51 protein-coding genes (2 of these 51 only partly in view) are annotated in these 57,671 nt (G+C 49.1%); 17 read left to right on the forward strand and 34 right to left on the reverse strand.

The genetic code is table 11. The features are described from left to right. Both BUB37_RS04580 and BUB37_RS04585 read right to left on the reverse strand, forming a co-directional pair. Window positions 1-1,457: the 5' portion of a RagB/SusD family nutrient uptake outer membrane protein gene (locus BUB37_RS04580; protein WP_072989150.1), read on the reverse strand. It extends 139 nt beyond the left edge of the window; only the first 1,457 of its 1,596 coding nucleotides appear in the window; its start codon is at window positions 1,455-1,457; the stop codon falls past the left edge of the window. Window positions 1,458-1,466: 9 nt separating this feature from the next. Next, a complete protein-coding gene (locus BUB37_RS04585) occupies window positions 1,467-4,484 on the reverse strand; it encodes a SusC/RagA family TonB-linked outer membrane protein (RefSeq protein WP_072989153.1) in 3,018 nt (1,005 codons plus the stop codon). A 346-nt stretch (window positions 4,485-4,830) separates the two neighbouring features. Here BUB37_RS04585 and BUB37_RS04590 point away from each other — a divergent pair, with 346 nt between their 5' ends. The 7 genes from BUB37_RS04590 (at window position 4,831) to BUB37_RS04620 (ending at window position 13,349) form a co-directional block, all read left to right on the forward strand. Next, window positions 4,831-5,859, forward strand: coding sequence for a LacI family DNA-binding transcriptional regulator (locus tag BUB37_RS04590; protein WP_072989155.1), 1,029 nt, complete (start codon window positions 4,831-4,833; stop codon window positions 5,857-5,859). Between the two features lie 52 nt (window positions 5,860-5,911). Further along, entirely contained in the window at window positions 5,912-6,568 is a 657-nt protein-coding gene (gene pgmB, locus BUB37_RS04595; protein ID WP_072989158.1) for a beta-phosphoglucomutase, read from the forward strand. Between the two features lie 74 nt (window positions 6,569-6,642). After that, complete coding sequence (locus BUB37_RS04600; RefSeq protein WP_072989162.1) at window positions 6,643-8,958, forward strand: glycoside hydrolase family 65 protein; 2,316 nt, start codon at window positions 6,643-6,645, stop codon at window positions 8,956-8,958. Between the two features lie 31 nt (window positions 8,959-8,989). Further along, complete coding sequence (locus BUB37_RS04605; protein WP_072989165.1) at window positions 8,990-10,765, forward strand: alpha-amylase family glycosyl hydrolase; 1,776 nt, start codon at window positions 8,990-8,992, stop codon at window positions 10,763-10,765. A gap of 63 nt (window positions 10,766-10,828) precedes the next feature. Next, window positions 10,829-11,524, forward strand: a complete 696-nt coding sequence (locus tag BUB37_RS04610; protein ID WP_094766527.1) for a glycerophosphodiester phosphodiesterase — start codon at window positions 10,829-10,831, stop codon at window positions 11,522-11,524. Next, window positions 11,524-12,807: a BaiN/RdsA family NAD(P)/FAD-dependent oxidoreductase gene (locus BUB37_RS04615; RefSeq protein ID WP_072989174.1), complete on the forward strand. Its 1,284-nt coding sequence runs from the start codon at window positions 11,524-11,526 to the stop codon at window positions 12,805-12,807. The genes BUB37_RS04610 and BUB37_RS04615 overlap by 1 nt, the downstream gene beginning before the upstream one ends. A gap of 2 nt (window positions 12,808-12,809) precedes the next feature. After that, on the forward strand, window positions 12,810-13,349 hold the full coding sequence (locus BUB37_RS04620) for a DUF1697 domain-containing protein (RefSeq protein ID WP_072989177.1): 540 nt from the start codon (window positions 12,810-12,812) through the stop codon (window positions 13,347-13,349). 6 nt (window positions 13,350-13,355) lie between these two features. Here BUB37_RS04620 and BUB37_RS04625 read toward each other — a convergent pair whose 3' ends face one another. Continuing rightward, the gene (locus tag BUB37_RS04625) at window positions 13,356-13,784 is read right to left on the reverse strand and encodes a TspO/MBR family protein (protein ID WP_397459876.1); all 429 of its coding nucleotides are present in this window, start codon (window positions 13,782-13,784) and stop codon (window positions 13,356-13,358) included. Between the two features lie 135 nt (window positions 13,785-13,919). On the opposite strand from BUB37_RS04625, the gene BUB37_RS04630 reads away from it, so the two are divergent. The 4 genes from BUB37_RS04630 (at window position 13,920) to BUB37_RS04645 (ending at window position 18,060) form a co-directional block, all read left to right on the forward strand. Continuing rightward, entirely contained in the window at window positions 13,920-15,002 is a 1,083-nt protein-coding gene (locus BUB37_RS04630; protein ID WP_072989183.1) for a diphosphomevalonate decarboxylase, read from the forward strand. A gap of 234 nt (window positions 15,003-15,236) precedes the next feature. Next, window positions 15,237-16,175: a mevalonate kinase family protein gene (locus BUB37_RS04635; RefSeq protein ID WP_072989187.1), complete on the forward strand. Its 939-nt coding sequence runs from the start codon at window positions 15,237-15,239 to the stop codon at window positions 16,173-16,175. Window positions 16,176-16,225: 50 nt separating this feature from the next. Beyond that, window positions 16,226-17,131, forward strand: coding sequence for a geranylgeranylglycerol-phosphate geranylgeranyltransferase (locus BUB37_RS04640; protein WP_072989190.1), 906 nt, complete (start codon window positions 16,226-16,228; stop codon window positions 17,129-17,131). 86 nt (window positions 17,132-17,217) lie between these two features. Continuing rightward, window positions 17,218-18,060: a pseudouridine synthase gene (locus BUB37_RS04645; RefSeq protein WP_072989193.1), complete on the forward strand. Its 843-nt coding sequence runs from the start codon at window positions 17,218-17,220 to the stop codon at window positions 18,058-18,060. Between the two features lie 184 nt (window positions 18,061-18,244). Here the strand turns inward: BUB37_RS04645 and BUB37_RS04650 are convergent, their stop codons facing one another. From BUB37_RS04650 to BUB37_RS04755, 22 genes are all read right to left on the reverse strand, one after another. Continuing rightward, entirely contained in the window at window positions 18,245-19,684 is a 1,440-nt protein-coding gene (locus tag BUB37_RS04650; protein ID WP_072989197.1) for an aldehyde dehydrogenase family protein, read from the reverse strand. A gap of 156 nt (window positions 19,685-19,840) precedes the next feature. Then, the gene (locus BUB37_RS04655; RefSeq protein ID WP_072989200.1) at window positions 19,841-21,439 is read right to left on the reverse strand and encodes a M1 family metallopeptidase; all 1,599 of its coding nucleotides are present in this window, start codon (window positions 21,437-21,439) and stop codon (window positions 19,841-19,843) included. Between the two features lie 31 nt (window positions 21,440-21,470). Beyond that, complete coding sequence (gene argH, locus BUB37_RS04660) at window positions 21,471-22,751, reverse strand: argininosuccinate lyase (RefSeq protein WP_072989203.1); 1,281 nt, start codon at window positions 22,749-22,751, stop codon at window positions 21,471-21,473. A 62-nt stretch (window positions 22,752-22,813) separates the two neighbouring features. After that, a complete protein-coding gene (locus BUB37_RS04665; RefSeq protein ID WP_072989206.1) occupies window positions 22,814-23,878 on the reverse strand; it encodes a M20 family metallo-hydrolase in 1,065 nt (354 codons plus the stop codon). A gap of 2 nt (window positions 23,879-23,880) precedes the next feature. After that, window positions 23,881-24,660, reverse strand: a complete 780-nt coding sequence (gene argB, locus BUB37_RS04670; protein WP_072989210.1) for an acetylglutamate kinase — start codon at window positions 24,658-24,660, stop codon at window positions 23,881-23,883. 1 nt (window position 24,661) lies between these two features. Continuing rightward, complete coding sequence (locus BUB37_RS04675) at window positions 24,662-25,414, reverse strand: SDR family NAD(P)-dependent oxidoreductase (RefSeq protein ID WP_244526729.1); 753 nt, start codon at window positions 25,412-25,414, stop codon at window positions 24,662-24,664. Between the two features lie 5 nt (window positions 25,415-25,419). Further along, on the reverse strand, window positions 25,420-26,358 hold the full coding sequence (locus tag BUB37_RS04680; protein ID WP_072989213.1) for a Rossmann-fold NAD(P)-binding domain-containing protein: 939 nt from the start codon (window positions 26,356-26,358) through the stop codon (window positions 25,420-25,422). A gap of 58 nt (window positions 26,359-26,416) precedes the next feature. Further along, window positions 26,417-27,193: a glutamate 5-kinase gene (gene proB, locus BUB37_RS04685; RefSeq protein WP_072989217.1), complete on the reverse strand. Its 777-nt coding sequence runs from the start codon at window positions 27,191-27,193 to the stop codon at window positions 26,417-26,419. A gap of 45 nt (window positions 27,194-27,238) precedes the next feature. Further along, window positions 27,239-28,438: a glutamate-5-semialdehyde dehydrogenase gene (locus BUB37_RS04690; RefSeq protein WP_072989220.1), complete on the reverse strand. Its 1,200-nt coding sequence runs from the start codon at window positions 28,436-28,438 to the stop codon at window positions 27,239-27,241. Beyond that, on the reverse strand, window positions 28,435-29,562 hold the full coding sequence (locus BUB37_RS04695) for an aspartate aminotransferase family protein (RefSeq protein ID WP_072989224.1): 1,128 nt from the start codon (window positions 29,560-29,562) through the stop codon (window positions 28,435-28,437). Before BUB37_RS04695 ends, BUB37_RS04690 begins: the two co-directional genes overlap by 4 nt. Before the next feature lie 21 nt (window positions 29,563-29,583). Beyond that, the gene (proC, locus tag BUB37_RS04700; protein WP_072989228.1) at window positions 29,584-30,384 is read right to left on the reverse strand and encodes a pyrroline-5-carboxylate reductase; all 801 of its coding nucleotides are present in this window, start codon (window positions 30,382-30,384) and stop codon (window positions 29,584-29,586) included. A gap of 65 nt (window positions 30,385-30,449) precedes the next feature. After that, entirely contained in the window at window positions 30,450-31,424 is a 975-nt protein-coding gene (gene argC / locus BUB37_RS04705; RefSeq protein WP_072989231.1) for an N-acetyl-gamma-glutamyl-phosphate reductase, read from the reverse strand. Further along, the gene (gene argG / locus BUB37_RS04710) at window positions 31,417-32,607 is read right to left on the reverse strand and encodes an argininosuccinate synthase (RefSeq protein WP_072989235.1); all 1,191 of its coding nucleotides are present in this window, start codon (window positions 32,605-32,607) and stop codon (window positions 31,417-31,419) included. Before argG ends, argC begins: the two co-directional genes overlap by 8 nt. Then, window positions 32,604-33,224: a GNAT family N-acetyltransferase gene (locus tag BUB37_RS04715; RefSeq protein WP_072989238.1), complete on the reverse strand. Its 621-nt coding sequence runs from the start codon at window positions 33,222-33,224 to the stop codon at window positions 32,604-32,606. Before BUB37_RS04715 ends, argG begins: the two co-directional genes overlap by 4 nt. 219 nt (window positions 33,225-33,443) lie before the next feature. Next, window positions 33,444-34,805: an MptA/MptB family glycosyltransferase gene (locus BUB37_RS04720; protein ID WP_072989241.1), complete on the reverse strand. Its 1,362-nt coding sequence runs from the start codon at window positions 34,803-34,805 to the stop codon at window positions 33,444-33,446. 84 nt (window positions 34,806-34,889) lie between these two features. After that, entirely contained in the window at window positions 34,890-35,717 is an 828-nt protein-coding gene (locus BUB37_RS04725) for a polysaccharide deacetylase family protein (protein WP_072989244.1), read from the reverse strand. Between the two features lie 314 nt (window positions 35,718-36,031). Further along, window positions 36,032-37,516, reverse strand: a complete 1,485-nt coding sequence (locus BUB37_RS04730) for a cellulose synthase family protein (RefSeq protein WP_072989248.1) — start codon at window positions 37,514-37,516, stop codon at window positions 36,032-36,034. 1 nt (window position 37,517) lies between these two features. Further along, on the reverse strand, window positions 37,518-38,213 hold the full coding sequence (locus BUB37_RS04735) for a glycosyltransferase family 2 protein (protein ID WP_072989251.1): 696 nt from the start codon (window positions 38,211-38,213) through the stop codon (window positions 37,518-37,520). An 8-nt stretch (window positions 38,214-38,221) separates the two neighbouring features. Beyond that, on the reverse strand, window positions 38,222-40,621 hold the full coding sequence (locus tag BUB37_RS04740; RefSeq protein ID WP_072989254.1) for an alpha-L-rhamnosidase-related protein: 2,400 nt from the start codon (window positions 40,619-40,621) through the stop codon (window positions 38,222-38,224). After that, window positions 40,621-41,106: a toxin-antitoxin system YwqK family antitoxin gene (locus tag BUB37_RS04745; RefSeq protein WP_072989259.1), complete on the reverse strand. Its 486-nt coding sequence runs from the start codon at window positions 41,104-41,106 to the stop codon at window positions 40,621-40,623. Before BUB37_RS04745 ends, BUB37_RS04740 begins: the two co-directional genes overlap by 1 nt. Before the next feature lie 4 nt (window positions 41,107-41,110). Further along, window positions 41,111-42,703 carry a 4Fe-4S binding protein gene (locus BUB37_RS04750; protein WP_072989263.1) on the reverse strand — a complete coding sequence of 531 codons (1,593 nt, stop codon included), beginning with the start codon at window positions 42,701-42,703 and terminating at the stop codon, window positions 41,111-41,113. Window positions 42,704-42,744: 41 nt separating this feature from the next. Beyond that, window positions 42,745-44,097: an NAD(P)/FAD-dependent oxidoreductase gene (locus BUB37_RS04755; protein WP_072989267.1), complete on the reverse strand. Its 1,353-nt coding sequence runs from the start codon at window positions 44,095-44,097 to the stop codon at window positions 42,745-42,747. Between the two features lie 327 nt (window positions 44,098-44,424). Here BUB37_RS04755 and BUB37_RS04760 point away from each other — a divergent pair, with 327 nt between their 5' ends. Genes BUB37_RS04760 through BUB37_RS04780 form a run of 5 tightly spaced genes read left to right on the forward strand, consistent with a single transcriptional unit; the run spans window position 44,425 to window position 49,229 of the window. Then, window positions 44,425-45,144: a DUF547 domain-containing protein gene (locus BUB37_RS04760; protein WP_072989271.1), complete on the forward strand. Its 720-nt coding sequence runs from the start codon at window positions 44,425-44,427 to the stop codon at window positions 45,142-45,144. Between the two features lie 23 nt (window positions 45,145-45,167). Beyond that, window positions 45,168-46,112: a hypothetical protein gene (locus tag BUB37_RS04765; protein ID WP_072989274.1), complete on the forward strand. Its 945-nt coding sequence runs from the start codon at window positions 45,168-45,170 to the stop codon at window positions 46,110-46,112. A gap of 47 nt (window positions 46,113-46,159) precedes the next feature. Further along, complete coding sequence (locus tag BUB37_RS04770) at window positions 46,160-47,161, forward strand: glycoside hydrolase family 113 (protein ID WP_072989279.1); 1,002 nt, start codon at window positions 46,160-46,162, stop codon at window positions 47,159-47,161. Window position 47,162: 1 nt separating this feature from the next. Next, entirely contained in the window at window positions 47,163-47,894 is a 732-nt protein-coding gene (locus tag BUB37_RS04775) for a hypothetical protein (RefSeq protein ID WP_244526730.1), read from the forward strand. 57 nt (window positions 47,895-47,951) lie between these two features. Further along, window positions 47,952-49,229: a BamA/TamA family outer membrane protein gene (locus tag BUB37_RS04780; RefSeq protein ID WP_244526731.1), complete on the forward strand. Its 1,278-nt coding sequence runs from the start codon at window positions 47,952-47,954 to the stop codon at window positions 49,227-49,229. A 7-nt stretch (window positions 49,230-49,236) separates the two neighbouring features. Here BUB37_RS04780 and def read toward each other — a convergent pair whose 3' ends face one another. Beyond that, on the reverse strand, window positions 49,237-49,767 hold the full coding sequence (gene def, locus BUB37_RS04785) for a peptide deformylase (protein WP_072989286.1): 531 nt from the start codon (window positions 49,765-49,767) through the stop codon (window positions 49,237-49,239). 4 nt (window positions 49,768-49,771) lie between these two features. Continuing rightward, the gene (locus BUB37_RS04790) at window positions 49,772-50,575 is read right to left on the reverse strand and encodes a DUF6503 family protein (RefSeq protein WP_072989290.1); all 804 of its coding nucleotides are present in this window, start codon (window positions 50,573-50,575) and stop codon (window positions 49,772-49,774) included. A 291-nt stretch (window positions 50,576-50,866) separates the two neighbouring features. Between BUB37_RS04790 and BUB37_RS04795 the strand changes: the two genes are divergently transcribed. Further along, window positions 50,867-51,874 (forward strand): N-acetylmuramoyl-L-alanine amidase family protein, encoded by a 1,008-nt coding sequence (locus BUB37_RS04795; protein WP_072989852.1) that lies wholly within the window; start codon window positions 50,867-50,869, stop codon window positions 51,872-51,874. A 2-nt stretch (window positions 51,875-51,876) separates the two neighbouring features. On the opposite strand, the gene BUB37_RS04800 is transcribed toward BUB37_RS04795, so the two are convergent. From BUB37_RS04800 to BUB37_RS04830, 7 genes are all read right to left on the reverse strand, one after another. Next, complete coding sequence (locus BUB37_RS04800) at window positions 51,877-52,575, reverse strand: TIGR04283 family arsenosugar biosynthesis glycosyltransferase (protein WP_072989293.1); 699 nt, start codon at window positions 52,573-52,575, stop codon at window positions 51,877-51,879. Window positions 52,576-52,584: 9 nt separating this feature from the next. After that, complete coding sequence (gene arsM, locus BUB37_RS04805) at window positions 52,585-53,550, reverse strand: arsenosugar biosynthesis arsenite methyltransferase ArsM (protein WP_072989297.1); 966 nt, start codon at window positions 53,548-53,550, stop codon at window positions 52,585-52,587. Then, window positions 53,547-54,362 carry a purine-nucleoside phosphorylase gene (locus BUB37_RS04810; protein WP_072989301.1) on the reverse strand — a complete coding sequence of 272 codons (816 nt, stop codon included), beginning with the start codon at window positions 54,360-54,362 and terminating at the stop codon, window positions 53,547-53,549. Before BUB37_RS04810 ends, arsM begins: the two co-directional genes overlap by 4 nt. Next, window positions 54,359-55,039 carry a TIGR04282 family arsenosugar biosynthesis glycosyltransferase gene (locus BUB37_RS04815; protein WP_094766529.1) on the reverse strand — a complete coding sequence of 227 codons (681 nt, stop codon included), beginning with the start codon at window positions 55,037-55,039 and terminating at the stop codon, window positions 54,359-54,361. Before BUB37_RS04815 ends, BUB37_RS04810 begins: the two co-directional genes overlap by 4 nt. A 61-nt stretch (window positions 55,040-55,100) precedes the next feature. Beyond that, window positions 55,101-55,619 carry a rhodanese-like domain-containing protein gene (locus tag BUB37_RS04820; RefSeq protein ID WP_072989304.1) on the reverse strand — a complete coding sequence of 173 codons (519 nt, stop codon included), beginning with the start codon at window positions 55,617-55,619 and terminating at the stop codon, window positions 55,101-55,103. Window positions 55,620-55,766: 147 nt separating this feature from the next. Further along, entirely contained in the window at window positions 55,767-57,077 is a 1,311-nt protein-coding gene (locus tag BUB37_RS04825; RefSeq protein WP_072989308.1) for an ADP-ribosylglycohydrolase family protein, read from the reverse strand. Then, window positions 57,074-57,671, reverse strand: the 3' portion of a protein-coding gene (locus tag BUB37_RS04830) for a phosphotransferase (protein WP_072989857.1). The gene runs 377 nt beyond the window's last position; 598 of the gene's 975 nt are visible here — the last part of the coding sequence; the start codon falls outside the window, past its right edge; it ends in the stop codon at window positions 57,074-57,076. The genes BUB37_RS04825 and BUB37_RS04830 overlap by 4 nt, the downstream gene beginning before the upstream one ends.

The raw sequence follows: 57,671 nt of genomic DNA on the forward strand, positions 1-57,671 counted from the left end.
ATCCTACGGCTTGATTCCTGGAACATTTCCTTGCCCCTTTCGGCCAAGAAAGTGTCGGCGTCAAGCGAGGTCAATGGTCCCAGGCCTGCACGGTCCCTTAGGGCATTGACATCGGGTAGGGCCAAATTCCAATCGCCTTGGGCGCGGGCCAAGGCCTCGCCGCGCATAAGGTGTACGTCTCCCAACCGTACGATAGGATAATCGTTGTTCATATTCGATCTTTGAAAAAGGGCGAAACTGAACTTTTTCATCCGTACCCCTCCATCGCGTATGGCATTGGGTTCCAATTCATTGATTGCCGGTTTGTAATTGATGACAAGGTCGTCGTCGTCGGCCGCATAGTCGAGCAAGGGATTTCCGTTGAAATCGGTTTGGGGGCCTTCCAAGAAGTTGGCCTCACGGCGGAGATCGTCTTCCTCGAAACTGTTATAGAACTCCTCCAATACTACGAAGCCGTTCCATGGCTGTTCGTCCAAGCCCCAAGTAAGCTGGCTTGGTCCGTGCAGGGTCATCATGTTGAAGTTCATGCCTCCCGCCCCTGTTTCGTCGTATTCGATGGCCCAGATGATTTCGGGGTTGTTTTCGTTGTTGGGCGCAAAAACGGCTGCATAGCCTTCAAGGGTTTCGGGGTCGCTGTCCACACCCGGTCTTTTGGCCAGGTTGGGTACGGAACAGCCTTCGCCGCAAAGTTGATATGGACTGTTGTCGAGAATATATTCCGCGGCCCATTGGGCTTCTTCCCATCTAGGGGTTCCTGTGTACACTTCCGCATTTAGGTAGAGTTTGGCCAATATGCCCAATGCGGCATATTGGTTGATCCTATAGTTGGAAATGTCGGTGGTAAGGGCGCTTCCCGATAGGTCCATGCTTGCCGTTACCGCAGGAATGCCGAGGGCATCCAAGAGTTCACTTTCAACGAACTCGAATACTTCTTCCCTTTCCGATTGCGGTGCGTCGGCGCCAGGGGAGGTAATGATCTTCACGCGACCGAATCCATCGAGCAGGCGCCAGTAGAAATACGCTCGCAAAGCCCGAACCTGAGCGGTTTGGTTGGGGGTAAGTGAGCTTTGCAATGAGGTGTTGCATTCCCCGATACCTGCGTAGGAATCGTTCCAGAGCTCGTTGATGCGATCGTGGGTCGATCCGTAGGTATGTCGGTGTAGTTGGATCCATATACCCCCGTCGAACCAGTCACCGCCTTTTTGGGTTACGGCCATGTCGTCGGCCGTTACCGAATTGACGGCAAAGAAACCGGTATTTCCTGCAGATCCCGCCCTGAGCCGACTAAAGGGGGCCAAGAGGGCGCCTCCACCACTATCGCCACCACCAGCGGAAACACCATCGTTCGAAAATTGCTTGTCTTCGGTAAACGAATCTTCCAATTCATCTTCAAGGTCAGTACACGAAAATGCTATGAGCAGGGTACTGAGAAAAGTTATTTTAAATAATCGTTTCATAGTATTTTTTTAGAAATTAATGTTTAGCCCTAAAGTGAAGGTTGTCTGGGTAAAATAACTGTTCCTTCTATCGATGCCAGGGGCCAAGGGGTTGGCCGTACCCGTGTTTACGGCACCATCGGTAACGACTATCTCTCCGTTGGCACTATTGTTATCACCAAAGTCTTGGAGTACGGGCTCGGGGTCGGTTCCCGAGTAACCGGTAATGGTAAACAGGTTTTGTCCGCTCAAGGAAATGCGAATGTCTTTGATATGGTCGCTGTCAATATTCCAGTTATAGCCCACCGATAGGTTGTCGAGCCTGAGGAAATCGGCCTTTTCAACGTAATACGAGCTAAACTGGGCGGTCTTGATGTCGGAACGGGCGTATTTGGTGTTCATAAAGTTGTAAGACGACTGTGAACCGATGATGGGTTCGTAAAACGCGCGGAAGGTGTTTACCAAGCTATGGCCGAATGCCCCCCTAAAAAATGCGTTGACATCCCAATTGCCAAAGGTAACCTGGTTGGTCCATCCCAATTCGAAATCGGGAAGGCCTTTTCCGAGTACCTCGAAGTCAACATCGTCGTCGAGGGCCTTGCCTTGATCGGTTATGACCTCGCCATCGCCGTTAACGTCTTCCAGAATGGGGGTGCCATTGGCATCGACCTCCCCGGTAAATACAGGTCCCCAAATCTGTCCGACTTCCTCGCCTTCCCGGACTAGGATCACACTGGTGTTGTTTTGGCCGGGGGAACCTAGGTTGGCGATTACTTGGTCGCCTTGTGGGTTCTTCTCCAAAGTGGTTTTATAGGTCGAAAAAATCAACCCGGTGTTATAGGAGAAATTTTCTTTTTTCGCCACGTCGTAGTTGACGGTGAATTCGAGACCGTTGGTTTTGAGCTGACCGGCATTCTCGTAACGGGTATCGATCCCACCGAACAAGGCGGCATCTACATTTACAAGACTGATAAAGTCATCGATGTTTCGCGTGTATAGGTCCAAGGTGGCCGATAAGCGGTCGGTGGCAAATTCAACACCGAAGTTAAGTTCGGCTTTTTCTTCCCATTTCAAGTCGGGGTTGGGGGCCCTGTTTCCTTGGCCGGTACTGGATCCGTCGGATCCGCTGGTTCCCGGGTTGAGGGCATAGGTGGTGGCGAAGAGTCCTACTTCTGGAGGAATCGCACCGGTAACACCGTATCCGATCCTTGCCTTCAAGAGGTTGACATTGTCGAGTTCCAGGTATTTGTTCAAGTCGGCACCGACGGCAACGGCCGGGAAAAGCCCCCATTGGTTCTCTGAACCAAAGCGGCTGGAGCCTTCCCTCCTTAGTGAGGCATTCAGATAAATGGCGTCGTCGAAGGTAGCGTTGAGTCGCCCGAAGAAGGCCACGATACGGTCGCCATCGCGCCTGTCACTGTTCGCGGTAATTCTACCGGCTTCCGAAAGGTCTTGTGAGCTTTCGATACTGTTCCTAAAATCGAAGCTGACCCCTGGGGGAAAATCCCCCAATTGAAAGAATACATTGTTGTAGTCCGTTTCCTGAAAGGAATAACCGCCTGTGACCGTAAAGCTGATGTCCTCACCAATGGTGTTGTTGTAGGTCGCATAGCCCTCAAAAAGGTCGAAGCGGGTCTCTTCGGTCAAAAAGTTAGCCAGGCCCCTAGTGGTGGGGCTAACCGCATTACCCAAATACAAGGCCGTGGTCGGATAGTACTGCGACCGGTTTTTTTTGATATTCTGCGTCGCAAAATTTACGTTCGCGGCCAGGTTATCCGTTAACCTATAGTTAAAGTTCATACTATAGTTGATCGTATTGGTGGTAGCGTCGTTTTGGCTTTGACGCGCTATGGACGCGGGGTTAAAACTGTCAAAAAGTCCCAAGGTCTCGAAGAAACCGCCGTATTGGCTTGAGGCGAAGGGGAATGGGGCATCCTTGCCGTATACGGGGGCGGTAGGGTTATAGGTTATTGCATACCTTAAGGCTTCGTTGAACCCGTACTTGCTGTCCCTTCTTGTCAGCGCCGAATTGAAGTCTACCTTCAACTTGTCGTCAAAAAGCCGGGCCGTCAGGTTGGTACGGGCATTAAGTTGCTTGAAGCCCGAGTTGTAAAGTATCCCATCCAATTTTCTAAAGTTCCCGGAAACCCGGTAGGCAACATCGTCGGTACCTCCGACCGCCGCAATGTTGTGTACGTGCGAGTACCCGGTTTGGGTAACCTCGTCGACCCAATCGGTATCACTGCCCAGGTCGTTCCCGCCTGTGGCCAAAAACTCTTGGGCATTCATGATGTCGATTTGGTTGGCGATGCTCGAAGTGGCAAACTGCCCGTTATAGGTCAGTTGCAAGGGCTGGCCCACTTTACCCGATTTGGTGGTCACCAAAATTACACCGGCGGACCCCCTCGTACCGTAGATGGCGGCGGCCGAACCGTCTTTTAGTACCGTAATGTTCTCGATGTCGTTCGGGTCGACGTTGTTCAACGAACCGCCCAATACCCCATCGATCACGACCAAGGGCTCTTGGTTGCCCCCAATGGTCGAAATACCTCTGAGCCGAACGGTTCCGTTGGTATTGGGGTCGCCCCCTTTGTTGACTATGGTAAGGCCGGCCACCTTACCTTGAAGCAATTGCGTGGGGTCGTTTACCGTACCTTGGTTGAAGTCTTCGGAGCTCACGCTGGTTACTGCCGTGGTGATTTCCTTTTTCTGCTGGCTGCCATAACCGACGATCACCACCTCTTCCAAGGCTTGGGCATCTTCCTCGAGTACTACGTCGATGGTCGATTGCCCGGCGACGGTAATTTCCTGTCCCTTGTATCCGATATAGCTAAAGGCCAGAACCGCCCCGTCTTCGACTCCTGAAATCGTGTAGTTTCCGTCGAAGTCGGTCTGTGTGCCATTGGTAGTCCCTTTTACGACAACGCTGGCGCCCGGAAGCGGGCCACTGGCATCGGAAACGGTTCCCGATATTTCTTGTGCCTGGGCCAGTCCAAGACATAGGAATGCCCCGAGCATTAGCAGGTTCTTTAACAATGTAATTTTCATAAAGAAATAATTTTAGAGTTGAGTTAGAAATTTAATTCAAAAGTTAAAAATATATAAAATGAATGTTAAAAAAAGAATTTGGACTTTTTGAAGGTTACGAAAACGGTTTCGTGTTAATAACTTTTTTAAAACAGGGCAATTCTTAGTATATACGCTTTAAAATGCTTAATTACTATTTGAAATGGCTATTGGTTAATAATTGCATAACCGGTCCAAATATAAAGCATTTTGTATTCGTAGGAAAAGTAATGTTATATTATATACGTAGCCCGATTTTTGTTAAAAAAAGTCCTATTTTCAGGTATTCTATAGTTTTAACATTATTTTCACTTATACAAAATGGGCAATGAAACAAAAGATTACATTAAAACATATAGCACGTGAACTTGGCGTATCGATTTCGACGGTGTCGAAGGCCTTGAAAAACAGTGAGGAGATAAGTGTCGACACCAAGGAAAAAATCCAGGCCTTCGCCAAATTGTATAATTATAAGCCCAATAACATTGCGGTTAGTCTAAAGAATAAACGGACCAAAAATATCGGCGTGGTCATTCCCGATATTGTCCACCATTTCTTCACCACCGTGTTCCGTGGAATCGAAAAGTACGCCAACGGGCAGGGTTACAACGTAATTATCTGTGTTTCCGACGAGTCTTTTGACAAAGAGGTCATTAATATGGAAATGCTGAACAACGGCAGTATAGATGGCTTCATTATGTCACTCTCCGCAGAGACCCAGCAAAAGAACGATATCAACCACCTAAGGGAGGTGGTCGACCAAGGTATACCCTTGGTTCTCTTTGATAGGGTTACCGACGATATCGATTGCGACAAGGTGATTCTCAACGACAGGGAGATCGCTTACAAGGCTACGGTGAAGTTGCTCGAAGAAGGGCGGAAGCGAATTGCCCTGGCGACCACCGAGAGCTATTTCAACGTAAGTGAAAAGAGGGCCGAGGGCTACAAACAGGCTCTCACCGAGTACGGTATCGAGCTAGACGATAATCTGGTACTGGTTTTGCCCTATGACGATATAAAGGAAGAGGTGATCAACGATTTTTTTGAAAGGGAGGCCGTCGACGCCGTTTTGAGCGTTAATGAAATTTTTGCCATACAGTGTATGTCCGTTGCCAAAAAACGGGGGATGAAGATTCCGGAAGATATATCCTTTATCGGGTTTACCGACGGACTTTTGTCGCGGTACTCCAATCCAAGACTCACCGTAGTGGCCCAGCACGGGGTTACCATGGGTGAGGAAGCCGCAAAAATGTTGATCGATCGGGTGGAGCGCGAAATCGATGGAAACGACGAAGAGGCTTATCGCACCCATATTGTCGAGGCCACGATCATTGAACGGGAGTCGACGAAAAATTGATCTATCACCTTTGCCCTGAATTCTTGTCTCAATAACCTCTTAATACCATGCTATGAAAATTAGGGGCTTTATTTTTGATCTTGACGGAGTTATCGTCGATACGGCCAAGTACCATTACCTGGCCTGGAAAAAACTGGCCAACGAACTGGGCTTTGAATTTACACCCGAACAAAACGAACGGTTCAAGGGGGTCAGTCGACGGCGCTGCCTTGAGATATTGCTCGAGATCGGCAACATAACAGCCACCCAAGCGCAGTTCGACAGATGGATGGTCGGGAAGAACGAAGATTATTTGGCCTACGTCAAAAACATGGACGAGTCGGAAATACTTCCCGACGTTCTCAAGGTGCTCAATTTTCTAAAGGAAAGAAAAATACCTACCGCCCTGGGTTCGGCCAGTAAAAATGCCAAGGTTATTTTGGAAAAAGTAGGGCTTTTGCCTTATTTCGATGTACTGGTCGACGGCAACAGTGTTACCAAGGCCAAACCGGATCCCCAGGTGTTTTTGATAGGGGCCCGGCAAATGGGGGTCGATCCTGCGAATTGTGTGGTCTTCGAAGATGCCTTGGCCGGCATACAGGCAGCCAATAATGCCGGTATGGTCAGTATAGGAATAGGTGATAAGGAGCTTCTTGGCGAAGCCGATTATAATTTTAGGGACTTCACCGAAATTGATAGCGATTTTTTAACACGTTTAATTTCAGGATAAGCCCGAACTTTACGAAGTTGTACTGAAGTCCCGGGTGTCGAACTATTCTTCCAAAGAAATAAGAAAACGATAGTATGAATCAAGATTATATAAAGGCATCGCCCTGGTCGATTATAGAGGAAGGTTTCGACCGTGAAAGGGTCAAATCTTCGGAAAGTATCTTCAGTCTCGGTAACGGAGCCATGGGCCAACGGGCCAATTTTGAGGAGGTCTACTCCGGTAAGACGTTCCAAGGCAGCTATATTGCCGGGGTCTACTACCCCGATAAAACCCGGGTGGGCTGGTGGAAAAATGGCTATCCCGAATACTTCGCCAAAGTGTTGAACGCTCCCAATTGGATCGGTATCAATGTATGGGTAAATGGCGAGGTGCTCGATCTGAATACCTGTAAGGAAGTGAGCGGCTACCGACGGGAACTGAACATGAAGGAAGGGTGGTACAAGCGAAGTTTTTCGGCCCTGCTGCCCAATGATGCCCATATAGAGGTGGGCGTGCTGAGGTTTTTGAGTTTGGATATGGATGAACTGGGCGCCATTAGATACGAGATCAAGGCCTTGGACGCCGATTTGGATATCGGGTTTCAGCCCTATTTGGACAGTGGGGTGACCAATGAAGATTCCAATTGGGACGATAAATTCTGGAACACGACCGAGGTTGTTTCGACAGAAAGACAGGGCTTCATCCAGGCACATACCATGAAAACCCATTTTAAGACCTGCACCTTTATGCAGTCCCAATTGTTCCTGAACGGGAACTTGGTGGATGTGTTCCCTGAAGTGGAAAAGAAGGAACAGTGGGTCGGTCACAGGTACGCCCATAAGTTGGCAAAGGGAGAGATCTTGGCCCTCCATAAGTTCGGGGGATATACCGTAGATCGCAACCACCATGGCGACGAGCTGGTACAAGCGGCCAAAACGACGCTTAAAAAGGCCTTGGAACTGGGCTTCGATACCCTTCTGGAACGGCAAAGATCGGCCTGGGCCGAAATTTGGAAAATGAGCGACATAGCCATCGAGGGCGATGTGAAGGCCCAACAGGGCATCCGCTTCAATATTTTTCAACTGAACCAGACCTACCTTGGCCGCGATTCGCGCCTGAATATCGGACCTAAGGGGTTTACGGGCGAAAAATACGGCGGCAGCACCTATTGGGATACCGAGGCCTACTGCCTTCCCTTTTATATGGCGACCAAAAACCAAAAGGTGGCCCGCAATCTGCTAAAGTACCGCTATAACCATCTGGAAAAGGCCATAGAGAATGCCCAAAAACTGGGGTTTTCCAATGGGGCGGCCCTATACCCCATGGTGACCATGAACGGGGAGGAGTGCCACAACGAGTGGGAAATTACCTTTGAAGAAATCCATAGGAACGGGGCGATCGCCTTTGCCATTTACAACTATTGCAGGTTTACGGGCGATTACTCCTATATACCCGAAATGGGCTTGGAGGTACTCATCGGCATTGCCCGGTTCTGGCGACAACGGGCCAATTTTTCACAACTGAAGAACAAGTATGTCATCTTGGGCGTCACTGGGCCCAACGAATACGAGAACAATGTAAACAACAATTGGTACACCAACTATTTGGCCAAGTGGTGCATAGATTATACGATAGCCCAATTGCGCAAGGTCAAGGAAGGTTTTCCCGATGATTACCGTCGTGTCGTGGGCAAGACCAAACTGGGCGATAACGAAGTGTCGCAATGGAAAAAGGTGGCCGATAACATGTACTTTCCGTATGAAGAGGAAAGGGGATTGTTTTTGCAACAAGATGGCTTTCTCGACAAAGAATTGTTGACCGTTGCGGAGCTCCCCTCGTCCCAACGGCCGATCAACCAGAAATGGAGCTGGGACCGCATTTTGCGTTCGCCCTACATCAAACAGGCCGATGTCTTGCAGGGCTTTTATTTTTTCGGCGACCACTTTTCGGAGGAGGAATTGGAACGGCATTTCGATTTCTATGAACCCTTTACCGTTCACGAGTCTTCCCTGTCCCCTTGCGTCCATAGCATCCTGGCGGCCAAATTGGGCCGGACCGAACAGGCCTATACGTTCTACCTGCGGACCTCCCGCTTAGATCTTGACGATTACAACAAGGAGGTCGAAGAGGGACTCCATATTACCTCTATGGCCGGAACGTGGTTGAGCATTGTTGAAGGTTTTGGGGGGATGGGGGTGCTCGACGATACGCTGTCTTTTTCCCCCAGGATACCCGAACAGTGGAAGTCGTATTCGTTCAATGTCAATTTCAGGAACAGTATTATAAAGGTCTGTGTGCAAAAAGAGGTGACCGAGTTCGAGATCACCGGGGAAGAAATCGTCCCTATCTTAGTGAACAAAAAGGGCCTTGAATTGGTACCGGGCAAAAAAGTCGAGGTTAGGGTATCTTGAACAGGCCGATAATCCAAGAATTTAGGAGAAAGTGAAAAAAAATCATAAAGACGTAGTCTATCAGGTGTTTACAAGATTGTTCGGCAACACCAATACGACCAATAAGCCGTGGGGGACCATCGATGAGAACGGGGTGGGCAAATTCTCCGATTTTACCCCGAAGGCCTTAAGGGAAATCAAAGACCTTGGGGTCACCTATATCTGGTATACCGGTATTCCCCACCATGCGCTTGTCAACGATTATACGGCCTACGGTATCTCCAACGATTATCCCGAAGTGGTCAAAGGGAGGGCCGGATCGCCCTATGCGGTTAAGGACTACTACAACGTGAATCCCGATTTGGCCGATGACCCCGCAAAGCGGTTGGAAGAATTCAAGGCTTTGATAAAACGTACCCATAGGGCCGGGCTCAAGGTCATTATCGACATCGTACCCAATCACGTGGCCCGCAATTACGAGGGTAAGTCTACGCCGGAGGGGGTGGAGCCCTTTGGGGCCGGCGACGATACCTCGGTCGAATATGCCCGCAACAACAACTTCTACTACATTCCGGGCCAAGCGTTCAAAGTACCCGAATGGAGGGACGGGTATTTGCCCTTGGGCGGCGAAAAAAATCCCTTGGAAGGGAAGTTCGAGGAAATACCCGCTAAATGGACGGGCAACGGGTCGCGCTTGGCACAGCCCGACTTTAACGATTGGTACGAAACCGTTAAAATCAACTATGGGGTCCGGCCCGATGGTTCCCTCGATTTTGATGTGCTTCCCGAAGATTACGGCCATAAAGGGTATGCCGAGCACTATGCCTTCTGGAAAGGGAGGTCGGTGCCCGACTCCTGGGTCAAGTTCAAGGATATCGCCCTGTACTGGCTGGCCATGGGCGTCGACGGGTTTCGTTACGATATGGCCGAAATGGTGCCCGTTGAGTTCTGGAGCTATATGAACTCCCATATAAAAATGACCAAGGCCGATGCCTTCTTAATGGCAGAGGTGTACAACCCCAACGAGTACCGCAACTTTATACGCAGGGGAAAAATGGATTACCTCTACGACAAGGTGGAGATGTACGATTCGCTACTGCATATTATGAAGGGGTACGGGTGGACGGACCACATTCCCGTTGTAAAAAAAGGAAGCGACGATATCGAGCACCATTTGCTCCATTTTCTGGAGAACCACGACGAACTCCGTATGGCCAGTCCTAATTTGTTGGGAGACGCTCAAAAGGGCAAACCGGGCATGGTGGTTTCGGCGACCATGACCACGTCGCCGGTAATGATCTATTTCGGACAAGAGGTCGGGGAGCCTGCGGCCGAGAATCCCGGTTTTGGAAGCCCCGGACGGACCTCGATTTTCGACTACGTCGGGGTACCGCATTTTCAACGTTGGGTGAACGACAAGAAATTCGATGGCGGACAGTTGTCGGCCCAAGAGGCCAATTTAAGGGATTTTTACAAGCGATTGCTGACTTTTACCGTTTCGAGCAAGGCCTTGATGGGCGAATATCAAGACATCCATTTTTATAACCGTGAACATACCGAGTTCTATAACCATCACGTTCTTTCCTATGCCAGGTGGCACGACGATGAAAAATTGATCGTTGTTTGTAATTTCCATGCGGAAGACTGGTTCGGTTTTGACCTCGCACTTCCCGAGGACCTGGTACAAAAATGGAACCTGGCCGATGGGGATTATACGATTAAGGACGTACTGTACGGAAACCAAGGAATACTCAATGTGGAAAGCGGTATCGCCAGGGTCAGGGTCGATGTAAATCCGCTCGAATCCTTTATATTTAAACTGAATTAAATTATTATGATCTTACGACCAAGCATTTTTTTGACCACTTTAATTTTAATCCTGTCAAGCTGTATGAAAGAGAAGAAACCCATCGTCATTGGGCATAGGGGGGCCATGGGGCACGAGACCGAAAACACCCTCGCTTCCATTCAAAGTGCCATTGACCTTAATGTGGACATGATAGAGATCGATGTCTTTAAGATCAAGTCCGGCGAAATCGTGGTCTTTCACGACGACCAGGTAGACCGGCTTACCGATGGCAAGGGCGATATCGAATCCTTTTCCTTCCCCGAACTTCGAAAACTGAAATTGGAAGGCGGGCATACCATCCCTACGCTGCAGGAGGTGCTGGACCTGATGGATGCACGGGTCGACCTGAATATCGAACTCAAGGGCGCCGATACCGCTGAAGACGTAAATAGGATCATTGGGGAATATACCGACGATAAGGGATGGAAACTGTCCGATTTCATTATTTCCAGTTTTCGATGGGATGAACTGCGTGCCATGCGGGCGGCCAATGCGACGATACCCATTGCGGTGCTGACCGGCGAAGACCCCGTAGAGGCCATTCCCGTGGCCAGGGAACTTGGTGCAGAGGCTATTAATCCCAGCTATAAAAGACTCACGGCCGAGAACAGTAAGGCGATAAAGGAGGCAGGGTTGAAGATTTATCCATGGACGGTAAACGACCCCGAAGATATAGCAAAAATGAAGGATTTCGGGGTTGACGGTATCATTACGAACTATCCTGAACGGATCGACTGATGTTCGATGTAATTATTGTCGGAGGCGGGGCCGCGGGCTTTTATACCGCGATCCATCTTGCCGAAGCGCGGCCCGACCTAAAGATAGGTATTCTCGAAAGGGGCAAGGAGGTCTTGGGCAAGGTAAAGGTGTCGGGTGGCGGTAGGTGCAACGTAACCCATGCCGAGTTCGACCCATCCGAACTGGTCAAGAACTATCCCCGGGGCGGCAAGGAACTTTTGGGGCCTTTCCATTCCTATGCCTGTGGCGATACCATGGCTTTTTTCGAAGAGCGGGGAATTGACCTGAAAATTGAACCGGACGGCCGGATGTTTCCGGTAAGCGATAGCTCGCAAACCATTATCGACTGTTTTTTGTCCGAAGTCAACCGTCTGGGGGTTAAGGTCTTGCGGCACAGTGCGGTGACCGATATCCAACGTCAAGAAGAAGGGCCGGAAGAAGACAGGGGATGGCGGGTAACCACCATCAAGCATTCCTATACCTGTAAAAAAATCGTTTTGGCCACGGGAAGCAACCCCAAGATATGGAAGATGTTGGAACAATTGGGGCACCGCATCGAACCTGCGGTGCCGTCGTTGTTTACATTTAACTGCAGCGATAAGCGTATTGCCGGAATACCGGGCATAAGTACCTATGCCAATGTCGATGTGTTTGAAAACCGTCAGGTAGACCTCAAGGTAACCACACGATTGAAAAGCCAGGTCTCCAAAAAGCCCCTGCTCACTTCCGACGGCCCGGTCTTGATAACGCATTGGGGCCTGAGCGGTCCGGCCATTTTGAAGCTATCGGCTTGGGGGGCGAGGGTGTTGCACGAAATGGCCTACCGCTTCAAGATCAGGGTCAATTGGCTGCCCGATTACAGTTTCGATGGCTTGCTCGGACTCTTGAAGGAGATAAAGGAGGTAGAGGCCAAGAAAACCGTAGTGCGTACCAAGGCGGTCGACGTACCCCGAAGATTATGGATCAACCTGGTGTCGGCGTCGGGCATCCAAAAAACCGATAAATGGGCCGACCTGGGCAAAAAAAAGTTGGAGGCCCTGGCTGCCCAGATCACCGAATGCGAACTTAAGATCGAGGGCAAGAGTACGTTCAAGGAAGAATTCGTTACCGCAGGTGGCGTCGATTTAAAGGAGATTAATTTTAAGACCTTCGAAAGCAAAATCGTGCCCGGCATGTACTTTGCCGGCGAGGTAATCAATGTCGATGCCATAACGGGGGGCTTCAACTTCCAAAACGCCTGGACGGGGGGCTATATGGTCGCCCAGGCCCTGGCAAATTCTTGATCATGCCCAAGTACATCGCTTTCTTAAGGGGAATAAATATCGGCGGCCGAAAAAAAATGCCCATGGCCGATCTGCGCGAGGTCCTTCGGAATATCGGATTGGCCCATGTACATACCTACATTCAGAGCGGCAATGTGGTCTTTACTTCCCGTGCGACCGACAAAACGGGATTGGAGAAGCGCATGGAAACGGCCATTTTTGAAGTATTTGGTTTCGAGGTGCCCGTTTTGGTGAAGTTGCGCGAAGAGCTGATCGCGATCCTGGAAAACAACCCCTTTGCCATGGAGGGGGAAGGGGCACGAGGGCAGGTTTACTTTGTGTTGCTGAAAGACCGGCCCGACACGGAATCAAGGAAGGCCTTCGACTCCGAAACGTACGACAACGAGGCGTTTTACTGTACCCCGAATTGCGTTTACCTAAACTGTGGAAGGGGGTATGGCAAGGCAAGATTGAACAACAACCTTGTGGAGCGCAAATTGAAGGTGGGGGCCACTACCCGCAATTACAAGACCCTCTCGAGGTTGGTTGAAATGTCGGGCTAGCCCGGTCTAGTTCAATTCCCATATCCTATAGGTCAATACGGCGGCGAAACAGACCCATAGAAGGTAGGGGACCAAAAGCCAGGCGGCCAGTTTGCTTACCACTTTGAACCAGCGAATGGTGAATATGAGGAGGATGAGCAGGGAGATGATAACGATTACCGCCCAAAACAGTTCCTTCAATCCGAAGAAGACTATGCTCCAAGCGGCGTTCAACAGCAGTTGAAAGGCAAAGTGATAGAGGGCCGTCTTGACCCAGAGGTGGTAAAACCCCTTGGTCCACACAATGCCTGCAGCAACCCCCATACTGATGTACAGAAGGGTCCAAACCGGGGCAAATACCCAATTTGGGGGCGTAAAATCGGGCTTGTTCAGGGTAAGGTACCAGTCGTTTACCGAACCTTGGGTCACGAAGCTCGATAACAGGGCGATGGCCATACAGATACCTACCGAATAGGTAATATGTAAAATTTTGTTTTTCAATTGGGTGGTTAATTGTATTCTAAAGTAATGATTTATTCGCTTGCCTTTCATAGAACGCGCTAAAAACTATCTTTGCAAAAATGAATTGAAATGACCGAGGCAGATTTTGTTCCTTCAAGGTACCCAAATGATGTGGATTCAGGAAAAACAAGCTGGAAATCGCCCAGCAATATCGCCTTGGTGAAGTATTGGGGGAAAAGGGAGCACCAGATTCCGGCCAACCCTTCGATCAGCTTCACCCTTGATGTTTGTGCGACCACAACCTCCGTTTCTTATACGAAATTGGGCGAAGGGGCATCCGATTTTTCGTTCGATTTTAGGTTTGGGGGCAGGCCCAAAGACGAGTTCAAGCCCAAGATAAGGACTTTTTTTGCCCGTGTCGAAAAGTACCTGCCCTTCTTAAGGCAGTACCATTTGCTTATCGAGAGCTCCAATTCCTTTCCCCACAGTAGTGGAATAGCCTCGTCGGCCAGCAGTATGTCGGCCTTGGCCCTATGCCTGATGGATTTGGAAAAACAATTGGACCCGTCAATCGACGATGGTTTTTTTATAAAAAAAGCCTCTTTTCTCGCGCGCTTGGGATCGGGCAGTGCGTGCCGAAGCGTCCAAGGGCCGATAGTCGAATGGGGCGACCATGACGAAATGGCCCATAGTTCGAATTTGTATGGCGTTCCGTTTTCGGGGGAAGTCCATTCGGTCTTTAAAAACTATCAAGACACCGTTCTGTTGGTCGATAAGGGCGAAAAGCAGGTGAGCAGTACCGTCGGCCATGGCCTGATGAAAGACCACCCGTTCGCACTACGGCGCTTCGAGCAGGCGCACCATAACCTGGGCAGGTTGAAAAGCATTTTTGCCGAAGGGGACCTCGACGGCTTTATGGCCGTGGTCGAAAGCGAGGCCCTTACCTTGCACGCCATGATGATGACCAGCATGCCCTATTTTATATTGATGAGGCCCAATACCCTCGAAATTGTCAACAGGATCTGGGATTTTCGAAGGGCGACCGGGTTGAATGTTTGTTTTACCCTCGATGCCGGGGCCAATGTGCATGTGCTCTATCCCGAACACGAGAAAGCCCAAATCGAAAGGTTTATAAAGGACGAACTCGCCGTCTTTTGCCAAAACGGACAATACATACAGGATTCGGTGGGACTTGGTGCCCAAAGGTTATAAGGAGGCGACGGCTTTTGGCATCCAAAGGGCACAAAAAAGAACCGTATCTTGGCTTTTAACGTATTTAAGTAAGAAAAAATGGCATAAAGGATTTTTTATTAAGTGTAGGGCCTATCGTAATTTGGCCTTGTGTTCTTTGACCCTTTAAGGCGGTAAATGACCGGTTAAGGGCCAAAGACCTTAACAATCAGCCGTATATTTTGTACTTTTGCATCACGTGATATCAAACTAATAATGAAAGGACCATTATTTTATTCCAAGATCCTACTCTTTGGAGAGTATGGGATCATCAAGGATTCCAAAGGGCTTTCCATTCCCTATAATTTTTTCAAGGGCGCCTTAAAGCGGGGCGGGAATCCCTCGAAAATGGCCAAGGAATCGAACCAAAGCCTCAGGGAGTTCACGGGCTATCTGGAAATGATCCACAAGAACAGTCCGGATCTCGTATCCTTTGATTTTGACGCCCTAAAGGCCGATGTGGCCGACGGCATGTACTTCGACAGTTCCATTCCGCAGGGCTACGGGGTAGGGAGCAGCGGGGCATTGGTCGCGGCGATATACGATAAGTACGCCCAAGACAAGATTACCGTACTCGAGAACCTTACCCGCGAAAAACTATTGAAGCTCAAGAAGATTTTCGGCAAGATGGAATCGTTCTTTCACGGCAAGTCATCGGGGCTGGATCCCTTGAACAGTTACTTGAGCCTGCCCATCTTGATCAACTCCCAAGACAATATAGAGTCGACCAGTATTCCGGCACAGAATACCGAGGGCAAGGGGGCCGTGTTTTTGTTGGATAGCGGGTCGACGGGCGAAACCGCGCCCATGGTGCAGATCTTTATGGAAAAGATGAAGCACGAAGGGTTTCGCAACATGCTCAAGAATCAGTTTATAAAGCATACCGATGCCTGTGTGGAGGACTTTGTAAAGGGAGATGTAAAATCGCTTTTCGGAAACCTGAAACAGCTCTCGCACGTGGTATTCGACAATTTTAAGCCTATGATACCGTCAAAGTTCCACGAACTGTGGAAGCGCGGTATCGAAACCAATGAATACTACCTCAAACTTTGCGGTTCCGGGGGCGGGGGCTATATTCTTGGGTTTACCCAAGATTTCGACAAGGCCAAGAAGGCCTTAAAGGACTATAACTTGGAAGTGGTTTACAACTTCTGATTTTTCACACCCTTAACTATCGATAGGTTGGATAGCTAAAACCACAATACATGTTTAGCAGAAAAAACAGACTCTTACTATTAAAGTTGCTGAGTTTGTTTTCCGTGGTCCGGGGCTATAACGTGTTGATGATCGCCTTGGCCCAATACCTGGCCTCGGTGTATATCTTGGCGCCCGAACTGCCCTTGCGCAAGGTAGTTTTTGACCTCAATCTCTTTCTTATCGTTCTTTCTTCGGCCCTTGTCATTGCCGGGGGCTATATCATCAATAATTTTTATGATGCCGAAAAAGACCTGATCAACAAGCCCGGAAAAAGCATGCTTGACCGTTTGGTAAGCCAACGGTTTAAGCTCACTACCTATTTTGTCCTCAATTTTTTGGCGACTTTTGCGGCGAGCTATGTATCGTTCAAGGCGGTACTTTTCTTTTCGGCCTATATCTTCGGTATCTGGTTCTATTCGCACAAACTCAAAAAGATTCCCTTTGTTGGCAATTTTGTTTCCGCTACTTTGGCCATTACTCCCTTTTTTGCCGTTTTTGTCTACTACAAGAACTTCGATACCGTAATTTTTGTCCATGCCATCTTCCTCTTTTTGCTGATCTTGGTCAGGGAAATGATCAAGGATCTGGAAAATATTGCAGGCGACATGGCACAGAACTATAAGACCGTTCCCATTCTGTACGGTCCGAAATTTTCGAAGATGTGTATCAGTCTTCTCCTGCTGTTTACCCTGATACCGGCATTTCTGTTGACCCAATATTTTGACGTGGGTCACATGGATCTCTATTTTTTGGGATGCATTGTATTTCTTGTACTATTGGTCGTCATGCTCTGGAAGGCACAGACCAAGCTGCATTATGTGGGGCTGCACAATATCATAAAATTCATAATCATTGCAGGTGTTTTTAGCATACTGTTGATCGATATCCACCTTGTGCTCAATAGGATTTTTTGATCCATCGCACTAATTTTCAGGCATCCTTCCAAAGGTAGATGCGGGCATTCAAAGATTAAGGTTACCTTTGCAAAAAAAATAGAGGCATGAGCAGATCGGAATCAAATGATGGAAAAAGGGCATCGGGTCGACAAGGTGGAACATTTCGGAAAAAAAGTTATGCCAGGGGGAACGCTCCCATTAAAAAACCGGGGGCGGTCGAAAAGCCGGGCGACCCCAACTTGATCCGTTTGAACAAATATTTGGCCAATTCGGGCGTGTGTTCCCGAAGGGAGGCCGATATCTACATTGCGGCCGGTAATGTTACCGTCAACGGTAAACCGGTTACCGAAATGGGCTACAAGGTAAAGCTTGAAGACGAGGTGAAATTCGACGGTCGCGTGTTGAACCCGATAAAAAAGGAATACGTGCTCTTGAACAAACCCAAGGATTTTACAACCTCGGGTAGAAACGAAAAGGGCAGGCGTACGGCCATTGGCCTGATATCAAAGGCCACCAAAGCCGAACTGAAACCCGTGGGCAAGATGGGGAAAGACGCGACGGGACTTCTGTTGTTCACCAACGACGGTGAATTGACCAAACGTCTCAATAGCCCTAAGAACGGCCTCCGTAAAATCTTCCATGTCGAGTTGGACAAGCCCCTGAGGAGTGCCGATTTAAAGAAAATCAAGGAAGGCTTGGCCGTCGATGACAAAGTGGTGAAGGTGCACGATGTTAGTTTTATCGAAAATGCGCCCAAAACCCAGGTCGGTATAGAGATCTATAGTACCAGAAACAATATCGTTCAGCGAATTTTTGAAACCTTGGAGTACCAAGTGGTCAAAATGGATCGGGTGGTTTATGCCGGACTTACCAAAAAGGACCTGCCCAGGGGGCATTGGCGCTACCTTACCGAACAGGAGGTGGCCAATTTGAGAATGATAAAATAAGCCTGCCGATAACCGGCATCCTTATTATAACCATAAAGTAAGGTTGTGGTAACTTCGAAAGGATCGAAAAACGCCATATTTGCCATGCGCTTTACTTATTAGTAGTAAACGGCCGGGAAGGCCTTAAAACCGATATTCGTATCGGTTTTGTCTTTTCCTATGGTCTTTGGTCGCAGGTGCCGGTCTAAAACCACTTGAGGGTTAGGTCGATCAGTTTTTGTTTGAAATCGTTGTAGGGGGGTGTCAGCAAATCCAAGGCATTGGTCATGTGCTGTTTGAATATGCCCCTGGGATTGGAAAAGGATTTAAAGCCTTCCCGACCATGGGCCTTGCCGATACCACTGTTGTTCGATCCTCCGAAAGGCAGGTTGGTGTTGAAAAAATGGGCGGCATTGTGGTTGATACAGGTGCCGCCGGCACGGGTGTTGGCAATGATATGATCGATGTTCCCCTTCTTTTTGCTATAAATGTACAGGGCCAAAGGTTTCTCCCGCGAATTGATCTCATCGATAACCTTCTCGATATCGGTAAATCCGTAAACGGGCAATATGGGGCCGAAAATCTCTTCGGTCATAAGCCTTGAATCCCTAGGAACATCCGTCATCAAGGTGGGGGCGATAAAGTTTTGGTTTTTGTTGAATTTTCCGCCGGCTTCCACCTTGGCGCCCTTTTCTAGGGCATCGTCGACATACCCCTTTACCCTTTCGAAATGGTGTTGGTTTACCATTCTGTTATAGGAGGCTTCCTGTAAGGGGTCTTGCGTATAGAAATTTTCGACATGCTTTTTAAAGGATGCTATAAATTCGGTCTTTTTGCTTTTGTGGACAAATAAATAGTCGGGGGCGATACAAACCTGTCCGTTGTTGACGTATTTGCCCCACGCTATCCTTTTTGCGGCCAGGTCGATATCTGCCGTTTCGTCAACGATGGTCGGCGACTTGCCACCCAGTTCAAGGGTAACGGATGTCAAATGCTCCGCGGCCGCCTTCATTACAATTTTGCCGATACTGGGGGCACCGGTAAAGAATATGTGGTTGAACGGTAACTTCAATAATTCGGTCGATGTACCGACCCCGCCTTCGAAAAGGGCCACTTCGTCTTCCTCGAAAACTTCCTTCACGATTTGCTTCATGGTGGCCGTGGCGTGGGGCGTAATCTCCGAGGGTTTTAAGATGACGGCATTTCCCGCGGCTATGGCCGAAACAAGGGGGCCAAAGGTCAAGTTGATGGGGAAGTTCCAAGGGGAGATGATCAATACCACTCCCTTGGGTTCGTATTTGATACGGGAACTCGATCCCAACATGGCAAGCGGTGTCTTGACACGTTCACCCCGCATCCAGGAACGCAGATTTCTTTTGGCGTCCTTGATTTCGCTGGTTACCGGATAAATTTCGGTCAAATCTACCTCACTGGGGTGCTTTCGGTAATCGTTGAACAGGGCTTCCTTGATTTGGGGCCTGTATTTCAGTAATGTGGTATGGAGCTTTTCCAGTTTGGCAATTCGCTGCTTGGCGGTCGTATTGCCTATATTAAACTGATTTTGTTGCTGTACATTGAAAACCCGAAGCATCTCCGATGCCGGTGTCTCTACTTGATCGGGTTCGATAAAGGGGGTGCTGCCCATGGTTTATTGTTTTTAGACCTCCTCTTAAAACTACGAAAGCTTTTACTTGTTCTCCTAATTTTTTTAAAGAATACCAATCGGCTTAAATACTCGGGAGGGGCTAGAGCTATGGTTTTTAAGAGTTGCTTCGACGGATGGCAAAGCTGGGATAAACGCTTAGTTCTTCTCCTCGAACAGCAGCCAAGATTCAGGGTCCAATACTACATCGTCCGGTTTGGAATCCAACTTGATCGTTACATTTTTTAGGGCAGCATCCATTTCCGTTTTGTAAATGGTGACCTTTCCGTCTTTTTTGACGCCTATTTCCAAGGGAAATTTAAAAATGTGGTGTTTTTGAAGCTGCTCGAGGTTGACCTGTAGTTTCTTTTTATTGTAGCTCCAGTTCCATTTGATTTCGGGGTGCCCTTTGGTAAAGATCCATTGTTCGAAGAAGCTCTCCAGGTCTTTTCCGGAAACCTCTTCCATAATATTCTGAAAATCGGATGTGAGGGCGTTCGAGTTCCGAAACGCCTTGTAATAGGCTCGTATGCCTTTCCAAAAGGTTTCGTCGCCCAGCTTATGGCGTAGCATGTTCAAGACCCAACCGCCTTTTTGGTAGGTGTTGACACTTAACACCTTCATCGGGTCGGTAATGCTGGGGTCTACAATGGGTGAGGGGTGCTTTAGGTAATAGTCGATGATCTGTTTGCGGTCGAGCTCCAATTCCTCTTTTCGCTTCTCATTGCCGTATACACTTTCCTGATAGAGTATAGCGAAGTAGGTAGCAAAACCTTCGCTGAGCCACACGTGGTTCCAGTCCTTTTCACTGGCCGAGTTTCCAAACCATTGGTGGGCGATTTCGTGGGCAATTAAGCCTTCCACTTCGTTTTTTCCGTTGACCGAATTTTCAAAATAGGCAATGGTACCGGCATTCTCCAGTCCGCCCCATTGGGTCTTGGCCTGCATATTCGCCAGTTTGGCGTAGGAATACGGACCAATGTTGTCGATGAAGTATTTTAAGACTTTGGTGGCCACCCCGTAATCGGAAAAGCCCTCGAGTCGGTTTTCGGGGTATACCCAGGCCGAAACGGGAATGTCGTAGACCTCGTCAAGCAGTTTACTGGCGAATTGGGTAACACCTATGGTCATTACCTTCATGGCTACCGGGGCCGGTTCTTTATAGCTGGTGAGCTTTAGGCCGTTGCCTAGGTTGCTTTCCTCTATTTTTTCGCCCGTGGCCACTACGTCGTAATGGGCGGGAGCCGTAATCCGGAACTCTACCGATGCCTTGTCGTACGGGTGGTCTACCGAAGGAAGCCAATGCCTTGCCAGGTTGGGCCAGTTATCGCCAAAGAAGGAACGCTGACCGAATTTGGTAGTGTCGATAACGAGTCCCCTTTCGGGTATGCCCTCGTAAACCACTTTGTAGGTGCGGGTTTTTTCTTCGGATGGGGCAGGGACAATTTTTATTTTATTGCCCTCATACCTATAGTTCGCAGGTTGGTCCCCTTCAAAAACACCGGAAACATCCATGCCGTAACTTCCCGATTGGGCAATGAGGTCCAAGGCAAAGGGGCTCGCCTCCTTTTTAAAGGCCACCGTAATTTCGGCCTCGCCCTTTATCTTGTTCGATTCATCGGAAAGGGTGAGGGCGAACACATAGTGCTGTACATCGGCGGAGGTATTCCTTTGATAGGTGTCTTGGGCTTTTGCGCATATCCCTATTATCACGAAAAGGAAGAAAATGAAATTTTGGCAATGCCCTTGTTTTCCCATGAATCGTCTGTTAGGTGGAATACCCGCTAATTTATAAAATCTTCTCCATCTTGTCCCTTATGTCCTCCAGGCACAGATTGCCTAAACTACCTTCGTGGGTATGGTGGATATCGCGTTTTGGACTAAAGGTGCCTTCCTGAATCTCCTTGCCCATTTTTTTATAGGCATCCCTAAAGGGCATGCCGCTCTGTACCAGCTCGTTTAGGGTGTCGACACTAAAAAGGTAGTCGTATTTGGGGTCTTCCAGTATACTCTTGTTTACCTGCATTTCCTTAAGGCTAAAAGTCAATATTTCCAAACACGCTTTCATATCTTGAATAGCGGGAACAATAATTTCCTTTACCAATTGCAGGTCCCTGTGGTAGCCACTGGGCAGGTTGTTGATCACCAAGGTCAACTGATTGGGAATGCCTTGTAGCTTGTTGCACTTGCCCCGTACCAATTCAAAAACATCGGGGTTTTTTTTGTGGGGCATAATGCTGCTGCCAGTGGTCAATTCGTCCGGGAAGGATACGAAGTTGAAGTTCTGGCTCATGTACAAGCAGATGTCCATGGCGAGTTTGGATAGGGTAGCGGCAATGTTCGCCATCCCGAAGGCCGTGGCCTTCTCTACCTTGCCCCGGCCCATTTGGGCGGCGACTACGTTGTATTTCAAGGTTTCAAAGCCCATTTCTTGGGTCGTAAAACTGCGGTCTATGGGGAAGGAACTTCCGTAACCCGCAGCGCTGCCAAGCGGATTCTGGTCGGCCACTTTATAGGCGGCATCGACAAAATACAAATCGTCGATAAGGCTTTCGGCATAGGCCGATAACCATAGGCCAAAGGAGGAAGGCATGGCAATTTGTAAGTGGGTGTATCCGGGCAACAGAACATCTTTATATTTTTCGGCCAGTTGCAATAACAGATCAAAAAGTTCTTTGGTACCTGATTTTATTTCTGAAAGTTCGTTTTTCAAGTATAGGTGCATGGCGACCAAAACCTGGTCGTTTCTTGACCGTGCGGTGTGTATTTTTTTACCGGTACCCCCTAGTTTTTCGGTAAGTACGTACTCTATTTTGGAGTGCATGTCCTCAAAGGAATCCTCAATTACAAACTCGCCCTTTTCAATGGTTTCGGCAATGGCATCCAGTTCTTTCACCAAGGCAGAAGTTTCCTCGTCGGTCAACAATCCTATTTTGCCCAGCATCTTGGCATGGGCCTGCGAGGCGATTACGTCGTATTTTGCCAAGTGCAGATCCAGTTCGCGGTCGTTGCCTACAGTGAAATGGTCTATTTTTTTATCGGTGCTAAAGCCTTTGTCCCAGAGTTTCATAATTGTCAGTTTGCATTGATCAATAAACAATTATCAATTGATTATTGTTTGCTGATTATTGTTTATTGTAAAAATCCTTTTAATAGTTTAATGTACAGATCAATTCCCTCTTCAATTTCGTGAACGTAAATATACTCATCCGCGGAATGCGAACGGGTACTGTCGCCAGGGCCCAATTTCAACGATTGGCAGCTTAAGGCCGCTTGGTCCGACAAGGTGGGCGAACCGTAGGTCTTTCTTCCTAATGCGATCCCCGACTGCACAAGGGGATGGTCTTTGGATATGGACGACGAGTTTAACCGTAGCGAACGTTCCTTTAATTCGCAGGGAGCTTCCTTTTTTAACAGTTCGGCAATTTCGGCATTGGTGTATTTGTCGTTTACCCGAACGTCTACGACCAATTCTACCTTGGCGGGTACCACATTGTGTTGGGTTCCCGCGTTTATTTGCGTAACGGTCATTTTTACGGGTCCAAGAACGTCCGATACTTTCGGGAATTTATAGTTTTTGAACCACTCCAAAACTTCAATGGTGTTGTAAATGGAGTTGTCGTCGTTCGGATGTGCGGCATGCGAAGGCGTACCTTTTACCACGGCATCGAAAACAATGAGGCCCTTTTCGGCAATGGCCAAATCGAGTAGGGTAGGTTCCCCGACGATGGCCACATCAATTTTTGGGAGCAAGGGCAAGAGTCCCCTTAAACTGTTGGGGCCGGCACTTTCTTCTTCCATTGAGGCCACCATCAAAATATTGTGGTTGAGGTTCTCTTCGGCGTAGTAGTGCGTAAAGGTAGCGATAAGCGAAACCAAGGCGCCTCCGGCATCGTTGCTGCCCAATCCATACAGTTTGCCATCTTCGATATGGGGGTGAAAGGGATCACGGGTATAGGCCGAATTCGGTTTTACCGTATCGTGGTGCGAATTGAGAAGAAGCGTGGGCTTGTTTTCGTCAAAATGCTTGTTTACCGCATATACGTTGTTGATGTGGCGTTTGCACGGAATGCCGAAAGCCTTGAACCAGTTTTCAATGGCATCGGCGGTCTTGTCCTCCTCCGATGAAAACGACTGGATCGAAATCAGTTCCTTTAGTAATTCTATCGCTTTTTGCGTTAATGCTGCTTGTTCCATTTTTATAGGGTAAGGGTCGTGAATAAGGTGGCTTTGGGGTCGAGCATGCCAATATCCCCAATACGAACCTGGTGTACGTTTTTGCGAAGGGCATGAAAGCAATTCTCCATTTTGGGAAGCATGCCGTCGGCGATGATCTTTTGCTCAAGTAGGCTTTGGTACGATTGGCTATCGATGTGTTTTACCACCGATGTGTCATCGTTTACATCCATTAAAACCCCCTTTTTCTCAAAACAATAGTAGAGGGTGGTCTCGTAATTTTTGCTCATGCCAATGGCCAGTTCAGAGGCTATGGTATCTGCGTTGGTGTTCAACAATTGTCCCTTTCCGTCATGCGTCATGGCACAGAAAACGGGGGTAAGGCCGGCTTCCAAGAGTTTGGATACCGTTGGGGCGCTTACGCCGTCAACATCCCCGGCAAAGCCGTAATCGATCTCCTTTACCGGCCGTTTATGGGCCTGAATGGTATTGCCGTCGGCACCGCTGAGTCCAATCGCATTACAGTTGAGCGACTGCAGTTCGGCCACGATGTTCTTGTTTACGAGTCCGCCATAGACCATGGTAATGAGTTCGAGGCTTTGGGCGTCGGTAATGCGGCGTCCGCCGATGAGTTTTGATTCTATTCCGAGTTTTTTGCCCAACTGGGTGGCCAGTTTTCCGCCGCCGTGGACCAATATTTTTGGGCCTTCCAATTCGGAAAAAGCCTTTAAGAACTTAGAAAGTTCTTCTTTGTTTTCGATGACGTTGCCACCGATCTTTATGATGGATAATTTTTGTTTCATGTTACGAATTTATAATTCCTCCGTCAATGGTCATAGCCGTACCGGTGATCCATGACGCATCTTCGGACACCAGAAAAAGGGCCAGTTTGGCGATATCTTCGGGTGTGCCCAATCGATTTAACAAGGTGGATTCGGCTGCATTTTCAACGGCCTTGTCCGGGTTTTTGAAGGCTTGTGCCGAATTCCAAAGTAAAGGGGTGTCCACCGGGCCCGGACACATGGCGTTCACCCTGATGTCGGGTGCGTATTCCATGGCCATTTGCTTCATCAGTGCCACGGCCCCTGCTTTTGAGGCGCAGTAGGCGGGGTGGTTGGGGAAGCTCTTGAAGGCCGCAATGGAAGCGTTGATCAAAATGCTTCCTTTTTCTTTTTGTAAATGGGGAAGGGCAAACTTGGAAAGCGAAAAAATACTCGTCAAATTGGTCGCCAGGGTTTCGTTCCAAAGTGCATCCGAGAGATCGACAACATTGCCCAATCCGAGTATACCGGCATTAAGCGATACGATATCGAGCTTTCCGAAATTTTCTAGGGCGCTGGAGACCAAGCTTTCGTTATAGGAGGCATCCTTAACATCGCCTGCCACGAATATGGAGTGGGGCAATTGTTCGGACAGTGCGATGCCCCGTTCTTGGTTTCTACCCGAAAGCACCAATTGGGCCCCTTCGGCGGAAAAAAGCTCGGCTATGGCCTTGCCCATTCCACTCGTGGCCCCCGTAATGATGCATACTTTGTTCCCTAGTTTTTCGATTGCCAAGAATTTTAATTGTTCTCCAAGATTTTTTTCAGTACGATCTGCGCGGCATAGGTTCGGTTGTTGGCCTGTTCGATGACGAGGGATCGGTCGCTGTCCAACACATCATCCGAAACCACAACGTTTCTTCGTACCGGTAGGCAGTGCATAAATTTGGCCTTACCCACTTTTTCCGGGGTCATGGTCCAGCTTTTGTCTTGGTTCAATACCTTGCCATAGTCATTGTAACTGCTCCAGTTTTTTACATAGATGAAATCGGCATTTTCGCATGCCTTTTTCTGGTCGTATTCAATGGGCGTTCCTTGGGTGATCTCGGGATTCAGTTCATAGCCTTCGGGGTGGGTGATCACAAAGTCGGCATCCTGCAACTGCATCATTTCTACGAATGAATTGGCTACGGCATGCGGTAGCGCCTTCGGATGCGGGGCCCATGACAGTACCACTTTGGGCCGTTTCTTGGTGTTCTGTTCGGCCAGGGTAATGGCATCTGCAAGGGCCTGTAAAGGGTGGCCTACCGAACTTTCCATGTTTACGATGGGTACGGAGGCGTACTTTTTAAAGCCGTTCAATACCTTTTCCGATTCATCCTCCTCCTTGTCCTTCAATCCGGCGAAAGCCCGAATGGCGATAATATCGCAGTATTGCGAAATAACCTGGGCGGCCTCTTTGATGTGTTCCGAGGTGCCTTGGTCCATAACGGTTCCGTCGGCATATTCCAAGGCCCAACCTTCACTTCCGAAATTCATGACGATAACCTCTAGGCCTAGGTTCATGGCTGCCTTTTGAGTGCTTAGGCGGGTACGGAGACTGTTGTTGAAAAACAACAGGCCAATGGTCTTGTCGGCACCTAGGTTCCTGTGTTTTTTAGGGTTCTTTTTTAGGTCTCGGGCTTCTTCTACCCAATTAGGTAAGGAGTCTATGTCTTGTACGGAAAGGTAATGTTTCATTCGTGTGCTGTTTCTCTGGCTATTCTTGTTTTTCTACGTATTTACTTCAGTTGTCACTCTAAAAACGATCGTTTTTCGTCTTGATCTTGGTGTGCTTTCCCGATCCGCCGAAGGCGTCGGTTATAAAATTATCATTGAGTCCGTTTACGATCCATGTTTCAATGTTCGCTTGCTGGGCAATGGTGGCGGCCTCTACTTTCGATTGCATGCCCCCGGTACCGTGCGATGATTTATGCGAACTGATCTGGTGATGTAGGTCGGCAACGCCCATTACCTCGAAAATGGTTTCGGGCCGTCCCTCCTCTATTGATATTTTGGTATAGATGCCATCGGTATTGGTAGCGATCATCAACAGGTCGGCGTTGAGCAAGGTAGCTGTCAGTGCCGCCAGTTTATCGTTGTCGCCAAATTGGATCTCATCGGCGGCCACGGTATCATTTTCGTTGATGACGGGGATGAAGTTATTGCTGATCAAAATGTCTATCGTGTTCTTGATGTTCGCCTTTGATTTCGGATTCTCAAAATCGGAGTACGATAAAAGGCATTGGGCCGCAAACAGGCCAAGTTCCCGAAAGCTTTCTTGGAACATTCGCATGAGATGGGGCTGCCCGATGGCCGCCAGGGCCTGTTTTACATTGATGTCCTCGCCGTTGTGCTCCAATTTCACGAACTGTTTGGCAGCGGCTATGGCACCTGAGCTTACGATGATAAACTCATAGTCGTCCTTAAGGGCGGCAATTTGTCGGCCGATATCCTCTATCTTTCCCCGGGAAATCTGATCGGTTTCCTTGGTAAGGGTGTTCGAGCCTATTTTTAATAAGATCCTTTTTTTCATCAAGTGTGCTTTTACATCATTGGGACGATAGGGGAAGCCTGTTGTCTATCCCCTGGTCTGCCCGTTACCTTTTACATACCATTTGTTGGTGACCAAGTGTTGGAGTCCGATCGGACCTCGCTGGTGCAATTTGTCGGTACTGATGGCCAGTTCGCCACCCAGGCCGAATTGGCCTCCGTCGGTAAACCGGGTGGATGCGTTATGGTATACCGCGGCCGTATCGACGTTGTTCATAAAGTATTCGGCGGTTTCGTTATTGGCCGTGACGATTGCCGCCGAATGCCCACCCCCGTAGGTGTTTATTTTTGAAATGGCCTCTTCGATATCGCTGGTCTGGCCGATGACGATCTTATAGTCCAAAAACTCCTCATACCAAACTTGCCCGTCCCCGATATTTTTTGTGCCTTCCATACCGGCAAAGGCATCGTCGACCAAAATTTCGACTTTGCTCTTTTTCAATTCTTGGATCAAGAGTTGAAGGAATTGTTGTTTACGTGGCAGGTCGGAAGAGACCAGTACCTTGTCGAGGGCATTGCAGGCCGATATTTTGGTGGTCTTCGCGTTGATGATGATATCCATGGCCATCTCTAGGTCGGCCTCATGGTCGATGTAGACGAAATTGTTTCCGCGCCCGCTTACGATGACGGGGCAGGTGGCGTGCTCCTTTACGAAGGCGATCAATCTTTCGCCGCCACGGGGTACGATAAGGTCTATTTTCTGGGTGGGTTTTTCAAGAAAGGCCTGTGTTTCGGTCCGGTTGAACTGCAAGTAGGTAACCCAATCGGCCCCGGCGCCGTTGGCCTCCAGTGCCTTATGCCATAAATCGACCAGGAACAAATTGCTGTTCAATGATTCCTTACCGCCTTTTAAAAGTATTTTGTTGCCTGATTTGAAAGCGATTCCGGCCGCTTCGATGGTAACGTCGGGCCTGGATTCGTAAATGATCAGAACGGTTCCGAAAGGCGCCGTTTTATTGCTCACCTGCATGCCGTTTTCGTGGGTAAAGCTAAAACGCTCCACGCCCAAGGGGTCTTCCTGCGCCGCTAGCTGTTGCAGGCTCAAGATCATACCGTCTATTTTTGCTTGGTCGACCTTTAGGCGGTCCCTCATGGCGATGTCGTCGCCGGCATAGCTGTCCATATCGGTCTTGTTGGCCTCAAGTATGGCGGTCCGTTCCTTTTCCAACAGGTTGGCCATATCCGATAGTACGGCGTTGCGTTGTTTGATGTCCAATAATAAACTCATGACAATTCTGCTATTAAGGCTTTGAAAAATGTATCTAAATGGGTTTCGGTAATGTTCAGCGCCGGAAGCACCCGCAATACATGCTTGTCCTTGGCCCCTCCGGTAAACAGTTTTTGGTTGTGGATCAGGCTTTTTCTTAGGTCGGCCACCTCGAAATCGAATTCAAGTCCCAGCATAAGTCCCCTGCCTTTTACTCTTTTGATTTGGGGGACTTCTTTGGCAAGGGCTTTAAAGTATTCTTCCAAGCGGGCCGCATTTTCAACCAGCTTTTCGCTTCCGATAACTTCCAAGACGGCCAATGTGGCCGCACAGGCCAGGTGGTTTCCTCCAAAAGTGGTTCCCAATAGGCCATGGGACGCCTTAATGTCTTCGTGGATCAAGATACCGCCCACGGGGAATCCGTTGCCCATGCCTTTGGCCACCGAAATAATATCGGGTCGAATGCCGTGGTGTTGAAAGGCGAAGAACTTGCCGCTTCTTCCGAACCCACATTGTACCTCATCGGCGATGAGTACCGTTTTATGGGCCTTGCAAAGCGATGCCACCTCTTGGTAAAACTCGGTGCTAGGTTCGTCCAGACCGCCGACCCCCTGTATGGTCTCTATGATAACGGCACATACATCGCCCTTTTCAATTTCGGACTGAAAGGCCTGTAAGTCGTTAAAAGGAAGAAAGGTAACCTTTTGTTGCAAGTTGATCGGTGCGTTTATCTTGCGATTGTCCGTAGCCGCAACAGCTGCGGAAGTACGCCCGTGAAATCCATTGGTGAAGGCAATGACCCTCGATTTTCCGGTGTGGAAAGAGGCCAGTTTCAGTGCGTTTTCATTGGCCTCCGCCCCCGAGTTGCACATAAACAGGTTGTAGTCTTCGCAGCCCGAAAGTTGCCCGAGTTTTGTGGCCACTTCCTCTTGCAAGGGGTTTTTTACGGAGTTGCTGTAAAAACCAATTTTGTTCAGCTGGTCCGTAATGCGTTTTACGTAGTGGGGGTGGGAGTGCCCGATGGAGATTACGGCGTGTCCCCCGTAAAAATCGAGGTATTCCGTTCCCTTGTCATCGGTTACTACTATTCCCTGTGCCGAGACCGGGGTTACATCGTATAATGGGTAAACGTCGAATAGTTGCATAATGGTGTCGTTTTGCCTGCCTTATAATTGGTTTTGCTTTATTCTGCTGATCTTTTCGTAGGAAGCCACGATCCCTTGAATAAGGGAAGAACTGAGTCCCTGGTGCTCCATTTCGTTCAAACCTTGGATGGTACAGCCTTTTGGGGTGGTCACCTTGTCGATTTCCGCTTCCGGGTGGCTGCCCGATTCGATCAAAAGGCTTGCCGCCCCGTTACAGGTGTGCATGGCCAGTTCCTGGGCTTCCTTGGCGTCGAAACCCAATTGGATGGCCCCTTGGGTCGTGGCGCGTATCAAGCGCATCCAAAAGGCGATGCCACTAGCACAAATGACCGTGGCCGCCTGCATTTGCGCTTCGGGTATTTCCATGGAATGGCCCATACGGTTGAAAATGGCCTTGGCCAGTTCTACCTTCCTTTTTCCCTTCTCGTTACTGCAGATACAGGTCATCGACTGTCCCACCGAAATCGCCGTATTGGGCATACTTCTGATAATGTTGTGGTCCGTACCGAGAATGGCCTCCATTTTGGCAATGCTGAAACCGGTAATGGTCGAAATGATCACGTGGTTCTCGGTAAGCAGGTCTTTGGTGCTTTCGAGAATATGCTCGAGCTGACTGGGCTGTACGGCCAAGATAAGGATGTCCGAATTTTTAACGGCCTCCCTATTGTCGGTGGTGACGGTCACATTGCCGTACTGGGTGTACTCCTCTATCTCGGCGGTGTTCCTTTTGGTCAGGTACATGGTCGTGGCACCGTTTGAATTTAGAATGCCCTTGGCTATCGATAGGCCTAAATTTCCCGCTCCTATAATGGCTATTTTCATGATGTAAATTTTGGTCGTTCCCTTGATATGTTGTTTCGTGACTTCGGTTATTTTGCTTGTCGATTTTAAAACACCCCTGCTTTAAGGTTAAGGCCCATGCCCTCGTCCAATCCGAAAATCAGGTTCATGTTCTGAACCGCTTGGCCCGAGGCGCCTTTTAAAAGGTTGTCGATGGCCGAGGTGATGAGCAAGGTGTTTTCGTGCTTGTGCAAGTGAACGTGACATTGGTTGGTGTTCACGATTTGCTTAAGGTGGATGGGCGATTCGGCCACTTGGGTAAACAGGGCATCGGCGTAAAAGCCTTTGTATAGGTCGATCGCTTCGTCGAGGCTGCCGTCGAACTCGGTATAGGCCGTGGCGAGGATACCTCTTGTGAAATTCCCCCGGTTGGGAAGGAAGAACAGCTTGCCCGTATCGGTCTGCAGTGTCCTCAGACTCTCGTTGATCTCGCCCAAATGTTGGTGGGTAAAGGGCTTGTACCAACTTACGTTGTTGTTCCTCCAACTAAAATGGGAGGTTGCCGACGGACTCACACCGGCGCCGGTACTTCCTGTTACGGCGTTAATATGCACGTCGTTTGCAAGTTGCTTGGCCTTGGCCAAGGGCAAAAGGGCCAATTGGATGGCGGTCGCAAAGCAACCGGGGTTGGCGATGTAGTTCGCCTTTTCGATCGCCTCTTTTTTTAGCTCCGGAAGGCCGTACACGAATGCCTTTCCTTCAAAGACGGCATCGGCCTGCAATCGGAAATCGTTGCTGAGGTCGATGATCTTGGTGTTTTCGGAGAACTTGTTTTCATGCAGGAACTTGGAGGAGTTTCCGTGTCCCAAGCAGAGAAAGACCACGTCTACATCGGGGTTGACGCTGCCTGTAAATTCCATTTCGGTGCTACCCAGCAGATCGGCATGTGCCGTTGTGATCTTCTTGCCTGCCCGGGTCGTGCTGAAGACAAAGTCTATTTCTGCCCCGGGGTGGTGCATGAGAATTCGGATGAGCTCTCCGCCCGTATAGCCCGAGCCGCCTATTATACCTACTTTAATCATCACTTGGGTTTACGTGGTTGTATATTTTTCCGGCATTGGACTGTATTTTGATAAAGCCCTTGGCCTCATCGGCCGTCCAGCCTTTGTTCATTTCGCCATAGCTTCCGAAGGAGGCGTTCATCAGATCGTGCTTTGAGTCAATACCGTTCAATCGGAATTGGAAGGGGTACAGCCCTACGAAAACGTCGCCCGAAACCGTTTTTTGTGTGTCGGTCAGGAAGGCCTCTATATTGCGCATCACGGCATCGAGGTAATGCCCTTCGTGCAGGAGCATGCCGTAGAAGTTGCCCAATTGTTCCTTTTGAAACTGTTGCCACTTGGTAAGCGTGTGTTTTTCCAAAAGGTGGTGGGCCTTGATGATGATCAAGGAGGCAGGGGCCTCAAAACCTACCCGGCCCTTGATTCCGATGATGGTGTCGCCTACATGGATGTCGCGCCCAATGGCATATTTGGAGGCCATGGCTTCCAATTTTTCGATATTCGCCACGGGATGGTCTTCTTTGCCGTCGATGGCCACCAACTCGCCCTTTTCGAAAGTAAGTTTTACCTCTGACGGGTTCTTTTCCTGCAATTGGCTCGGGTAGGCCGAATCGGGGAGGGGTTTGTCGGAGGTCAGGGTTTCGTCACCACCGACCGAGGTGCCCCAAAGGCCTCTGTTGATCGAATATTTTGCTTTTTCCCAAGAATACTCGACACCGTTTTGTTTCAGGTATTCAATTTCTTCCTCCCGGGCCAGTTTGTTGTCCCGGATCGGGGTGATGATCTCTATTTCGGGGGCGATGATCTGAAAGATCATGTCGAAACGTACCTGGTCGTTTCCTGCTCCGGTACTGCCATGGGCAATATACCCGGCGCCCACTTTTTTGGCATAGTTGACAATTTCTATGGCCTGTACGATCCGCTCGGCACTGACCGAAAGGGGATAGGTATTATTTTTTAAGACGTTGCCGAAGATGAGGTATTTTACCACCTTGTCGTAAAAGGTTTGGACGGCATCGATGGAGGTATATGAACTGGCGCCCAACTGCAGGGCCTTTTTTTCGATTTCGGCGATTTCCTCTTTGGAGAAACCTCCTGTATTTACGCTTACGGCGTGAACCTCGAAACCTTTTTCCTTTGATAAATACTTGGCACAATACGAAGTGTCCAATCCGCCACTATAGGCTAAAACTAATTTTTTCATTTTGAATTTTTCTTTAAGAACAAGCTTTCCTTTATACTCTTTAATCGTTCAAACCCTTTTTTGGTGGGTCTGTTTTTTTCTTTGGGCAGGGGTTTGGCCTGGGGGTCGTACAGCATTCCCGTACATAGGCACATTTTGCGCTCGGTTCGGGTGAGCACATCGAAATTTTTACAGGTCTGGCAGCCCTTCCAAAACTCGGGGTCGTCGGTCAGCTCCGAGAACGTGACCGGTTTGTAGCCGAGTTCGTAGTTCATCTTCATGACGGCTAGGCCCGTGGTGATACCGAATATCTTGGCATTGGGAAATTTCTCCCTTGATAGCTCGAAGATTCTTTTTTTGATTTTTTTCGCCAGCCCCTGGTTTCTATAATCGGGGTGGACGATAAGTCCGGAATTGGCCACGAATTTCTCGTGCCCCCACACTTCGATATAACAGAAGCCGGCAAACTTGTCGCCGTCAAGGGCAATAACGGCATTGCCGTTTTCCAAACGTTTCTGTATGTATTCGGGTGTGCGTTTCGCTATGCCCGTGCCCCTGACCTTGGCCGACTCCGTTATGGTATCGCTAATGATCTGGGCGTATTTGACATGTGACTTGTTAGCAATAATCAATTTCATTGCCAAAAGGGTTTAAACTGTAAAAAAGAATGAATTGTTGGTTGTAGTGCGGAAATGGACTCACCTATTTCCATAAAATATGAAACACCCTTACGGGCGACGGCGACGTGGAAACGGGCGAACAGGAGCAAGGTTGCTCATAGTTTGTGATATGTGGTATTGTCCTTCCATTGGAGGTTCAAATGTACAAGATTACTGCGAAACCACAACGATTACCTCTTATTTTTTGTGAAAAATCGTTTTTAGCTTGCCTAAATTGATTATTTCGTAAACGATAAAAGCATATACGGAAATATATTCAACGAAAAGCAAGACCAGGTTTTCCTTAAAATCAGGCTGGGCATAAGCAAAATAACTTAGGGTGGCCGCGGCCGACCATATCAGGGCGAAACGGTAGTCGGTAAAGATTCCCATGACTACCAAGAATGCGATATACCACGGGTGTACGGTAGGGGTTACCAGGTAGTAGAGCGTCAAGGCCCATAGCATGGACCCCATCAAGGTCGATAGTTTTTCGTTTTTGCGGAAGAAGGTCAGCAGTAGGACCAGGCTTACGGTAAATACCTTGGTGATGGTGCCGTACGATTTAATGAGTTCCCAGGGTTTGCCGTCGAACTGGATCGCAATTTGTTTGACAAGGTTGTACAGGCCGGCATTAAATTCGAAGTTCGAGAACCAGAGCCCCACGGTCTGTCCGTAGTTGGCTATAAATTCGGGGGAATGGAACGGGACGAACAACATGAGGCAGCATAGGCCGACAAGGATGTAAAAACCCAGGCTTTTCTTGACGCCCAAATGTTTCAGGAAAAGGGGGAGGAACAATAGGGGGACGAGCTTTACACAGATGGAGAGGGCATAGGGTATGGCCGCCCATGCCCATTTCTTGATGGAAACCAAGTATAGGGCCCAAACGAAAAAGAAGAGCATCACCCCCTCGAAATGCAGGTTTCCCGTTAGTTCCACGATTACCAAGGGGTTGAGGAAATACCAAAATATGAGATGGGTGGAACGGTTCAGGTTTTTGAGCAACTTCCGTCCGAAATAGACGATTCCCAAATCGGAAAGTACGATTACCACGCGCATGGCGATGATCGAGCCCATCAGGTCCCTGCCCCCGAGAAGGGCGGCCAGGGCAAAGAACAATTGGTTGAGGGGCGGGTAGTTGCTAAAGTGCTGTGCACTGAGTTCCCCCATGCCCTTGTACAGGACTTGGGCATGGGGTATGACGAGGTCTTTTTGTTGAATAAGAAAATCGGGTGCCGCTACGTAGGGGTTTTGGAGGTTTGCCACCAAATGCCCGTCCCAGATAAACCGATAGAAGTCTTGCGACAGGTTCGGTTCGGCCAGTAAAAAGACCAGACGGAACAGCATTCCCGTTACGAGGAGAAACTTCATGTTCCATTTTTCAAACCGAACGATCCGAAAGCAGAGAAAAAAAAGCGAGGCAAAAAGGGTGATAAGCTTTACAAAATCGGTACGGTCGAGGTGATAGGCGAAGGTGTAATAGAATGCCAAACTAAGCAATACCAGTGCAATGGGCACCCTATGCAGCTTTACGTATGTAGCGATTTGATTGGGCATGGTCATAAAATCCGTACCTGCGAATTTAGCGTATTTGATTTATAATTTTGCCTTTGGAAGGTTTTGCGACGCTTACAAGATTCGTTATAGGCCCCTTTTTTCTTTTACATAGGCGGAAATCTCCCCCACCGGGGCCACCCATATGCCATTCGCCGGATCCTGGAGGTAGGGCAACAATCGGTTCAGCATTTCGACTTCGGTAGTCTGTATGTTTTTTTCGCCGATATCGTGTCCGGCCAAGATAAGCCATAGGCCATCTTTTCTCGCCGTTTCGATAAGGGCCTTTATTTCGTCAAAGTCCTTGCCGTCCATCTCGACACCCGTCAGTTGGGCCAAATCGCAATAGGCGGGATCGTTGGGTACTTCGTCCAACCAGGTCCTGCCCGATACGAATCGATCGGTAACAAGGGGAACGTAACTTTGGGTTTCCCTTCCCCGGCCGACAAAGGTTTGCCCGCAGGGATAGGCGAATTCCGTAGGGGTGACATTGAGCAATTGGCGGACTTTTTCATTGGCCTTCCCCAGTTCCTCGTTCATCCGGGCCAGGGTATATTCCTCAAGGGCCACTTCGCGGGCCCACAAAAAGTTCCCCGAACAAGGATGCAAGAGGGAATGGTTGCCGATCTCATGGCCGTTCTTTACGGCGGTCTGCCAACCGGGCAAGGCCTCCTCGACCAAGGACGGAACCACGTAAAAAGTGGCTTTTACGCCATACTTGTCAAGTAGGGGCGTACCTGTTTCCACCTGGCTCTTTCGGCCGTCGTCCCAAGTGAGGCTGATGGCCATGGTCTTGCCGTCGGGCCATGGGAAGGCCCCTGTTTCCTGTGCCGAAACAAAGAGGTAGGACAACGCCAATAGGGCAAAGAGTAACGGTTTCAAGGCCGTTCTTTGGTTCGATATTATATGCGTCATAGCATTCATTCTTTAAGCGGTTTAAAGTTGGTGGACCTTGCTGTTTTTCGCGGTAAGCGAAACCCAAATCGGGTAATTTGCTTCCCTAATATAACCATATAAACCACACGGTTCGATCGCATAGGGAATAAAAATGCCCAGGGACTTGAAAAGAGGACGATGCCACCGGCGATATCCCGTTTTAAAGCATCGGAACTTTGCTGCCAGGAGGTTGCGATCCTTTTTTCGTTGTCGTATCGATGGTAGGGTGAATGCCGTATCCCATACCGAAGCCGCCTAAATATAAGTAAGATAAGGGCCGATGACTGCCCCAACTAGGCCCTTGAGGTCAACGACTTGGTAAAGACAAAGCCAAAGCCGAGGAACAGCATAAAGTGAAAGGGGAACAGGCCAAAGTCGTTCAAGGGAATGGCACTGTACATACCGAACAGGAAATAGAGCATCAGCAGCGCCTCGAATATCATGTTGGGCGAAAGCTTGTTGGTCAGGTACTTGTTGCCCTTCCATGTGTCGGTAATGTTCTTGAGGTTGAATTTGGGGGTCCGTACAAATTCGCTCCTTTTGCCCATATGGCCTTCGAGTACGGCGATCGAATTGTGCAGTGAAAAGCCCAATGCCACCGAAAAGAAGGTAAAGAAGAGCTTGATGTAGTCGACAAAGTTGTCGAAGCTGCTTCCCTGTATGCTCTTATAGGTAAACCAATAGCACACGAACAGGATGATGGTACTGAGAACAAAGAAGCTCAGTAAATTGAACACGATGTCGAATTGGGGGTAGATCGCCTTGATGTACATGGCCGGAATGCTCAGGATCGAAACGAGGAAAACGCAGAGGAACATCGAACTGTTCAACAGGTGCATTACCCCGTGAAATTTGGTCTTCAGCGAAATGTTCTTCGCGGTTATGACACTCCAAACGGTTTTTCTGAAGTTTTCGGCCCCGCCCTTGTTCCAACGGAACTGTTGCGACCGTGCGGCACTGATGACGACGGGAAGTTCCGCGGGGGTCTCCACATCTTCCAGGTATTTGAACTTCCAGTTTTTCAATTGCGCCCTGTAGCTTAGGTCGAGGTCTTCGGTCAGGGTGTCGCCCTCCCAGTTTCCGGCATCGATGATGCATTGCTTGCGCCATATGCCCGCCGTACCGTTGAAGTTGATAAAATGGCCTTTGGCGTTTCTACCCACTTGTTCCAAGGTAAAATGGGCGTCCAAGGCAAATGCCTGTATGCGGGTAAGGGTCGAATACTCGCGGTTGATATGGCCCCAACGGGTCTGTACCACCCCGATTTCGGGGTCTTTGAAATAGATAACGGTTTTTTTCAGCCAATCGCTCGAAGGCATGAAATCGGCGTCGAAAATAGCGATAAACTCGCCTTTTGCAATCTCCAGGCCTTCTTTTAGGGCCCCGGCCTTGAAACCTTTTCGGTTTTTTCTGCGGATGTGTTTGATGTCAAGTCCCGTTTTTTGTAAGGCCTTAACCCGTGCAGCGGTCTCAATGACCGAGTCGTCGGTAGAATCGTCGAGTACCTGTATTTCCAACTTGCTCTTGGGGTACTCGATTTTGGCAATGTTCTCCAACAGGCGTTCCATTACGTACTTCTCGTTGTAGACCGGAAGCTGAATGGTAACGAAGGGAATTTCCTTGGGGTCGAGTAGATTGAATTTCGGGGCGGTTTGGTTTCGCCTTTTATAGCCTAGATAGTTGACCAGAAGGTTTAACTGGGCCAAACTGTAAAAAAATATCAATAATAGCGCTATACTGTAAATGGCTAAGATGATATAAGAGATCAATAATCCCATATTATTTTATGCTGTATTTGAAAATCCAACCTAATATTTTTATGCCTGCAAATATACTACCTTTTACCGTTCCTGATACCTTCGAGACACCTATTCTTTTTTTGTAACGCACTGGTACTTCGGTATATTGCATTTTTTTCTTCAAGGCTTTTAGCTGCATTTCCACGGTCCAACCATAGGTTTTGTCCTCCATTCCCAGTGCCAACAACTTATCGTACCGTATAGCCCTAAACGGTCCCAAGTCGGTAAATGTTGCCCCAAAAAGCACTTTCATCAAGAATGTGGCCAGCCAATTGCCAAAAATTTGCTGTGGCGTCATACTTCCTTCCTCCCTAAGTCGCTTTACCCGTGCCCCAATGACAAGGTCAAAGCCTTCGTCAATGATGGGGGCCACTATTTGGTTCAGTTCCTCGGGGTAGTCGGAATAGTCCCCGTCAACAAATACGATAATATCGGGTGCTTTGGATTGTTTCGAAATATAGTCCATTCCCTTTAGGCAGGCGTAGCCGTAGCCCATTCTGTTCTCTGTTAGTACCGTAGCTCCGGCTATGGCCGCATTTTCGGCGGTCTTGTCGGTAGAATTATTGTTCACCACGATGATTTCCGATACCGATTTCGGGATTTCGGCAATCACCGAAGCTATGGAATCGGCCTCGTTGAAGGCGGGGATGATGACCTTGATGTCTTGTTCAGCCATAGCCATAATTATTTTAGGCGGTACGTGTGTTTACCTTGCTTTAGCGGAATGCCGGAGCCGTTCCATATAAGTTTGCCCGACATCTTCGCGGGTATTTTTATCTCGGCGACGAGCCTTCGTCCCGATCTCTTCATCGTAAACTCGATAGTTCCCTGGGCGGTGGGGCGTAGGCCTTCCATGTATTCGAGTTCGCCGAAAACAGGTTCGATTCGTACCTTTTCAAAGTTGTTGGCCGCCGATGCTATACCGGCCAGGTAATCAAAATAGAACAGGGCGGGCGATGCGCTCCAAGGGTGTACTTCGGAGCGGGTCGGTTTTTCCTTGCTTTCGAAGCGCTCAAGGGTGGTCGTCATATGGTCGTCGATCATTTTTTTCCAGGGCGATTGCGCCAAGGCGAAAAGTTCAGGGGCCCTTACCTTTTTTATGGCCTCGAAAAGGTAATAGCGATAGTAGTAGGTGGCCTGCAACAATTTGGGGTCGTTCAATATTTTCGACAACAGCGCCTTTTGTTCGCTTTCGGCTATGGCGTCGGTGAGTACGGCCATAATGTTGGTGTGTTGGTCAAAGACGGTCTTGTCGGGGCGCTCGGCAAAAAGGTTTCGGGTAGGGTCGAAGCAAAGTTCATAAACCGATTTTTTGATTTCGTCGGCCCTGTTTTGGTAGTATTCGGCGGTATGGGATTCGCCGATGGCCTCGAATACTTTTGCCGCGCTCTGCAAGGCATGGACGTAATGCAGGCTGACCACGGCGGAATTCTTTCCGTTGTTGTTGGTGGCGGTGCCTCCCCCGTTGTTGGGCCCGGTATACCAGTCGACAAAATAACGGTAAGGGGTTTCGTCGACCAGGTTGAGCGCGTTCATGTTCTTTTCAAAGCCCGAAAGCGTATGAACGATACCATCTTTGTAGGTATGGATAAGGTCGCTGTCGCCCGTCAGTTTGAAATGGTCGTAGATCATATCTACCCAAACGAGCGAGTAGGTCGGGTAAATGAAGGTAGACCTAAGGGGGTAGGCGCCCAGGATGTTGCCTTCGGCATCCCTTGAATGGTGAAATTGACGTATGGCGTTTTCGGTGTGGTCGGGGTTTCCGCTCATGGCCTGCCATACCAGGGAATGGATCTTGGTGTCGCCTACGTATTGCATGGTCTCGTAATAGGCATCGCTCAAAAAGTAATCTTGGGTACAGATATCGACGGTTCTTTTACAAATGTCGAAAATGGCATTGTAGGTGTCGTTATCCGACGTAAACTGGGCTACCGAGGGTATGCGCGATCTTGATCGATAATTTTTGAACGATTCGAGGGTCAATGCTTCATCGGCGGTGGTTATCTCAAATTCGATGAACCTGAAAGTCCGCATCCAGTTGGGGATGAACTTTTGTGAGTCGAGCCCGTTTGAAACGATATGGTCGTAGTATCCCAAAAGCCTTTTGCCCGCTATATCGTTACGGTCGCCTTTTTCGTTATCGGGCCCAAAAAGGTTTTCGGCGTATTTTATTTTTATGGAGGAGTCCCTTCCCTTGGAGAAAACCAATTCGGGGAATCCGTTGGTCACATAGGTCTGGTCGATAAGAAAGGTCGCCTTCGTGTTCGGGGCCACCGATAAGGGGCCCGATAAAGGAAAGTCGGAAGCTTCGATGTTGTTATGCCGCACAATAGTTTTGATGGCTTCGTCTTCCCAGGTAAGTAGGGGCAGGTTACGGGGTTCGAGCAGGTAGGCCATGGATCCGCCCATGCTGCTCGGCCCTTCAAAAAAGGCCGTCCCTTGCCAAGCGGAGTCGTCAAAATCCGGTTGCTCCCACGATGTGGGATAGTGGTTCATATCGACAAAATCGGTAGGGTTGTTGGCGTAGAACCCGCCGACGATCGATTTGGGTCCGCCTCCGCGCCAATGTACCTCAATGGCGTGGTAACTGGGGTCCAAATGGCATTTCCAGTTGTCGCCCGACCCTTGGGTGCTTAGTTTTTTTGCATTGTCGGTGATGCCGTTGACCAAGAGGCCGGTGTAGATCGATTGCATGCCGTAAAACCTTCTCTTGCCAAAGTTGACCACCTTTACGGCCACGGTGTTTTTCCCTTTGCGCAGGTAGGTTTTCAGGTTCAAGGTTTCGTATTTCCAATGGCGTATGTCGCTCAGTTGGGGGCCATGCGTGAAAAACCTTCCATTGACGTAAAGAAAATAATGGTTGTCGGCCGATAGGTTGATGATAAAGTCTTGGGCGGGATCTTGAACCTCGAAGGTGTTTCTAAAGAGAACGACTTGGTCTTCCCCTGCCGAAGTTTCGGGATGGCTTACCCAATTGGCCCGGATCGACGAAGGGCCGTATTTCACCTTGGGGTAATTCAGTTCGCTTTGGGCGAAGGTGGTTAGGTGTATAAAAATTAAAAGTAAAAAGGTGGGTTTGCGCATTATTCTAGGTCGGTTAAGGCATTGTCTCGTCTAAAACTGGCAAAACTAAACCATTCATTGATCTTTTTGCCGTTTTCATATTTTTCGGCCGAAGTTAGTTTTTGGTTCCGGTATTTGAGACAATAGCCATGTTTTTTGTCGTTCTTCAATTGGCACTTATGGGCAATGTTCCCATACCGATCGTAAAACAGCCACCATTTGGTTTTTAGGCCTTTGTTGTAGTGCCCTTCTTTTTCTTTGGTGCCAGAGCTGTTATAGAAATGCCAGTACCCGTTTCTTTCGTTCTGTGCAAAATGGCCTTCTTCCGACAAGGTGCCGTTCAAGTGGTAAAACTTCCAATAGTCTGTTTTGTCCCCGTTCTGGACCCATCCTTCCGCTTTAAGGTTTCCGTTGGGGTAATACGTCTTGTGGTACCTGCCTACCTGTTCCGACGCGGCCATAAAGATAGGTAGGAATAGCCATAAGTACGACAGTTGGGGTAGCATGGGCTTATTTCTGGTTCACCAGTTTCATCAAATCGACATCGTTGCCCAACAAAACGTCCTTACTGTCGATCCTGCCTTCAAGCGGGCCGTTTTCCAATTTGAGGACACCACGGGGGCATACGGCCGAACAGATGCCACATCCGACACAACTTGACCGAACAATGTTCTCCCCTTTTTGGGCATAGGCGCGAACGTCGATTCCCATTTCACAGTAGGTACTGCAATTTCCACATGAGATACACTGTCCGCCATTGGTGGTGATCCTGAATTTGGAGAACAGGCGTTGTTGAAAGCCCAGTATGGCGGCCATGGGGCACCCGAACCGGCACCAGACCCGGTTGCCGAAAATGGGATAGAATCCCGTACCGATAACTCCCGAGAAAATACTCCCGATCAAAAAGGCATAGGTTTTTCTGAGTGTCTCGGCCTTAAAAAGGAAGACATTGCCCTCCCCGCTGAAAAAATGGAATGCGATCAAGGCCATTATGACCACAAAATAACCGATTGCCCCATATTTGGCATCCCTCTGCAATTGTTCGCGTTTGTAGATCATGACCCATGCAAAGACAGCGGTCAGTATGACGGCCACGCCGATGAGGAAGGAAGTTTTTGTCAGCCAATACTTGCTGGTGTCGTTGCCCAGGAACGAATAGATTACGGCGGTCGTCATAAGGGTCACAAAAACGACCACGCTGTGCACGACCCAACGTTCGACCTTCCAGGCAAAGAGACTTTTGTCGCTTAGCTGGCGAAAGGAATCGCCGGCAGTTTCCGCCAGGCCGCCACAGCCGCAGACCCACGAACAGTACCAGCGCTTCCCGTATTTATAGGTGAGTATGGGGGTAATTACAAATATGGACAGGATGCCGAAAATAAGCAAGGCCAGGCCGATGTCGCCCGCATCGATAAGGCTGTTGACGCGATAGCGTTCGAAGTTGTAGTAGTTTAGGGGCCATATATTTTTTAAGTCGTAATACGGAAGCGAAAAGGTGTCGCTGTTCAAGCGGGCCATGAACTCGGGAATCAAAAAGGCAAAGGAAGTCTGGAAGAACATAACGCTTACGGTGCGTATTTTCTCGTAGTTGTTGTGACGGTACTTCCAGATGAACTTGATTCCGAAGGCCAAAATGGCCACGGTATATAGGGTTCCGTAGACGAACCATTGGCTGGCGGGGTTGCCGCTCAACAATTTGCTCAAGGGGTCGAAAAGGGCGATAACCCCGGTATTGTCACCCTCCTTGGCGAGGCCCAAATACTGCGGATAGAAGTAGAGTACGATATAAAAGGCCGTAAGGGCGACCCCTGCTACCCAGCCCCAAAACCCCCGGCTCGAGATCGACTTGAACATAACGCCATCGTTTTTAATGCCTTTGGGTTTGTGGGCATAAGCGGCGATGGTAAACCAGGTGATTCCGCCGAAGAGGGCCATAAGGGATATGGCCAGCCAAAGGGTCTTATTGGCAAAATCGACGTTGAAGGCGGCAAGGCAAAGTATCGCAAGGCCGGAAATTCCCAATAGGGTGGCCAGTTTTTGGTGAAAGTTTAGGGCTTTTGGCGGTTCGCCCGTAAGGGCCATGCTTCTGTTGTATGTACTCATCTTCTCTAGGTGTTGGTAGATGTATGTCTTTTAGGGTTCGGTCAGGCCTTGGGACTTAAAATTCGTTTCCAGCTTTTTTTCCTGGGCCGTATGGCCTTGTTCAATTCGGCATTGTATTGGGTCAGGATCTCGGATTCGTATCGTTTATAGAATTCAGGGTCGAAATTGGCGTCCTTTAGATGTTCCATTACGTAATCGGCATGTCGTTCTTCGGTCAGCCAACGATCGAAGACTTCATGGCGCATGCGTATACCGAAGGTGTTGATGCCCAAAAACTTTCCCGATTCTTTGTGATAGGCCACCGTAAGGCATATTTTTTCAGTGGCGTGCCTCCAATGAAAATGGGCTTCATACCCTTTTCTATGTCTTGAACTGAAGACCCAACCGTAGGTCTGGTATTCGATATCGAGAAATTTCGCTGAATTGAACCAATGTCCCGGTTTGTATTCCCGCCTGTTGCCGCAGATCGTCTGGGCGACGGTCTCGCCCATCATACGGCCCGTATACCACACCGCCTCGATCGGCCGGCGGTTGCCAATGGCCTCGTGCTGTTCGGCACAGTCCCCGATGGCATAGACGTTTTCGACGTTGGTCTCGAGAAAACGGTTGACCTTCACCCCCCGGCCAAGGGCTATGCCCGAGTCTTTGAGGAAATCGATATTCGGGGTTACCCCAGCGGTAAGTCCGACAAGGTTACAGGCGATTTCTTCACCGGTTTCCTTGATGGTTACGGCGCGTACCCGTCCGTTTTCATCGGGCAGGATCTCATCGAGATTGGTACCCAGGCGCAAATCGATGTGATGCTCAAGGATATGCTCGTTGAGCATTTCCGACTCACCATCGGGCAGCACTCCGTTCCAAAAGCTTTTTTCGCGTACCAAAAAGGTTACGGGAATATCGCGGCTTCGAAGCATTTCGCAGAGTTCGATGCCGATAAGACCCCCACCGACGACCACGGCATGCTTACAAACCGTATTGTTCGGGGCATTTTCCTCAAGGGCGTCCAGGTCTTGCTTGGAGACCAGGCCCTGCACGCCCTGTAAGTCCTGGCCCGGCCACCCGAACTTGTTGGGTTTCGAGCCCGTTGCCAATATCAATTTGTCATAGGTGACATCCGGACCCTTTTTGAGTTTCAGCTTTTGGTTTTGATGGTCGACGTGGGTCACATAATCCTGGATCAAGTCGATTCTGTTCTTTTTCCAAAAGCCATCCTCGTAGGGTTTGATGTTCTCGAACTTCATATGGCCCATATAAACGTACATCAAGGCCGTTCTTGAAAAAAAATAGTCGGTCTCGGCCGAGATAATGGTAATCTGCTTATCGGAAAGTTTTCTGATATGGCGCGCTGCGGTCACTCCCGCAATTCCGTTTCCAATGATTACTATTTTTTCCATACTGCCTTAATGTTTCTATCGGGGTTTAGGTCGCCTTTTTTCAAGACGACTTACGAAGAAGGGTTATTTGGAAGGAATTTAAATAAGAATACAAATGTTCGTTTTTTGTTATGGATTTGTGATAAGTTAAGGCTTTATTTGTGATTGATAATGATAAGGTTGCGATAATTTGGGGGCGGGGCGTTCCCGCCAAGTCGTTTGGGTTGCCCTAAATGCCAAAGGTCGGCAGTGGGTGGTTGAGGATGCCATGGAGGCAAAATTTCCCTCATCCGCCTCGATCGTAAGCCCATGTGTTTTGCCGCGACCTAAATCTATATAAGTCCCTGCATGAAACAATCGGTTTTTCTTTTTTTGGCTTCCATTGTCATGGGCGGCCACGCCTATACCCAAACCTCGGAAAGGTTTTTCGATAAGGCCGACGCGTTTTTTAAGACCCATGTTAGAGGAGGAAGGGTCGATTACCGGACTATCAAAGCGGATGGTGCCGAATTGAACGAATTGCTACAAATGGCCGACGACCTACGCATTCCCCATCATAACGTAGCAGAATTTCAGGCCTTTTGGATCAACGCCTATAATTTGTCGGCCATCAAGGGCATTGTCGAGAATTATCCGGTCAAATCGCCCTTGGACATTGAGGGTTTTTTCGATAAGCGCAAATATGCCATTGGAGGAAAGGATATTAGCCTCGATGAAATTGAAAACCGATTGCTCAGGGGCTTTTTCCCCGATGAACCCAGGTTTCATTTCGTTTTGGTATGTGCCGGTTTGGGGTGTCCGCCCATCATTGCCGAGGCCTATAGGCCCGACCAATTGGACGAACAGTTGGAGAGGCAGACGAAAAAGGCCATCAACGACCCCTTGTTCGTCCGGGTAGGCAAGAACAGGGTAAAGGTTTCACAGATCTTCGAGTGGTATGGGGAGGACTTTACAAAAAACGGCCCCCTGTCCGATTTTATTAATGCGTATAGGCTTGAAAAAATTCCTGACGACGCCAAGATTGGCTACTATGCCTACGACTGGTCGCTGAACGAATGGAAGCCCTGATCGAAAACACTAAATAGAACAATATGAGATCGATAACCTTGGTGCTTGCCCCAGTGATTTTTATCTTGACCGCTTACCTGGGCCTCGCCCAAGACACTGCCGTACAGTCGGGTCGGAGCAGTAACGTGCAGACCTACACCCCTTCGAAACTGCTGGGGCCCGGCCAATGGGATATAAAGTTTTTCAACAGCCTGTATACGCAGACCCGCCAGACAGAGGGCGGGAGCAAGGCCGTAGATATACCCAGGCAGACTTTTTTTACCAATACCACCGAAGTCTATACGGGCATAAGTGCAACTTCACGGATAAATGTAGGCCTTGTCTTTCAGGTCAGGGCCAACACCTATAACGGGGCAAAGGCATGGAGGGCCTTTAATTTTGAAGACAACCAGGTCGATGCCCGTAGCGGACTGACTACCTTGGCCCCGTCGATACGGATACAGCCCTTTGCCAATGTCGGCAACTTTTCGTTTACCAGTTCCTTGTTTTTTCCGGTCTTTGAGGATGTGCCCAATGCGCCCTACCTCGATAAGCGGAGCCTTTTTTGGGAAACCAAGTTCTTTTACGACCGGACGTTCGGAGCCAATAAATGGCAACTGTTTACCGAGGTCGATCTCGGGTTCAATTTCGGGGAAAAGAGGGCAAATGCCAATCCCCTTACCGAAAATATCGGAGAGCGATTTGCCAACCAGAGCATGGTCGTTCCCCTGAGCGTTTTTTTAAGCTATTTTCCTTCGTTCAGGTCGACCGTGTTCGTGAGTGGGCAACAGTCGTTCTTTATCGGATACGACAATCCCGACGCCACTGGCAATAATTTTTCACAAAATTATACGGCCCTGGGCCTTGGGGGCAAATACCAACTGACCGATGCCCTCAACATTGAGCTTTCGTATAACAATTTTGTGCGCGGCAGTAACTTTCAGGGGCTGGGCGAGACCTTCAGTCTGGGCCTAAGGGTGCTCTTTTGAGCGAATAGCAATAAATACCGTATTTTAGAAGCCGAAAAAATCGGTGTATGAAATGGATCGGACTTTGCCTTCTTATCCTTTTACAATATTCTTGCAACAGTCAGGTTCAGGAAAAGATAAACGGGGTAAGCTTTGTAGCTTCGCGAAAAGCGGTGGCTCAGGAACATGTGCAGGAGGTCAAGAACATCCATGCCAACCACGCCGCGGTCATGCCCTTTGGTTTTGTTCGCGACCCCGAGGTGCCGGAAATAATCTTCGATACCGAAAGGCAATGGCACGGGGAAACCAGTAAGGGGGCCAAGCAGTATATAGAACTGTTGCACCAAAACGGCATAAGGGTAATGCTCAAACCCCAAATTTGGATATGGAAGGGGATTTTTACGGGAAGCCTTGCGATGAAGAGCGAAGAAGATTGGAAAAGGCTGGAGACATCCTATGAAAAATTTATCCTCAACTATGCCGAACTGGCAAACGAAACCCGCGTCGATATTTTTTGCATAGGTACCGAACTGGGAAAGTTTGTCAATGCCAGGCCGGATTTTTGGCAGGGCCTTATTGCCAAGGTCAGGGATGTCTATCAAGGAAAGCTCACCTATGCCGCCAATTGGGACGAATATACACGCAGCCCTTTTTGGAAGGAGCTCGATTATATTGGAATCGATGCCTATTTTCCGCTATGCGAGCACCAGACCCCGACCGTTGAACAATGTAGGGAGGGCTGGAAAAAACACAAACCCCATATCGAGGAACTTTCCCGAAAGAACAATAGGCCCGTGCTGTTCACCGAATTTGGATATAGGAGCACAGACCAAACGGCTTGGAAACCGTGGTTGGTCGACCGGCACGACAAGCCTGTCAACCTGCTGGGGCAAAGGAATGCCACCCAGGCCATTTTTGAAGAGTTTTGGGGCGAAGACTGGTTTGCGGGGGGCTATGTGTGGAAATGGTTTATCGACCATAAAGAATCGGGCGGCGCCCAAGACAATCGCTTTACACCGCAGAACAAGCCTGCGCAAGAGGTCATTAAAGATTTTTATAGCAAGTATTGATATGCGAAGATTATATATTCTTATACTCCTAATAGGTCCCATGCTGGGATGTTCGACCGACATGTACCATCACGACCTGACCTTGGACGAGGCATTGGACGGAGAGGAACAGGTTGCCGGTAATGTGATCGCCTGTGCCGCCAGTAACGAGGACGATGGTTTGGTAAGTGTGTTCTTCTATCAAAGGGACGGAGCCTCGAACGTGAAGTACTACGAAACGGAAAGTGCCGATGTCGATAAGGACGATTTCGAAAATTATTACCGAATCGACCTTTCGGCCACCGATGTTTTTAACGGATACCTCAAGAAGTTCGAAGTGGCCGCTTTTGAAGAAAAATGGGTTATTGTCACTTTCGAGGAAGCAGGCAAGGTTCATTTGTCGAACCCGATTCGCTTAAAGCACGAGACCCGTCCAACGGAGTACCTGCCCCAAAACGTATATGTCGATGACGGAGAGCCGGGCAGTCCTGTCTTTACCTGGGACGATGGAACATATACCGACTCCGAAATATATTTTCAGGTGGTCTCCGATGCCCAGGGAAACCTGCTTTCGGGTACCTATACCTTGGAGAACAGGTTCCAGTTCTACAATTTGGACAATGTGGTCTTGAACATTACCGAACAACCGCCGTCCGCCCTAAAATCCAGCAGCGCCTATACCTTTACCTTACTGGCTGTCAGTGCCGATAACTGGGTCAACCTCTATTCGGAAATCGATTTTAGGGCCAAATAAGCGTTTTGAACCGTACGTTCAAGGTGATTGCCACGGTAATAACGTATTTTTAATCCATTGAGATCTCGGTTCATGGTTTTTAGGCCCTTTCTTTTTTATATTCTTCTATGCTGCACGTTTGCCCAGGCGCAGGAGAACATCGTAAACGCAGTCGAAGTGCGCGGTGTTTCGAGAAGCCATCCGGCATTTGTGAAAAAGCTTTTAAGGGTGTCGCCGGGAATGCCCTTGGATTCAACTCTAATGGCCAGGGATGTAACGCGGTTGATACGCCTGCCGTCGGTTTCCCACGCGGCTTTTAAGGTCATGTCATCCCCTGGGGAGGGCTACACCGTTATTTATGAAATTACCGAAAACTTTACGCTCATCCCCTTTGCGAACCTATTTTCCTCTTCCAACGACGCCTTTGCCTTTCGGGTCGGCCTCCAAGAGTTCAACCTCTTGGGCCGGAACATTACCTTGGGCGCTTTTTACCAATACGACGTGTTCAATTCCTACGGCATAGGTGTGCGGGCACCCTATTTGTTCAGCAATCGTTTCGGACTTGCCCTGACCCATAACAACTTTACCACCCAAGAACCGGTTTTTTTCGACTCGAGTACGGCCGATTACCGCTACAACAACCGGGGAGTCGAACTTATGGGGCTTTATGAGTTGGATTTTAGAAATCGCATCGAACTGGGGGGGAGTATCTTTACCGAAAACTACAACTACCTTTCGGGGGCTACCAGTCCGACGGTACCGCAACAGCTGAGTGTAGACAAACACTTGTTCAAGTTGATATACCGGTATGAGGATATCACCTACTTCTATCAGTACTTGCAGGGGTTTCGAAGTGCGCTCAATTTTCAATATGTCGGAAGTTCCGACCACAATCTCCCCGAATTCTTAATTGGCTTCAACGACTTTGTCTATTACAGGAGGATGGGCGACAAAGGAAATTGGGCCAGTCGCCTGCGCTTGGGGCTGGCCAGCAATATCAAAACGCCGTTCGCCCCGTTTACGGTAGACAACAACGTTAATATCCGGGGTGTTGGAAATACCATCGACAGGGGAACGGGGACCTTGGTCTTGAATACCGAATACAGGCATACCCTTGTCGAGGGCAATTGGTTGGTCGTTCAGGGAAACGTCTTCATCGATGCAGGGTCTTGGCGCAATCCGGGGGGCGACTTTAACGATTTCACCGACGAGGGCAACCTTCGGATTTATCCCGGGGTCGGATTTCGGTTAATGCACAAGCGCATTTTTAACGCCATTTTCAGGGTCGACTACGGGCACGGTATAACAAAGGATGCCTCGAGGGGGCTGGTCTTTGGCATCGGGCAATACTTTTGAGCCGTCGCTAGCCGTCCCCGTGCTTTCCAAATTCACTTTCAAAGCTCAGGGTTTTCAAGTCGTCCATTCGGTCGATAAAAAGAATCCCGTCGAGATGGTCCAGTTCGTGTTGGGCCACAATGGCCGGAAAACCGTCCAACACCATTTGGAGTTTTTCGCCATACCTATCGAGTCCGCTCAGTTCAACATGTTGATAGCGCTTTAGTCTGCCTCGGATACCCGGAATGGACAAACAGCCTTCCCAGCTATCGGTCGTTTCTTCCGATAGCCTTCTGATTCTCGGATTGATGACTACCGTAAGTGGAAAGTTTTGTTGGTCGGGATACCGTGGGTTGCTGTCCATCTCGATAACGAACAGTCGTTTTAAGAGGCCCACCTGGGGTGCGGCAATTCCGGCCCCGTCCTCTTCTTGCATGGTTTCGATGAGGTCGTCGATAAAGTCCTGAAAATCTTGGGACCCTATTTCGTCGGGGGCGACAGGGAGACATTTCTCGCGCAGTACCGGGTTTCCCATTTTAATAACCTCCATTACGGCCATAGCTCTAGTGTTTTTTCAAATTTACCACATCTTCGGTTTCTATTCGCGACAGCTCTGTCAAGGCGCCCTTTTCAAACAGTTCCGGGAGTTGTTTCAAGGGGGTGCCCACCTCTGCCTTATAGTTGACGTAGTCTTGAAACCGCACGCCATCTATGGTCCGGGGGTTGTAGGCGCTTCGAAACCGGACCCCTCCTCCATTGGTATTGTATTTATAGGCAAGATAGTCCATGGTGGCGGTTTGGCCATGGAACCAATATAAAAACACGTCGTCGTGGTCTACCCCACCGCCTTCCGGTCGAAAGCGGACTTCTACCATATCGTATGGTTGGCCCTTGATCTGTGTTTTGCCCAAATAGGTGCTGATTACCGATTTGTCCTTTAGTTTATGGGGCAGGGTGGCGAAGTAGATTACCGAATTGAGGGCCTCGGTGTACTTGGCCACATCTTTTTCGGAAAGCTCCACCGCGGTTCCGTTGAGGTAACGGGTCAATCGCCCGTTTTCCAGTACGTCTTTTAGGGTCTTTCCGTCCTTGGTTTCCTCTGCGGTGTAAACAAACTTGCCGTTCTTGTTGTTGAAGGTGTAGTGCTTTTTTCTAAAGGTAAATCCGTAGTGGGCCATATCGTACAATGCACCCCCGTGGGCGGCGATCGCATTTTTGATCAGTTGTTCCGATTGGGCGGGGGTACTGTCTTTTGGGCTTGCCGTGGCCGTGGTGACAGGGGCCTTTTTCATTTCTTTCTTCTCGGTCTTACAGGCTGTAACTAGCAATAGTATTGTTAAGGCGGGAAGTATAAGGTGTTTGTTCATAAAGTCTATATTTTAGCCTATAGGTCGTAAAAAAGTCAAATTTTATACAATTGGAAAATGGATAGGGCCCAACTTAACCCTTCGGTTTTCTTGGTCTTTGGCCCAACGATTTAAATTTATCAAATTGTTGAAGAAATAGTTAACTAATTTTTGACGGCGGTGCCTTATTGGTAGACGGGTTCTTTAATTTTGTGCGATAAGAATTGTTTTAGGCATTATTTTTGAGTTTTGACAAGCATTCATGTGTTGCGAATGAGCCGTTTTTTTAAAAAATACCTTACTCTTTTTTTTATGGGCGCCCTTTTGGTGAAGACGGTGACGGCGGCCTATGGCCAAGACTCGTTGAAGGTAGTGGTGGCGGAGAAGGGCGACGGTATACTATCCCTGCTGCGAAAACAGGGGGTCAACCCTTATGACCATTACGACGATTTTATAGCGATGAACGCCGATAACCTCCGCGACAGCATCCATTTATATGCAGGTCGCAAATATATTATTCCCAAGGTGGATACGGTCGAGGTGGTACAAACCCTTCAGGGGAAAAGCCGCCAGATCAAGGAGGTAAAGGGTGTCGACTATGCCATTTTTGGCAAGAAACACGCCACCGTAATACCTAAGAGCGAGCGCCTGAAGGGAAATGTCTATTATTTGGTATCCGGACACGGCGGGCCCGATCCCGGGGCCATGGCCACTTATGCAGGCCAAAAGATAGCCGAAGATGAATATGCCTATGATATTACGCTGAGGTTGGCCAAGGAATTGATCTCGCACGGTGCGATGGTGTATATAATCATTCGCGATGAAAACGATGGGATCCGAGACGAACGGATCTTAAAGATCGATCACGACGAAGTGGCCTATCCCGATAAGACCATACCCCTCAATCAAGTGGCACGGCTAAAACAAAGGGTCGATATTGTAAACCGGTTGTATAGAAAGCATCGGGGCAAGTACCAGCGTCTGATCGTTACCCATGTCGATAGTCGTAGCCGGGGACAAAATATCGATGTGTTCTTCTACCATCACGAAAAGAGCAAGAACGGTAAGAAACTCGCCGAAAGCATTCATAAGACCTTTCAGGAAAAGTATAAAAAATTTCAACCCAACCGGGTGTATTCGGGAACCTTTGAGGATAGATCATCGCTCTATATGGTCAAAAAAACGCATCCGGCCATGACCTTTATCGAAATAGGGAATATAAGGAGCAAAAAAGACCAGCGCCGTATTTTGGATCCCGACAACCGGCAGGCTTTGGCCAAATGGATTTCGGAAGGGGTTCTCCGCGATTACGAAAAGTAGTCCTAGATCCGTATTTTCCTTTTATAGTACCGGTATAATTGGTCGGGGCTGGCCCCAAATAGGCTTTTAAGGTGGATGACCCCAAAATGGTACTGCAATCGTGCCGTCCCTATTTCATGGTATTTTCTGGCCGAAGTCGTTACGTAGTTGGGGATTACCTTAAAATCACATCGTTCGTACAAACGGCCAATAAATTCGGTATCCTCATAGATAATATACTTCTCGTTAAAGCCACCGGTCGCATCAAACAGGCGGCGGCTTACGAACAGTGACTGGTCGCCGCCCCTGCAAATGAGGTGGTTGAAGCGTGTAAACCATGAGAAAAAGGACAGGATAAGGTTGTTTGAGTCAAACCGCATTCGAAAGCAGCCTGCCTCGAATCCCTCGGTTGCCGCTTGCAAGATCTCGAGGTCGAAATTCGCGGGCGGCCGGGTATCGGCATGCAGAAAATACAGGATCGTTCCCTTGGCCTTCCGGGCCCCCCGGTTCATCTGCCTGGCCCTGCCCTTGGTAGAATGCAATACTTCGACCCCGTGTTTTAAGGCCAGGGGAACTGTTCGGTCGGAGCTTCCCCCATCGACCACGATTATTTCCTCGATAGCGGGCGATGAACGATGCGTGTCCAAGAAATCAAGCAATGTTCCGAGGTGTTCCTCTTCGTTGAGCACGGGGATGATGATGCTGATCGTATGCCGCTTCATAGGTCTGGATTAGCAGCATCCGCCACCGTTATAGTGCCATGTGCTCTCGCTGATATGGATCTGGTCGTTGGCCTTGGCCAAGGCCGCGGCGGTTTTGTCGCAAACGGCCATAGGTTGGTTTTGCACCAGTACGTGCCCTTTTTGGTCGTCGAAGTAGGCTTCGTCGCCGTAGTAAATGGCGGTTTTTCCCGTAAATACGCAAGGGCCGTCGTTGGGCATCGGGTCTTTGATGGCGGCAATTTCTATCGATTCGATAAAAATGGGCTCGTCGGTGGGGTAGTGATTGGGCGAAAGTACGCGATATGACCTTCTGGCCCTGACCTCTATCGTACCGAAGCCTGCATCGGTCAAAACTTTTATATAGTCTTTTAAGGGGATGCTGCCGCTAAGACATAGCGCGCGCAATCGGTCGTCGTTGCGAAGGGCGTCGTTCATCGGCTGCTCGCAAATGGGATCGCTCATGACCAGTCGGCCATGGGGCTTAAGTATGCGGTACATTTCCGCTACCGCTTTTTTGAGGTCGTCTGTCTTGAAAATATTGAAAAGGCAATTTTGGGCGGCCACATCGATACTTTCGTCGGCAACGGGAAGCTTAAGGGCGTCACCCTTTACCAAGTTGACGAATTTGCTGTCGAACCAATCGTTTTCCGCTTCGGCCATTTTAAGGTTCTTTCGGGAGGCTTCCAGCATTTCATCGACCACGTCGACTCCCGTAACCCCGCCTTCCTGGCGTGAAAAATAAGAAAACTGCAGCAGCTCCATTCCTCCCCCGACACCGACATAGAGTACCTTGGGGTCGTTGATGAGGTCTTGGGGCGAAACGGTACTGCCGCACCCGTAATTCATCTCTTGCATGATCTTCGGAATCGACAGTCCCGGAAATTGCCAAACGGGGGTTGTCGTGCAGCAAAGTCCTACATCGGGGGTGATGGCAGCTTCTTTGTACAGGTCTTTGGTAGCTTCTAGGTAGCTCATATTTTTTTGATTAGTTCCTTGAAAAGTTTGACCATTTTGGGCTCCGCCTTGTTGGCTACTTCGATAATTTCCTCGACGTTGACGGGTTTAAGGTTGTCAGGGTCGCATTCGTCGGTCAGTACCGATACGGCAACGATGGGCAGGTTTAAGTGGTTGGCCACAATAACTTCGGGAACCGTGCTCATACCTACGGCGTCGGCGCCGAGGATCCCCAGCATACGGTATTCGGCCTTGGTCTCCAACTGTGGGCCTACCACCGAGGCATAGACCCCCTGCCTTAGGGTTATGTTCTCGTTTTTGGCGATGGCAACAAGCTTTTGCCGCATATCGACATCGTAGGGTTCGGCCATGTCGGCAAAGCGCTCGCCGTATTCGCCGACACTTTTAAAGGCCAGGGGCGATCCGCCTTGAAGGTTGATGTGGTCTTCGATCAGCATAAGGTCTCCTTTCTTAAAATCGAGGTTGATCGCCCCAGCGGCGTTCGAAATAAAAAGCTTCTCTATGCCCAATTGATGCATCACGCGTATGGGGTAGGTCACGTCGATAAAATCGTAGCCTTCGTAAAGGTGAAAACGGCCTTGCATGACCACTACCTTTTTGCCTTCTATAGTGCCGTAGATCAATTTTCCCGAATGGAACTCGACCGTGGCCAAGGGAAAAAAGGGGATGTGGTTGTAATGTGCTACAATTGGGTCTTCGATTTGATCGGCCAGTTTGCCGAGGCCGGTGCCCAGTACAATGCCTATTTCGGGCTTGTCAAACCCCTTGCTTTGAAGGTAGGCGGTAGATTCGTTCAGTTCCTTCTTTGTCATTTTTCAATTTGTTTTAAAAAAGGTTGAAAGACATCAATGTCTTTGATGTCTTCATAGAGGTCGATATCGTTACGCATATCCAGCATATGATAAGACTCGTTCTTAAGGTTCTCGAGGGTATCTTTCAGTACCGTATCCCGACCCCAGTGTTTATGTTCAAAAAGTTCCGGTTTAAAACGTGTCATTCCCAAAAGATAGTACCCCCCATCATCGGCCGGGCCTATTACAAAGTTATTGACTTTTAGTTGTTCGAAGGCAATCGCTATATCCTTGTCTTCAAGGTCGTACATGTCGCTTCCGATAATTATGATCCGTTCGTAGCCGCTTTTAAAGCCCGCTTGAAAGGCATTGGCCATGCGGGTCCCGAGGTTAGGGCCTTCTTGAAGTCGCTTTTCGTAAACCAAGCCGTTCCAGACATCGTCTTCCCAAATTTCCTCGGAATACCAGACCTGTTTTGCCACGTTCAGGTGTTGGGTAATCGATACGGTGTGGGCCAACAGGAAATTGTAAATCTCCAGGGCGACCCGGGCACCTACGGTCGAGGCCAGACGGGTCTTGCATTTGCCCAATTCGGGGTTGCGGGTAAAAATGATTAGCAGGTCTTTGGAGGCCAAATTGGTGAAATTGATCGTGGGCGTTTCTTTTTGGTTTTCGTTGGGGAGTGGTATACTAAACATGTTCTTTTTAAAGAAGACGTGCCATGGGCACCTTTTTGTTACTCGATATTGGTTGTCAATTTTACCGATTCCTTACATCTGAAGGTACATTGTAAACCTTTTCGCCCTTCTCCAGCAATTTTCCCCACGTCCTGTTAAAGGCGTGGATTTTTTCTGTTTCCTTTCCGTCCGCGCCATATATGGGGTACCCTCTGTTCTTCCATTCAAAGATACCTCCGTAAAGGTTTTTGACGTTCGTATAGCCCGCTTGCAACAATTTTTCGCCTACATCCTCGGATCGCACCCCTATCGAGCAGTAAACGATAATCGTCCTGCTTTTGTCGTCGATCAATGGGGCGACCGAGTCGGCCTTGAATTCCTTGTGGCCTACCCAGTGGGCCTTTTGAAGGTGGCTGACCTCGAACTCCCCGTGGGTCCGGGTATCCAAAAGCAATACATCGGTCAGGGCCTTGAGTTCGTCGACGTGGATGTAGGGGACGCTTTGCTTGTTCCATTTTGATAAGGCCTTGTCCATTTTCCCTTGCGAGGCAAGGGGTGACAAAACGCAGAAAAAGAGAGCGGCAAAGAAGTGAAATCGCATAAAAGGTAAAGTTTATAACTGTAAAGATAGTGTTTTGGAAAGCTTCATAGGGTTCCGTTGGCCTGTAACGACCTGCCGTGGTTTCGGTTTGGGGCGGTAGGCGTCCCTGGGGAAAGGCGGGCCTAATAAGGCATATGGCCCACGGGGTCAGCGATCCGGTAGGTCTTGCTTCGGTTGGTCAATACCCGTGAGTTCCTTGGCCAAGGCCTGAAGGTCGATGCCCATGTGGTCTTTATTGGCCTTTAGCACCTGGGCACAGAGTTCCGGGGGCAGCTTCGAATATCCGTCCTTCGCGCCGAGGATCATTCCGGCCACTGCCGCGACGGTATCGTTGTCGCGACCGTAGTTTACGATAAACTGAAGGGTCTTTTCAAAGTCGCCTTCCCCGAATTCGAGGGCGGTTACCAGAATTTGCCAAATCTCGCCCGAGTGAAAGGCAATGGCTTTTTGGTCTTTTTCCAGGAATTGGTAGGCCATTTCCTGTTCGATCCATTCTTGCCGGGATCCCGGGAAATTTTCGGGAAGGCGATAACGGGGGTCGTTGAGGGCCGATGAATCGGTGCGGACCGATTCCCTGATGGACATTATGTGCTTGACCGAGGCTTCGGCAATGGAATACGGTATTCGCCCTACCAGTCGACTGTCTTGGTAGCCGATGGGGTCAATGAAGGTGGCCGTATCTATAATCGAATCGATGTTCTTGGTCTGTAGGGCCATTTGGGTCATGGCCGACACCAATGAAGAAATGTCCTTGGCATACCCTATGTCGAACAGGGCGTGCTTGTAGGCCAGGCTATAGGCTTCTTCGGGAGTCTCCGTAATAAGGCCGAACATGGGAGTGTAGAGCTGGCCGGCACAAGACATTTCACCGCCGTAGAATCGGTTCAGGGCCATGAGGTATTCTTCATTGCCCTTTTTAAAGGCCATCGCAACCCTGGCCCATTCCTTGATCCAATCGATTTTCTCCATTTGCACGTCGAGAAAATCGGTTTTTGGGATGTGTTTTGTGGCGGATAGGCTGCGGGTGAGCGAACCGTAATAGTCGATGATGAAATCGGTAAATTTCTCAGCGTTCAAATCGGTTTTGTTCTGCGTTAGGTATTTGACCATGGCCATTTTCCAGCGGGTATCGTCGGTAGTGGCTCCGGGCAATAGGTTGTTTTCCCAAACACCTTCGGCGGATCGGGGGCGTACGGCGGGCGTCAGGTGTGTCAGGTAGCCGTATTTGAGCTGTATGTCCTTTCTGTCCCACATTTCGGTCGAGGCCCCCATGGCATCGCCAATGGCCGAACCGACCAAGGCTCCCAAGACTTTGTCGTAATACGCCTCTTCGCTTAGGGTTGATCTCGATGTGGGGTAGGCCTGTTTCTTGGGCGATGGGATGTCGACTCCCGATTTGGGTTCTTGGCACGACCAAAACAGAAGAAAAAGCAAAGCCGATCCGATAAACCTGGTCATAAGCCCAAAATCAGTTTTTGCGCCTTTTTTAGAAGTTTGCCTTTCTCTTCCAGGCTACGGTCCATAGGGAGCTGCGCCAGGCCGAGTATACGTCGCGCAATTTCTATTCCGGCAATCTGCGACAATAGTTTTTTGTCGGCATGCCCCTGGTAAATGGAGTGGATCCTGTTCAAATAACTTTTCTTGCCCGTGGCCATAATGATATGGGCGGCCATTACGCCCAGGTCGAACTCCGGAAAACCGACAAAGCCGAATTCGGGGTCGATAATGTAAAGGTTTTCGGCCTCGGTCATCCAACTGCCCGGATAATAATCGCCGTGTACCAAGGTCTGGCCGGGCATGAGGTATTTTTCGCCTATGGCGTTGACTATCGATTTAATTGCCTTATTGGTCTTGAATGGAAGGGAAAGTTCTTGAAGCCCCTCGTGCATTTCGTCGAGGTCGAGCCCGTTGTCTTCGGCAAAGGGAATCACAAAGATGTGTTTGTGGTTCAAAAAGCGCATTTGCAGGTTGTCGGGGTAATTGGCGTCAACGTCCGTCCGATGTATGAGTCCGAGTATAAAGACAAGGCGATCTAAGTGGGCGGCGGAAATC

This window comes from Pseudozobellia thermophila (assembly GCF_900141855.1).
In the GTDB taxonomy this organism is placed as follows: Bacteria; Bacteroidota; Bacteroidia; order Flavobacteriales; family Flavobacteriaceae; genus Pseudozobellia; species Pseudozobellia thermophila.

Coding starts and splice junctions, on each gene's coding strand:
- BUB37_RS04585 (WP_072989153.1), bottom strand. CDS start 4,484: ATGAAAATTACATTGTTAAAGAACCTGCTAATGCTCGGGGCATTCCTA.
- BUB37_RS04590 (WP_072989155.1), top strand. CDS start 4,831: ATGAAACAAAAGATTACATTAAAACATATAGCACGTGAACTTGGCGTA.
- pgmB (WP_072989158.1), top strand. CDS start 5,912: ATGAAAATTAGGGGCTTTATTTTTGATCTTGACGGAGTTATCGTCGAT.
- BUB37_RS04600 (WP_072989162.1), top strand. CDS start 6,643: ATGAATCAAGATTATATAAAGGCATCGCCCTGGTCGATTATAGAGGAA.
- BUB37_RS04610 (WP_094766527.1), top strand. CDS start 10,829: ATGAAAGAGAAGAAACCCATCGTCATTGGGCATAGGGGGGCCATGGGG.
- BUB37_RS04615 (WP_072989174.1), top strand. CDS start 11,524: ATGTTCGATGTAATTATTGTCGGAGGCGGGGCCGCGGGCTTTTATACC.
- BUB37_RS04620 (WP_072989177.1), top strand. CDS start 12,810: ATGCCCAAGTACATCGCTTTCTTAAGGGGAATAAATATCGGCGGCCGA.
- BUB37_RS04625 (WP_397459876.1), bottom strand. CDS start 13,784: ATGGCCATCGCCCTGTTATCGAGCTTCGTGACCCAAGGTTCGGTAAAC.
- BUB37_RS04630 (WP_072989183.1), top strand. CDS start 13,920: ATGACCGAGGCAGATTTTGTTCCTTCAAGGTACCCAAATGATGTGGAT.
- BUB37_RS04635 (WP_072989187.1), top strand. CDS start 15,237: ATGAAAGGACCATTATTTTATTCCAAGATCCTACTCTTTGGAGAGTAT.
- BUB37_RS04640 (WP_072989190.1), top strand. CDS start 16,226: ATGTTTAGCAGAAAAAACAGACTCTTACTATTAAAGTTGCTGAGTTTG.
- BUB37_RS04645 (WP_072989193.1), top strand. CDS start 17,218: ATGAGCAGATCGGAATCAAATGATGGAAAAAGGGCATCGGGTCGACAA.
- BUB37_RS04650 (WP_072989197.1), bottom strand. CDS start 19,684: ATGGGCAGCACCCCCTTTATCGAACCCGATCAAGTAGAGACACCGGCA.
- BUB37_RS04655 (WP_072989200.1), bottom strand. CDS start 21,439: ATGGGAAAACAAGGGCATTGCCAAAATTTCATTTTCTTCCTTTTCGTG.
- argH (WP_072989203.1), bottom strand. CDS start 22,751: ATGAAACTCTGGGACAAAGGCTTTAGCACCGATAAAAAAATAGACCAT.
- BUB37_RS04665 (WP_072989206.1), bottom strand. CDS start 23,878: ATGGAACAAGCAGCATTAACGCAAAAAGCGATAGAATTACTAAAGGAA.
- argB (WP_072989210.1), bottom strand. CDS start 24,660: ATGAAACAAAAATTATCCATCATAAAGATCGGTGGCAACGTCATCGAA.
- BUB37_RS04680 (WP_072989213.1), bottom strand. CDS start 26,358: ATGAAACATTACCTTTCCGTACAAGACATAGACTCCTTACCTAATTGG.
- proB (WP_072989217.1), bottom strand. CDS start 27,193: ATGAAAAAAAGGATCTTATTAAAAATAGGCTCGAACACCCTTACCAAG.
- BUB37_RS04690 (WP_072989220.1), bottom strand. CDS start 28,438: ATGAGTTTATTATTGGACATCAAACAACGCAACGCCGTACTATCGGAT.
- BUB37_RS04695 (WP_072989224.1), bottom strand. CDS start 29,562: ATGCAACTATTCGACGTTTACCCATTATACGATGTAACCCCGGTCTCG.
- proC (WP_072989228.1), bottom strand. CDS start 30,384: ATGAAAATAGCCATTATAGGAGCGGGAAATTTAGGCCTATCGATAGCC.
- argC (WP_072989231.1), bottom strand. CDS start 31,424: ATGATTAAAGTAGGTATAATAGGCGGCTCGGGCTATACGGGCGGAGAG.
- argG (WP_072989235.1), bottom strand. CDS start 32,607: ATGAAAAAATTAGTTTTAGCCTATAGTGGCGGATTGGACACTTCGTAT.
- BUB37_RS04715 (WP_072989238.1), bottom strand. CDS start 33,224: ATGAAATTGATTATTGCTAACAAGTCACATGTCAAATACGCCCAGATC.
- BUB37_RS04720 (WP_072989241.1), bottom strand. CDS start 34,805: ATGCCCAATCAAATCGCTACATACGTAAAGCTGCATAGGGTGCCCATT.
- BUB37_RS04725 (WP_072989244.1), bottom strand. CDS start 35,717: ATGACGCATATAATATCGAACCAAAGAACGGCCTTGAAACCGTTACTC.
- BUB37_RS04730 (WP_072989248.1), bottom strand. CDS start 37,516: ATGGGATTATTGATCTCTTATATCATCTTAGCCATTTACAGTATAGCG.
- BUB37_RS04735 (WP_072989251.1), bottom strand. CDS start 38,213: ATGGCTGAACAAGACATCAAGGTCATCATCCCCGCCTTCAACGAGGCC.
- BUB37_RS04740 (WP_072989254.1), bottom strand. CDS start 40,621: ATGCGCAAACCCACCTTTTTACTTTTAATTTTTATACACCTAACCACC.
- BUB37_RS04745 (WP_072989259.1), bottom strand. CDS start 41,106: ATGCTACCCCAACTGTCGTACTTATGGCTATTCCTACCTATCTTTATG.
- BUB37_RS04750 (WP_072989263.1), bottom strand. CDS start 42,703: ATGAGTACATACAACAGAAGCATGGCCCTTACGGGCGAACCGCCAAAA.
- BUB37_RS04755 (WP_072989267.1), bottom strand. CDS start 44,097: ATGGAAAAAATAGTAATCATTGGAAACGGAATTGCGGGAGTGACCGCA.
- BUB37_RS04760 (WP_072989271.1), top strand. CDS start 44,425: ATGAAACAATCGGTTTTTCTTTTTTTGGCTTCCATTGTCATGGGCGGC.
- BUB37_RS04765 (WP_072989274.1), top strand. CDS start 45,168: ATGAGATCGATAACCTTGGTGCTTGCCCCAGTGATTTTTATCTTGACC.
- BUB37_RS04770 (WP_072989279.1), top strand. CDS start 46,160: ATGAAATGGATCGGACTTTGCCTTCTTATCCTTTTACAATATTCTTGC.
- BUB37_RS04775 (WP_244526730.1), top strand. CDS start 47,163: ATGCGAAGATTATATATTCTTATACTCCTAATAGGTCCCATGCTGGGA.
- def (WP_072989286.1), bottom strand. CDS start 49,767: ATGGCCGTAATGGAGGTTATTAAAATGGGAAACCCGGTACTGCGCGAG.
- BUB37_RS04790 (WP_072989290.1), bottom strand. CDS start 50,575: ATGAACAAACACCTTATACTTCCCGCCTTAACAATACTATTGCTAGTT.
- BUB37_RS04795 (WP_072989852.1), top strand. CDS start 50,867: ATGGGCGCCCTTTTGGTGAAGACGGTGACGGCGGCCTATGGCCAAGAC.
- BUB37_RS04800 (WP_072989293.1), bottom strand. CDS start 52,575: ATGAAGCGGCATACGATCAGCATCATCATCCCCGTGCTCAACGAAGAG.
- arsM (WP_072989297.1), bottom strand. CDS start 53,550: ATGAGCTACCTAGAAGCTACCAAAGACCTGTACAAAGAAGCTGCCATC.
- BUB37_RS04810 (WP_072989301.1), bottom strand. CDS start 54,362: ATGACAAAGAAGGAACTGAACGAATCTACCGCCTACCTTCAAAGCAAG.
- BUB37_RS04815 (WP_094766529.1), bottom strand. CDS start 55,039: ATGTTTAGTATACCACTCCCCAACGAAAACCAAAAAGAAACGCCCACG.
- BUB37_RS04820 (WP_072989304.1), bottom strand. CDS start 55,619: ATGCGATTTCACTTCTTTGCCGCTCTCTTTTTCTGCGTTTTGTCACCC.
- BUB37_RS04825 (WP_072989308.1), bottom strand. CDS start 57,077: ATGACCAGGTTTATCGGATCGGCTTTGCTTTTTCTTCTGTTTTGGTCG.